The organism is Actinopolymorpha sp. B11F2 (assembly GCF_040195635.1).
GTDB lineage: Bacteria > Actinomycetota > Actinomycetes > Propionibacteriales > Actinopolymorphaceae > Thermasporomyces.
The window spans coordinates 1-57,671 of record NZ_JBEFTX010000024.1; the positions used below are offsets into that span (position 1 = coordinate 1).

53 protein-coding genes and 1 pseudogene (1 of these 54 running past the window's edge) are annotated in these 57,671 nt (G+C 69.5%); 33 read left to right on the forward strand and 21 right to left on the reverse strand.

The genetic code is table 11. The features are described from left to right. Positions 1–58: 58 nt before the first annotated feature. Positions 59–1,846, reverse strand: a complete 1,788-nt coding sequence (locus tag ABN034_RS30690; protein WP_349694468.1) for an MFS transporter — start codon at positions 1,844–1,846, stop codon at positions 59–61. A 177-nt stretch (positions 1,847–2,023) separates the two neighbouring features. Here ABN034_RS30690 and ABN034_RS30695 point away from each other — a divergent pair, with 177 nt between their 5' ends. Beyond that, complete coding sequence (locus ABN034_RS30695) at positions 2,024–2,827, forward strand: DUF3027 domain-containing protein (protein ID WP_349694469.1); 804 nt, start codon at positions 2,024–2,026, stop codon at positions 2,825–2,827. Here the strand turns inward: ABN034_RS30695 and ABN034_RS30700 are convergent. Then, entirely contained in the window at positions 2,791–3,123 is a 333-nt protein-coding gene (locus ABN034_RS30700) for a DUF2530 domain-containing protein (RefSeq protein ID WP_502877596.1), read from the reverse strand. The genes ABN034_RS30695 and ABN034_RS30700 overlap by 37 nt on opposite strands. 222 nt (positions 3,124–3,345) lie before the next feature. Here ABN034_RS30700 and ABN034_RS30705 point away from each other — a divergent pair, with 222 nt between their 5' ends. From ABN034_RS30705 to ABN034_RS30730, 6 genes are all read left to right on the forward strand, one after another. Next, positions 3,346–4,830 carry an NCS2 family permease gene (locus ABN034_RS30705; protein WP_349694470.1) on the forward strand — a complete coding sequence of 495 codons (1,485 nt, stop codon included), beginning with the start codon at positions 3,346–3,348 and terminating at the stop codon, positions 4,828–4,830. 938 nt (positions 4,831–5,768) lie between these two features. After that, the gene (locus ABN034_RS30710) at positions 5,769–6,149 is read left to right on the forward strand and encodes a MarR family winged helix-turn-helix transcriptional regulator (RefSeq protein WP_349694471.1); all 381 of its coding nucleotides are present in this window, start codon (positions 5,769–5,771) and stop codon (positions 6,147–6,149) included. A gap of 5 nt (positions 6,150–6,154) precedes the next feature. Further along, positions 6,155–8,008: an MFS transporter gene (locus ABN034_RS30715; RefSeq protein WP_349694564.1), complete on the forward strand. Its 1,854-nt coding sequence runs from the start codon at positions 6,155–6,157 to the stop codon at positions 8,006–8,008. Then, a complete protein-coding gene (locus ABN034_RS30720) occupies positions 7,942–8,187 on the forward strand; it encodes a maleylpyruvate isomerase N-terminal domain-containing protein (protein ID WP_349694472.1) in 246 nt (81 codons plus the stop codon). Before ABN034_RS30715 ends, ABN034_RS30720 begins: the two co-directional genes overlap by 67 nt. Positions 8,188–8,198: 11 nt before the next feature. Then, positions 8,199–8,786 carry an RNA 2',3'-cyclic phosphodiesterase gene (thpR, locus tag ABN034_RS30725; protein ID WP_349694473.1) on the forward strand — a complete coding sequence of 196 codons (588 nt, stop codon included), beginning with the start codon at positions 8,199–8,201 and terminating at the stop codon, positions 8,784–8,786. 237 nt (positions 8,787–9,023) lie between these two features. Continuing rightward, on the forward strand, positions 9,024–10,679 hold the full coding sequence (locus ABN034_RS30730; protein ID WP_349694474.1) for a molybdopterin-dependent oxidoreductase: 1,656 nt from the start codon (positions 9,024–9,026) through the stop codon (positions 10,677–10,679). 15 nt (positions 10,680–10,694) lie between these two features. Here the strand turns inward: ABN034_RS30730 and map are convergent, their stop codons facing one another. Then, a complete protein-coding gene (map, locus tag ABN034_RS30735) occupies positions 10,695–11,483 on the reverse strand; it encodes a type I methionyl aminopeptidase (protein ID WP_349694475.1) in 789 nt (262 codons plus the stop codon). A gap of 106 nt (positions 11,484–11,589) precedes the next feature. Between map and ABN034_RS30740 the strand changes: the two genes are divergently transcribed. After that, complete coding sequence (locus tag ABN034_RS30740; RefSeq protein ID WP_349694476.1) at positions 11,590–11,877, forward strand: helix-turn-helix domain-containing protein; 288 nt, start codon at positions 11,590–11,592, stop codon at positions 11,875–11,877. A 103-nt stretch (positions 11,878–11,980) separates the two neighbouring features. Here ABN034_RS30740 and ABN034_RS30745 read toward each other — a convergent pair whose 3' ends face one another. From ABN034_RS30745 to ABN034_RS30755, 3 genes are all read right to left on the reverse strand, one after another. Further along, a complete protein-coding gene (locus ABN034_RS30745; protein ID WP_349694477.1) occupies positions 11,981–12,694 on the reverse strand; it encodes a 3-keto-5-aminohexanoate cleavage protein in 714 nt (237 codons plus the stop codon). 155 nt (positions 12,695–12,849) lie between these two features. Beyond that, positions 12,850–13,911 carry a DMT family transporter gene (locus tag ABN034_RS30750; RefSeq protein WP_349694478.1) on the reverse strand — a complete coding sequence of 354 codons (1,062 nt, stop codon included), beginning with the start codon at positions 13,909–13,911 and terminating at the stop codon, positions 12,850–12,852. A gap of 32 nt (positions 13,912–13,943) precedes the next feature. After that, positions 13,944–14,597: a YesL family protein gene (locus ABN034_RS30755; RefSeq protein ID WP_349694479.1), complete on the reverse strand. Its 654-nt coding sequence runs from the start codon at positions 14,595–14,597 to the stop codon at positions 13,944–13,946. 632 nt (positions 14,598–15,229) lie between these two features. Here ABN034_RS30755 and ABN034_RS30760 point away from each other — a divergent pair. The 5 genes and pseudogenes from ABN034_RS30760 to ABN034_RS30780 form a co-directional block, all read left to right on the forward strand. Continuing rightward, positions 15,230–15,511, forward strand: a pseudogene (locus tag ABN034_RS30760) (RNHCP domain-containing protein); the annotation flags it as partial. A 329-nt stretch (positions 15,512–15,840) separates the two neighbouring features. Continuing rightward, positions 15,841–16,017: a hypothetical protein gene (locus ABN034_RS30765; protein ID WP_349329643.1), complete on the forward strand. Its 177-nt coding sequence runs from the start codon at positions 15,841–15,843 to the stop codon at positions 16,015–16,017. After that, entirely contained in the window at positions 16,014–18,434 is a 2,421-nt protein-coding gene (locus ABN034_RS30770; RefSeq protein ID WP_349694480.1) for a YncE family protein, read from the forward strand. Before ABN034_RS30765 ends, ABN034_RS30770 begins: the two co-directional genes overlap by 4 nt. 152 nt (positions 18,435–18,586) lie before the next feature. Continuing rightward, positions 18,587–19,405, forward strand: a complete 819-nt coding sequence (locus ABN034_RS30775) for an MEDS domain-containing protein (RefSeq protein WP_349694481.1) — start codon at positions 18,587–18,589, stop codon at positions 19,403–19,405. After that, positions 19,405–20,355 (forward strand): anti-sigma factor RsbA family regulatory protein, encoded by a 951-nt coding sequence (locus ABN034_RS30780; protein WP_349694482.1) that lies wholly within the window; start codon positions 19,405–19,407, stop codon positions 20,353–20,355. Before ABN034_RS30775 ends, ABN034_RS30780 begins: the two co-directional genes overlap by 1 nt. Before the next feature lie 533 nt (positions 20,356–20,888). Here ABN034_RS30780 and serC read toward each other — a convergent pair. Further along, positions 20,889–22,022, reverse strand: coding sequence for a phosphoserine transaminase (gene serC, locus ABN034_RS30785; protein WP_349694483.1), 1,134 nt, complete (start codon positions 22,020–22,022; stop codon positions 20,889–20,891). A 90-nt stretch (positions 22,023–22,112) separates the two neighbouring features. On the opposite strand from serC, the gene pdxH reads away from it, so the two are divergent. Then, complete coding sequence (gene pdxH, locus ABN034_RS30790; RefSeq protein WP_349694484.1) at positions 22,113–22,922, forward strand: pyridoxamine 5'-phosphate oxidase; 810 nt, start codon at positions 22,113–22,115, stop codon at positions 22,920–22,922. Between the two features lie 540 nt (positions 22,923–23,462). Here the strand turns inward: pdxH and ABN034_RS30795 are convergent. Further along, positions 23,463–24,251 (reverse strand): DeoR/GlpR family DNA-binding transcription regulator, encoded by a 789-nt coding sequence (locus ABN034_RS30795; RefSeq protein WP_349329741.1) that lies wholly within the window; start codon positions 24,249–24,251, stop codon positions 23,463–23,465. A 377-nt stretch (positions 24,252–24,628) separates the two neighbouring features. Here ABN034_RS30795 and ABN034_RS30800 point away from each other — a divergent pair, with 377 nt between their 5' ends. Genes ABN034_RS30800 through ABN034_RS30815 form a run of 4 tightly spaced genes read left to right on the forward strand, consistent with a single transcriptional unit; the run spans position 24,629 to position 28,527 of the window. After that, on the forward strand, positions 24,629–25,534 hold the full coding sequence (locus ABN034_RS30800; RefSeq protein ID WP_349694485.1) for an SIS domain-containing protein: 906 nt from the start codon (positions 24,629–24,631) through the stop codon (positions 25,532–25,534). After that, the gene (locus ABN034_RS30805) at positions 25,531–26,508 is read left to right on the forward strand and encodes an ROK family protein (protein WP_349694486.1); all 978 of its coding nucleotides are present in this window, start codon (positions 25,531–25,533) and stop codon (positions 26,506–26,508) included. The genes ABN034_RS30800 and ABN034_RS30805 overlap by 4 nt, the downstream gene beginning before the upstream one ends. Further along, on the forward strand, positions 26,505–27,653 hold the full coding sequence (gene nagA, locus ABN034_RS30810) for an N-acetylglucosamine-6-phosphate deacetylase (protein WP_349694487.1): 1,149 nt from the start codon (positions 26,505–26,507) through the stop codon (positions 27,651–27,653). The genes ABN034_RS30805 and nagA overlap by 4 nt, the downstream gene beginning before the upstream one ends. 37 nt (positions 27,654–27,690) lie before the next feature. Further along, positions 27,691–28,527, forward strand: coding sequence for a class II fructose-bisphosphate aldolase (locus tag ABN034_RS30815; RefSeq protein WP_349694488.1), 837 nt, complete (start codon positions 27,691–27,693; stop codon positions 28,525–28,527). Between the two features lie 122 nt (positions 28,528–28,649). On the opposite strand, the gene ABN034_RS30820 is transcribed toward ABN034_RS30815, so the two are convergent. The 6 genes from ABN034_RS30820 to ngcE all read right to left on the reverse strand — a co-directional run bounded on the left by ABN034_RS30820 (position 28,650) and on the right by ngcE (position 35,658). Beyond that, complete coding sequence (locus ABN034_RS30820) at positions 28,650–29,510, reverse strand: sugar phosphate isomerase/epimerase family protein (RefSeq protein ID WP_349694489.1); 861 nt, start codon at positions 29,508–29,510, stop codon at positions 28,650–28,652. Beyond that, the gene (locus ABN034_RS30825; protein ID WP_349694490.1) at positions 29,507–30,685 is read right to left on the reverse strand and encodes a dihydrodipicolinate synthase family protein; all 1,179 of its coding nucleotides are present in this window, start codon (positions 30,683–30,685) and stop codon (positions 29,507–29,509) included. The genes ABN034_RS30820 and ABN034_RS30825 overlap by 4 nt, the downstream gene beginning before the upstream one ends. Beyond that, the gene (locus ABN034_RS30830; RefSeq protein ID WP_349694491.1) at positions 30,682–31,917 is read right to left on the reverse strand and encodes a Gfo/Idh/MocA family protein; all 1,236 of its coding nucleotides are present in this window, start codon (positions 31,915–31,917) and stop codon (positions 30,682–30,684) included. The genes ABN034_RS30825 and ABN034_RS30830 overlap by 4 nt, the downstream gene beginning before the upstream one ends. A 364-nt stretch (positions 31,918–32,281) precedes the next feature. Continuing rightward, positions 32,282–33,226, reverse strand: coding sequence for a carbohydrate ABC transporter permease (locus ABN034_RS30835; RefSeq protein ID WP_349694492.1), 945 nt, complete (start codon positions 33,224–33,226; stop codon positions 32,282–32,284). 34 nt (positions 33,227–33,260) lie between these two features. After that, positions 33,261–34,166, reverse strand: a complete 906-nt coding sequence (locus ABN034_RS30840; RefSeq protein ID WP_349694493.1) for a carbohydrate ABC transporter permease — start codon at positions 34,164–34,166, stop codon at positions 33,261–33,263. A gap of 52 nt (positions 34,167–34,218) precedes the next feature. After that, positions 34,219–35,658 carry an N-acetylglucosamine/diacetylchitobiose ABC transporter substrate-binding protein gene (gene ngcE / locus ABN034_RS30845; protein WP_349694494.1) on the reverse strand — a complete coding sequence of 480 codons (1,440 nt, stop codon included), beginning with the start codon at positions 35,656–35,658 and terminating at the stop codon, positions 34,219–34,221. A 293-nt stretch (positions 35,659–35,951) separates the two neighbouring features. Here ngcE and ABN034_RS30850 point away from each other — a divergent pair, with 293 nt between their 5' ends. Both ABN034_RS30850 and ABN034_RS30855 read left to right on the forward strand, forming a co-directional pair. Further along, positions 35,952–36,989 carry a LacI family DNA-binding transcriptional regulator gene (locus ABN034_RS30850; RefSeq protein ID WP_349694495.1) on the forward strand — a complete coding sequence of 346 codons (1,038 nt, stop codon included), beginning with the start codon at positions 35,952–35,954 and terminating at the stop codon, positions 36,987–36,989. A 187-nt stretch (positions 36,990–37,176) separates the two neighbouring features. Continuing rightward, the gene (locus ABN034_RS30855; RefSeq protein WP_349694496.1) at positions 37,177–38,193 is read left to right on the forward strand and encodes a hydroxyacid dehydrogenase; all 1,017 of its coding nucleotides are present in this window, start codon (positions 37,177–37,179) and stop codon (positions 38,191–38,193) included. 131 nt (positions 38,194–38,324) lie between these two features. Here the strand turns inward: ABN034_RS30855 and ABN034_RS30860 are convergent, their stop codons facing one another. Then, positions 38,325–39,140, reverse strand: a complete 816-nt coding sequence (locus tag ABN034_RS30860; RefSeq protein WP_349694497.1) for a class I SAM-dependent methyltransferase — start codon at positions 39,138–39,140, stop codon at positions 38,325–38,327. Positions 39,141–39,248: 108 nt separating this feature from the next. Here ABN034_RS30860 and ABN034_RS30865 point away from each other — a divergent pair, with 108 nt between their 5' ends. After that, the gene (locus tag ABN034_RS30865) at positions 39,249–39,791 is read left to right on the forward strand and encodes a CGNR zinc finger domain-containing protein (protein ID WP_349694498.1); all 543 of its coding nucleotides are present in this window, start codon (positions 39,249–39,251) and stop codon (positions 39,789–39,791) included. Positions 39,792–40,041: 250 nt separating this feature from the next. Then, positions 40,042–41,697: a DNA repair helicase XPB gene (locus ABN034_RS30870; protein WP_349694499.1), complete on the forward strand. Its 1,656-nt coding sequence runs from the start codon at positions 40,042–40,044 to the stop codon at positions 41,695–41,697. Positions 41,698–41,871: 174 nt separating this feature from the next. Here ABN034_RS30870 and ABN034_RS30875 read toward each other — a convergent pair whose 3' ends face one another. Further along, positions 41,872–43,617: a glycoside hydrolase domain-containing protein gene (locus ABN034_RS30875; RefSeq protein ID WP_349694500.1), complete on the reverse strand. Its 1,746-nt coding sequence runs from the start codon at positions 43,615–43,617 to the stop codon at positions 41,872–41,874. Positions 43,618–44,257: 640 nt separating this feature from the next. Here ABN034_RS30875 and ABN034_RS30880 point away from each other — a divergent pair. The 4 genes from ABN034_RS30880 (at position 44,258) to ABN034_RS30895 (ending at position 49,967) form a co-directional block, all read left to right on the forward strand. Further along, positions 44,258–46,402, forward strand: coding sequence for a HelD family protein (locus ABN034_RS30880; protein WP_349694501.1), 2,145 nt, complete (start codon positions 44,258–44,260; stop codon positions 46,400–46,402). Positions 46,403–46,459: 57 nt separating this feature from the next. Further along, positions 46,460–47,149 carry a maleylpyruvate isomerase N-terminal domain-containing protein gene (locus ABN034_RS30885; protein ID WP_349694502.1) on the forward strand — a complete coding sequence of 230 codons (690 nt, stop codon included), beginning with the start codon at positions 46,460–46,462 and terminating at the stop codon, positions 47,147–47,149. 31 nt (positions 47,150–47,180) lie between these two features. Further along, positions 47,181–47,810 (forward strand): HD domain-containing protein, encoded by a 630-nt coding sequence (locus tag ABN034_RS30890; RefSeq protein WP_349694503.1) that lies wholly within the window; start codon positions 47,181–47,183, stop codon positions 47,808–47,810. Positions 47,811–48,362: 552 nt separating this feature from the next. Further along, entirely contained in the window at positions 48,363–49,967 is a 1,605-nt protein-coding gene (locus ABN034_RS30895) for a beta-N-acetylhexosaminidase (protein WP_349694504.1), read from the forward strand. Positions 49,968–50,202: 235 nt separating this feature from the next. Here the strand turns inward: ABN034_RS30895 and ABN034_RS30900 are convergent, their stop codons facing one another. Continuing rightward, positions 50,203–50,463: a DUF4031 domain-containing protein gene (locus tag ABN034_RS30900; protein WP_349694505.1), complete on the reverse strand. Its 261-nt coding sequence runs from the start codon at positions 50,461–50,463 to the stop codon at positions 50,203–50,205. A gap of 31 nt (positions 50,464–50,494) precedes the next feature. Beyond that, positions 50,495–51,280 (reverse strand): copper homeostasis protein CutC, encoded by a 786-nt coding sequence (locus ABN034_RS30905; protein WP_349694506.1) that lies wholly within the window; start codon positions 51,278–51,280, stop codon positions 50,495–50,497. A 27-nt stretch (positions 51,281–51,307) separates the two neighbouring features. Here ABN034_RS30905 and ABN034_RS30910 point away from each other — a divergent pair, with 27 nt between their 5' ends. From ABN034_RS30910 to ABN034_RS30940, 7 genes are all read left to right on the forward strand, one after another. After that, positions 51,308–51,649, forward strand: a complete 342-nt coding sequence (locus tag ABN034_RS30910; RefSeq protein WP_349694507.1) for a DUF8819 family protein — start codon at positions 51,308–51,310, stop codon at positions 51,647–51,649. Between the two features lie 103 nt (positions 51,650–51,752). Continuing rightward, positions 51,753–52,007, forward strand: coding sequence for a type II toxin-antitoxin system VapB family antitoxin (locus tag ABN034_RS30915; RefSeq protein WP_349694508.1), 255 nt, complete (start codon positions 51,753–51,755; stop codon positions 52,005–52,007). Next, complete coding sequence (locus tag ABN034_RS30920) at positions 52,004–52,411, forward strand: type II toxin-antitoxin system VapC family toxin (protein ID WP_349329674.1); 408 nt, start codon at positions 52,004–52,006, stop codon at positions 52,409–52,411. Before ABN034_RS30915 ends, ABN034_RS30920 begins: the two co-directional genes overlap by 4 nt. Before the next feature lie 52 nt (positions 52,412–52,463). Continuing rightward, positions 52,464–52,949 (forward strand): helix-turn-helix transcriptional regulator, encoded by a 486-nt coding sequence (locus ABN034_RS30925; protein ID WP_349694509.1) that lies wholly within the window; start codon positions 52,464–52,466, stop codon positions 52,947–52,949. 208 nt (positions 52,950–53,157) lie between these two features. After that, on the forward strand, positions 53,158–53,922 hold the full coding sequence (locus ABN034_RS30930; protein ID WP_349694510.1) for an RraA family protein: 765 nt from the start codon (positions 53,158–53,160) through the stop codon (positions 53,920–53,922). Positions 53,923–53,935: 13 nt separating this feature from the next. Then, entirely contained in the window at positions 53,936–54,826 is an 891-nt protein-coding gene (locus ABN034_RS30935; RefSeq protein WP_349694511.1) for an amidohydrolase family protein, read from the forward strand. 111 nt (positions 54,827–54,937) lie between these two features. Next, positions 54,938–55,354: a VOC family protein gene (locus ABN034_RS30940; RefSeq protein WP_349694512.1), complete on the forward strand. Its 417-nt coding sequence runs from the start codon at positions 54,938–54,940 to the stop codon at positions 55,352–55,354. Positions 55,355–55,376: 22 nt separating this feature from the next. Here the strand turns inward: ABN034_RS30940 and ABN034_RS30945 are convergent, their stop codons facing one another. The 3 genes from ABN034_RS30945 to groL form a co-directional block, all read right to left on the reverse strand. Next, entirely contained in the window at positions 55,377–56,594 is a 1,218-nt protein-coding gene (locus ABN034_RS30945; protein ID WP_349694513.1) for a dipeptidase, read from the reverse strand. Positions 56,595–56,632: 38 nt separating this feature from the next. Then, complete coding sequence (locus ABN034_RS30950) at positions 56,633–57,055, reverse strand: hypothetical protein (RefSeq protein ID WP_349694514.1); 423 nt, start codon at positions 57,053–57,055, stop codon at positions 56,633–56,635. A gap of 255 nt (positions 57,056–57,310) precedes the next feature. Next, positions 57,311–57,671, reverse strand: partial view of a chaperonin GroEL gene (gene groL / locus ABN034_RS30955; protein ID WP_349694515.1) — the final stretch only. Its footprint extends 1,271 nt past the window's final position; only the last 361 of its 1,632 coding nucleotides appear in the window; its start codon lies beyond the right edge, outside the window — the gene reads right to left on this strand; it ends in the stop codon at positions 57,311–57,313.

Below are 57,671 nucleotides of genomic sequence, written 5' to 3' on the forward strand. Positions count from 1 at the left end.
GTCGGCTTCTATGCCGACCAACCTCCAACAACTCGGGCGGGGAAGGGCCCGGCGGTGATCAGCGGGCGGGTGGTTCGGCGGGCTGCGGCACCCGTTCAGGTTCCCGCTTGGGTGCCGGACCCCACACCACGACCAGACCGACGGCGAGCCCGAACGCACACAACCCCAGCCCCAGCCCGGGAATGAGCGGAAGGACGATTCCCAGACCGCCGCCGACTACCCAGGACAGCTGGAGCAACGTCTCCGACCGGGCGAACACGCTCGTCCGCACGTGTTCGGGCACCTCGCTCTGGATCAACGCGTCGAGTGAGAGCTTGCCCACCTGTTGGGCGAAGCCCGCCACGAACGCCAGGACCGCGACGGTGGCCAGCCCGTACAAGATCGCTGTGAGGCAGGCCGCGAGCGCAGCGGTCGCCAACAGCACGCGGATGACGATCTCGGACCGCCGCGCCCTGGCCAGCGCGCCCAGCGCCGTGCCACAGAGGTTTCCCGCCCCCGCCGCACCGGCGATCACCGCCACCTGCAGGGTCACCGGATACCCCACCAGCGGGAACTCGCGGAGCAGGAACGCCATGAAGATCAACAAGAAACCGGTGAACGCACGGAACGCGGCGTTCGCCCGCAACGCCAGGACCACGACGGTGGGGACCCTACGGCTGCGCAGCATCCGGCCGATCTCAGCGAACCGCAGGTGACCCTCACCCGCGGCCGAGTCGACCCGTGGTGGCAGCAGGATCGCCATCAGCGTGCCCACGGTGAAGATCAGGAACGCCAGCCGTAACGGCCACGCGGGCCCGAAGAACGCAAGACCGCCCGCACCCGCGGCCGCGATCCCGGCGAAGATCGCGCCGCCGAGGGAGATCCGGGAGTTGGCGGTCACCAACGCGACGTCGGGTGGCAGCAGGCGGGGGACGGCCGCCGCCCGGCTGACATTGTGGGCTTTCGAGGCGACCAGACAGCCGAAGACGAGGGGATAGAGCCACAGCTCCCCCGTCGCCACCCCACCGGCCATCACCCAGCAGAAGAACGCCCGGATCGCCATCGTCGACCCGAGCGCCCAGCGCCGTCCGCGACGGAACCGGTCGAGGAACGGACCGATGAGCGGGGCGATCAGGACGAACGGTGCCATCGTGACAAGGAGGTAGAGCGCGACCCGGCCCCTGGCCTCGCCGACGGGTACGGCGAAGAAGAGTGTGCCGGCGAGGCCGATCGCCATGGCCGCGTCGCCGCCGGCGTGGACGGAGTTGAGCTCGATCAACTTGGCGAGCCCGGACTCGCCCATGCCTTGCGCGTGGGTCACCCTGCGTACGCCCCCGACGACGGCGCTCGCGCCGCGGGACACCACCCGGCCGACGCCGCTGGTGCCGGTGGCGACGGAGTGGCCGGCCTGCGCGAACCAGCCGGTGGGTCCGACAGCCGTCCGGACGACAGTGGGGTCGTCTGGCCGGGAGCGTGCGCGGTACTCGGTCGGCGCGTCCGGATCCCCACCGCCCCGGCTCCCAGGATGCCGCTCGGTCGGCGCGTCGGGGTCACCCGCCGAGAGCCGGCTCGTCCGGCGCTGGGCAGGCGCATCCGACCCTCCTGCCGCGGACCGCCTTGACCGCCGCTCGGTGGGCGCGTCGGGATCGCCTCTGCCGGGTCGGGGTCTGCGTACCGTCGGCGCGTCCGCGTGGACAACCTGCCGCGTCGGGTCGTTGGCAGTCGACCCGCCGGACAGAAGTGGACCTCTAACCGCATTCCGCCGTGCCGCCGCCCTGCGCCCAGGCGGCCCGAGCGGGCGGCCCGGGCGGACGTCGCCGCCGACGGGATCGCCCCCTGGGCGTCGCTGGCGGTCGTCAGGCTCCACCCTCATATCCTGCCTGGGCCCGCGTACCGGCGTCTCGCCCTCTCCGCTGCCCGGGCCAACGCCATGCTGCCCGGGCCAACGCCATTAACGCCCGATCGAAACACCTGCACGACATGCCATACGACGGCCGGCGGGCCCGGCGCGACGCCGGGCGCCCACGTGGGAGAATCGGCACTTGTGAGGGCAACCACGCGGCGCACCAGCCGCCCGACGCGCACCGATGCCGTCTGTGCGGCAGCCGTGGACGAGGCGCGCGCAGCTGCAGCGGAAGTGGCGGACACCGAGACACTCGGCGCCTACCTCGGCTGTGATGCCGACGACGAGCGGGTCGTCACCCATTACTTCGCATGCGGCAACCCCGGCTACATCGGCTGGCGCTGGGCGGTGACCGTGACGCGGGCACCCCGCAGCCGGACCGTCACCGTCGACGAGGTTGTCCTGCTCCCCGGGCCCGACGCCGTGCTGGCTCCCGCCTGGGTGCCCTGGACCGAACGGATCGAAGCCGGCGACCTCGGACCCGGTGACCTGCTCCCGACCGCGCCCGACGACCCACGCCTCGCCCCTGGCTACACCGGCGCCGACGAGACGCCGGAGGCAGAGGCACTGCGGAGGATCAGCGACGAGCTGGGGTTGGGCCGGATCCGTGTCCTCTCCCTCGAGGGTCGCGACGACGCGGCCGAACGGTGGTACGAAGGTACGCCCGGGCCGAGCAACCCGATCGCGCAGGCCGCACCCGCCCAGTGTGCGACGTGCGGCTTCCTCGTACGCCTCGCTGGTCCGCTCGGCAAGGCGTTCGGCGTCTGCGCCAACGAGTTCTCACCGAGCGACGGCGAGGTCGTCGCCTTCGACCACGGGTGTGGCGCCCACTCCGAGGCGGTGCCGCCGGCCGCTGCTGCCGCGCTGACACCGGCTGAAAGTCCGGAGCACGTGCTCGACACGCTGACCTACGACGACACCGACCTCGATCTCGACCGCGGCTGACCGTTGGCACCCGCTCGCCGCAGCCTTGCCCTGCGGTAGACGCAGTAGCCGACGCCGAGTAGACCGAGGATCACGCCGGTGAGGCAGGTCCAGAGCCACCAGTCGGCGCCCGCCTCCCGTAGCCGGTCGGTGAAGGGCAGGAGGGCGAGCAGACCCACCGCCCAGGCAACCGTCCCCACGATGACCGCGCGGACGCCGTCGACATCGACCGGCTCGATGTCGGCCTGCTCCAACAGAGAGCGGTGATGCCGGGCGTTCCGGATCATCCGTTCCTGGCGATCCACGTCCCGGTTCACGGTTCCGAGCGTAACGCGCACATTGCCGGTATCGGTCCTCCTGCCGGAGGACTTCGCCGCTCTCGCGCTCCTCCTGTTCGCCAGAAACGTTGCGACGGTGAACCTGTCCGTCATCCGTGGCATGATCCGACACGCCGGGCGCGCGGCCGGGCTGCGGGCAGCCCCGCAGCCCGGGCATGGCGCGGCCTCGGCGCCCATCGAGACTCGAGGAAGGAACCCGCGATGGTCGGTTCGGACACGCGGACCGTGGCCCGGGGGCGCAGCACCCGGATGCTCGACGGCTACTTCAAGATCTCCGCGCGCGGTTCGACGGTGGGCCGCGAGGTGCGCGGGGGGATCGTGACGTTCTTCGCGATGGCGTACATCATCGCCCTCAACCCCCTGATCATCGGCACCGCGCAGGACGCCGACGGGCAGTTCCTCGGCGGAGGCGACCAACCGAACATCGTGATGGTCGCGGCCGCGACCGCCCTGGTCGCCGGCGTCGTCACGATCCTCATGGGCGCCGTGGCCAACTACCCACTCGCGCTGGCCACCGGGCTCGGCCTGAACGCGTTCGTGGCGTTCGGGATCGCGAGCCAGATGACCTGGGCCGACGCGATGGGTCTCATCGTCCTGGAGGGCCTGATCATCCTGGTCCTCGTCCTCACCGGGTTCCGCAAGGCCGTCTTCAACGCCGTACCCCGGGAGCTGAAGACCGCCATCAGCGTCGGCATCGGTCTCTTCATCGCCCTGATCGGCTTCGTGGACGCCGGCTTCGTACGCCGAACCGCCAACCCACCGGTGCCGGTGCAGTTCGGGGTGGACGGATTCCTCGACGGCTGGCCGGTGCTCGTCTTCGTCGTCGGGCTGATCGCGACCATGGTGCTCGTCATGCGGAAGGTCAAGGGCGCGATCCTCTTCGGCATCATCGGCGCCACCATCCTCGCCATCGTGATCGAGGCGATCGCCAAGGTCGGTCCGGCCGGGCCGGGTTACGAGACCAACCCGACGGGCTGGGGCCTGAACGTCCCGCGCCTGCCGGAGACCTGGTTCCAGGTGCCGGACTTCTCGTTGCTGGGCTCGTTCAGCCTGCTGGGTTCGTTCGAGCGGGTGGGGATCGTCGCCGCACTCCTGCTCGTCTTCACGCTGATGCTTGCCGACTTCTTCGACACGATGGGCACGATGACGGCAATCGGCGCCGAGGCTGGGCTCCTGGACGCCAAGGGCACGCCGCCACAGAGCCAGCGCATTCTCGCCGTCGACTCCATCGCCGCCGCGGCGGGCGGTGCGGCCGGCGTGTCGTCCAACACGTCGTACATCGAGTCCGCTGCCGGCGTCGGCGAAGGTGCCCGCACCGGGCTTGCGAGCATCGTCACGGGCGTGTGCTTCCTGCTGGCCACGGTGCTCGCGCCGCTTGTCGAGGTCATCCCCTACGAGGCGGCGACGCCGGCGCTGGTGGTCGTCGGGTTCCTGATGATGGTGCGGGTCACCGAGATCTCCTGGAACCAGTTGGACATCGCCATTCCGGCATTCCTCACCATCGTGTTGATGCCGTTCACCTATTCGATCAGTGTGGGAATCGGCGCCGGATTCGTGACGTACGTCATCCTCCGCACGGCGCGCGGGAAGGCCCGCGACATCCATCCGTTGCTGTGGATCGTGGCTGCGTTGTTCGTGGTGTACTTCGCGATCGACCCGATCCGACAACTCCTCGGCCTTTCCTGACCGAGCGCTGATCACCGGACGCCCACCGCACGAACGGCGACCCGTCGACCGAGCCGAGGCCCTCCGAGCCCCGATCGTGCCTGCGCCGCACTCCGTGATCATGATCGTGATCATGAAAGCTCGGCGTACGCATAGCCCCGTTTCGCTTCATGATCCGGTTTTGCTTCATGATCTCTGGCTGGATGATCTCGCCGTCTGGTGATCATGAAGCTGGTCCCTGCGCCAATGACACCGTGCGGAGTATCACCGTGCGGCGACGCCAACAGCGCGGGGCAGTGCCAACGCGCGACAGTGCCAACGCGCGACAGTGCCAACGCGGGGCAGTGCCAACGCGGGGCAGTGCCAACGCGGGGCAGTGCCAACGCGGGGCAGTGCCAACGCGGGGCAGTGCCAACGCGGGGCGAACGTGGTTCGAGGTTGGACCGTGCGGCGACGCCACGATCCCGCAACCCCGCAGCGATGTCCGCGCGGAGAGGACGGGGTACGGCAACGACGGCGTACGCCGAGAGCGGCGGGCGCCGAGAGCGGCGGGCGCCAAGGGCGACGGGCAGCAGGGGCGACGCGGCGTGCCGGAAGGGCGGCGCGGCGGGCGCCAAGGGCGACGGGCAGCAAGGGCGGCGCGGCGGGCGCGAAGGGCGGCGCGGCGGGCGGCTACTGGCGAGTGGCGACTGCGCGTGGCCTGACCGTGCCACGACCCGCTCAGTTCCACCATGCCGGCTTCTGGCACTGAATTCGTGAAGCCAAACCGGACCATGAAGCGAAACGGGGCTATGCGTACGCCAAGCTTTCATGATCACGATCATGATCACGGGGAGGCGCGAGGAGATGGCGTTCGTTGGTCGTTAGCAAGGGTAATGAGGTACGCTAACGGTATGCCGTCATCAACCATGCCCGTCCGATCTGAGGCGGGCCTCGCAAGTGCGCTCCGAATATCCGTGATGCGGCTGTCCCGTCGCCTCCGCAACCAGCGGGCGGCAGATCACCAGCTCTCGGCCAACCAACTCGGTGTCATGGCGACGCTGAATCGTCATGGTGTGTTGACGATCGGCGAGATCGCCGGATTCGAGAAGGTGCGTCCCCCGTCGACGACACGCACTGTGACCTCACTCGAGGAGCTGGGACTGGTGGTGCGCGAGCCGCACCCCACCGATCGCCGTCAAGTGCTCGTACGCCTGGCCGACGAAGGACGCCGCATCCTCGCCGAAGACCGCAAACGCCGCGACGCCTGGCTCGCCCGCCGGTTACACGAACTGTCCCCTGAAGAAAAAGAGATCCTGCGCTCGGCGGCGCCGATCTTGGAGAGGCTGGCTGCGTCGTGAGAGCGATGTTCCGCTCACTACGGAACCGCAACTATCGCTACTTCGCAGCAGGGTCACTCGTCGCCAACGTCGGCACTTGGCTGCAGCGTGTCGCCCAGGACTGGCTCGTCCTGCAGCTGACCGCGGGCAGCGGTGTCGCCCTGGGCATCACGACCGGGTTGCAGTTCCTTCCGTTCCTTCTCCTCGCCCCGTTCGGTGGACTGATCGCCGACCGGTTCGCCAAACGCAAGGTGCTCCAGTGCACCCAGCTCGGCATGGCGCTCGCCGCTGCCGCGCTCGCCGTTCTCGACCTGACCGGCGTCGTCCAGGTCTGGCACGTCTACCTGCTGTCGTTCCTGTTCGGCGTCGCGGGGGCGATCGACCATCCGGCCCGGCAGGCGTTCGTGGTCGAGATGGTCGGCAAGGACGACCTGCCCAACGCTGTCGGGCTCAACTCGGCATCGTTCAACGCCGCCCGGGTCATCGGCCCGGCGATGGCTGGTCTGCTGATCATGTTCGTCGGTACCGGCTGGGTCATCCTGCTCAACGCGCTCAGCTACGGCGCGACGATCTTCGCATTGGCCAAGATGCGGGCGGGCGAGCTGCACAGTCCCACACCGGTACCACGGAAGCCGGGGATGCTGGTCGACGGCCTGCGGTACGTACGAAACCGTCCGGACCTCGTTCTCGTCCTCGCGGTCGTCTTCTTCGTCGGCTGCTTCGGGCTCAACTTCCAGCTGACCAGTGCCCTGATGGCGACCGAGACCTTCGGCAAGGGTGCGGGCGAGTACGGCATCCTCGGCTCGGCGATGGCCATCGGCGCCGTCATCGGGGCGCTGGGCGCGGCCCGGCGGGGAAGCCCGCGGATGCGGCTCGTCATCTACTCGGCGGTGATCTTCGGGGCGATGGAGATCATCGCCGGCCTACTTCCGACGTACACCAGTTTCGCGGTGTCCATGCCCCTGCTCGGCTTCGTCCAACTCACCCTGATCACCGCGACCAACGCGATGATGCAGCTGACCGTGGCGCCGGAGATGCGGGGCCGGGTGCTCGCGCTCTACGGCATGGTCTTCATCGGCAGCAAGCCGCTCGGGTCACCCGTCCTCGGATGGCTCGGTGAGGTCCTGGGTGCCCGGTGGACGCTGATCGGTGGCGGGGTCGCGAGCCTGCTCGGCACACTGCTCGCCGGCTACGTCGTACTCCGCTGGCAGCGGATGAAGCTCCGTCCGCACCTGCGGCCCCGCCCGTACATCGAGGTGGTGACTGCCGCGCGACCGTCGGCGAGTGAGCCGGTACGCATCCCTACGCCGCACGCCGCCGATACCCCGACCGCGGTCACGTCAGTGGGCCCACGGTCGGCGGACGTCCCGTCAACGGAGACCGCGTCAGCCGAGACCGCGTCACCGGAGACCGCGTCACCGGAGACCGCGTCACCGGAGACCGCGTCACCGGAGACCGCGTCACCGGAGACCGGGGTCCCGGACGCCTCAGGGCCAGACGTTCCCACACCGAACGTCACGACGCCGGAGATCCCCGCACAGGTCCGGGCAGCAGATGCCGGGGCGACCACCTGGTCGATCTCCCTCCCGCCGACTCGCGAAGGGACCGACCGGGACACAGGCGTCCGGTCGGCACCCCGGCCGGTCCCGCACCAGCCACCCGCCGCAGCCGAGGGTCGGATGCGACTGGACGGCAGCACCCGGGACCACGACCCGAAACCGGGCGACGTGTCGACGCCTGGTGAGAAGGTGTCGACATGCAACCAGCCCGCTATCTCGCGGCACTCGAAGCCGACGCCACACGACTCCTCGACGTGGCGGACAAGGGACTTGCCGCGCCGGTTCCGTCGTGCCCGGCCTGGACGGTCGAAGACGTCGTAAGCCACCTGGCCGACGGCTACCCGCACAGGGTGGAGTACAACGCGGAGTCGGCTCATGACGTCGCCACACCGGCCGACCCCGTGTTCGCCACCGATGGCGTGGACGAGGTGCTCACGCTCGCCGGGAATCAGGGGGCGGTGGCGGCCTTGCGGAGGCGGCTCGCCCTGGCCACCCAGTAGGCAGTGTCGGCATGAGACTGTTCGTCGCCGTGGTCCTGCCCGAGCCCGTCCTCGACGATCTCGGCGTCGCCATGGACCATGCCCGTGCCCTGGCAGGTGCGGACACGAGACTGCGATGGACGATCCGCGCCCAGTGGCATCTGACCCTCGCGTTCCTGGGGGAGGTCGATGCCGGCGTCCTACCGGAGTTGGAGCGTCGGCTCGCCCGCGCGTCGGCTCGGTACGAACCGATGCGCCTCGCGGTCGAGGGGGGCGGCGCGTTCGGCTCGGTGCGAAAGGCACGGGTGCTGTGGGCCGGCATCAACGGTGACGTCGAACGCCTGCGACAGCTCGCCGGGTCGGTCTCGGCGGCCGCGCGGCGCGCCGGCATCGACGTCGCGGAGGGCAGGTTCCGCCCGCACGTCACGCTGGCGAGGCTGCGTGAACCCATCGACGCCGGCGACCAGGTGCGATGGTGGTCGACCTATGCGGGTCCGCCCTGGCTGGCCACCCGGATCGATCTCGTCCGTTCCCACCCCGACGCCGGCGCGGGAGAACGACCGCGGTACGAATCCCTGCGGGCATGGCCACTCGGACGGCCCGGTGGGGCCGCGGAGTAGCCTCCTTCGCGTGCATCCCAAGTACCGGCGGCTCATCATTCCCGGGGTGCTGGTTCTGCTGATCGTGATCGTCGTCATCGCGGCGTTGAGCAACCGCTGAGACCCGCACGCTCCCAGCATCCCTGGACCTACCCCACCGGCCGCAAAGGGACAGAACGGCCGCGTGGTCATGACGGATCTGTGACGACTGGCGTCCGGGCGTACCGCTTCTTGTGACGCGCGAGCGATGATGCAGACGTGCAGACGCCGACACCTCGCTCCCGTGGCGCGCTCGCGGGCGTCCTCGCGGCGATGGCCGGACTCGCAGCCGCCGAGTTGGTCTCCGGCGCCCTCGGCATCCCCGAGACACCTGTGGTCGCCGTCGGTGCGACGTTCATCGACGTGATCCCCACGCCGGTCCGGGAGTTCGGTATCGAGCTTCTCGGCACGGCGGACAAGCCGGTCCTGATCGCCGGCATCGTCGCCGTACTCGCCGGTCTGGCCGCCTGGGCAGGGATCCTCGCCACGCGCTCGCGGTCAAAGGGAGTCGCGCTGCTCGGCGCCCTTGCACTGCTGGGCATTCTGGCCAGTGCGACCCGGCCGGGCTTCTCACCAGCGACCCTGCTCCCGTCTGTCGTCGCCGGACTGGTCGCGGTCGCCGTCCTGGGCTGGTTGTTGAAGGTGTACGCCCGGACAGCCCACCGCTTCGCCCCGGCGACCACCGCCCCACCACCAGACAGCGCAGCCTCACCCCCGCCAGACTCCACGGCGCCTCCGGCGGGCGCACCCCCTGAGGGCACCGTCACCACGTCGGCAAGCGGGACGACACCCGAGTACGCACGCCAGGCTCGGCGCGATCTGTTACGTACCGGCGGCCTCGTCGTCCTGGGATCAGTGGCCGCCACGGCCATCGGACGCGGGGTAGGCGGCGTCGCCAGCAACCGGGTGGCTGCCGAGGACGCGCGGACGGCCCTGCCGCTGCCGAAGATCCCGCCAGCGACGACACCAGCCGGTGCCGACCTGCGAGTGAGCGGCCTCACGCCGTGGCGGACGGCCAACGACACCTTCTACCGGATCGACACCGCCCTGAGCGTTCCCGTCATCGAGCCGGCGAACTGGCGGCTGCGCATCCACGGCATGGTTGACCGCCCGCTCGACCTCACCTTCCGCGACCTTCTGCGGCGCCGGATCGTGCACAGGTACGTCACCCTGACCTGCGTCAGCAACGAGGTGGGGGGCGACCTGGCGGGCAACGCCATGTGGACCGGCGTACCGCTGGCCGACATCCTCGCCGACGTGGGCGTCAGTCCACGCGCGGACGCGGTGAAGTCGACCTCGGAGGACGGCTGGACCTGCGGCACACCGCTCGGGGCACTCACCGACGGCCGCGACTCACTGCTGGCGTTCGCGATGAATGGCGCCGCGCTGCCGTTCGAGCATGGGTTCCCGGTACGAATGGTGGTGCCCGGCCTCTACGGCTTCGTGTCGGCGACGAAGTGGGTCGTCGACATCGAGGTGACCCGGTTCGACGAGTTCCGTGCGTACTGGACCGACCGTGGCTGGTCCGCGCAGGCCCCGATCAAGACGGCCTCACGGATCGACGTGCCACGCCCTGGCGCCACGGCCCAGGCGGGCGACGTCGTCGTCGCCGGTGTGGCGTGGGCACAGCACCGCGGGATCTCGAAGGTCGAGGTCCGGGTCGACGAGGGCCGCTGGGAGCGGGCGCGGCTGGCGGGCGAGCCGACGAACGACTCCTGGCGACAGTGGACCTGGACCTGGGACGCCGCGCCAGGCCGGCATCAGCTGCAGGTCCGCGCGACGGACGCGGCCGGCGAGACGCAGACCGCACAGGTCGCCCCGCCCGCGCCCGACGGCGCGACCGGTTGGCACACCGTCGACGTGGACGTCAGCTGAGGTGGGCCACCGGAATCAAAGCTCGGTGAGCACCAGCGGCCCGTCCTCGGTGATGGCGACGCTGTGTTCGACATGTGCGGCCTGGCTACCGTCGATGGTGGACAGGGCCCATCCGTCGGGGCCGATCCGGTACTCGTCCTGACCCCCGGCCATGAACATCGGCTCCAGCGCGAGCACGAGCCCCGGGTTGAGCCGGAAACCACGTCCGGGTTTTCCGTCGTTCGGCACGGACGGATCCTCGTGCATGCGACGGCCGATGCCGTGTCCCCCGAAGTCGCGCGGCATCCCGTAGCCCGCCCGGCGGCCGATCGTGCCGATCGCATGGCCGATGTCGCCGAGCCGGTTGCCAGGGAGGGCGGCCGCGATACCGGCGGCGAGGGCTTCCTGGGCGGTCGCGATCAGTGTCTCGTCGGCGGGAGTGCCGGTGCCGACGGCGAGGCTGATCGCCGCATCGCCGTGGAAACCGTCGAGTTCGGCGCCAAAGTCCACGCTGAGCAGGTCGCCGTCGCGGAGGCGGTAGTTGTCGGGGATGCCGTGGACCACGACATCGTTGACCGACGCACAGATCACCCCAGGGAACGGCGTCGGCGCGAACCGCGGCCGGTAGTTGAGGAATGACGACCGGGCACCGGCCTCCTCCAGGACAGTGCGAGCCACCTCATCGAGCTCGAGCAGGGAGGTGCCCACCTGCGCGGCCTCGCGGCAGGCGGCGAGGGCGCGAGCCACCACTCTGCCGGCCTCGCGCATCGTCGCGATCTCGGTCGCGGTCTTGATCTCGACCACAGTCGTCGTGCTCCTTGGCATCGCTGTTTCGTACGTACGCGTGTCGCGGCCAAGACACCGGATCTCCCGACTGTCCTCACCCGCGGACACTTCCTCCAATAGTTATACCGGTATTAGTATCACGGGCATGGTACGACCACCATTGGGGCCGATCGACCGCCAGCGCGGCCTGGCCCTCGGCACCGCACTGCGCGCCGCCCGAGGCCAGCGGAGCATGGTCGAGGTCGCCGCGCTGGCCGGTGTGTCGGTCGAGACCGTCCGCAAGATCGAACGTGGCCGCGTCCCCACACCCGCGTTCTTCACCGTCGTCGCGCTCGCCGAGGCGGTCGGCCTCTCCCTCGCCGACCTGTGCCAGAACGTCGCGGACGGTACGCAGATCGCCGCCGCTCCCCACGACACCAGGGCCGCCAGCTGACCATGCCTGCCGGGCGCGACTATGCCTGCCGGGCGCGACGATGCCTGCCGGGCGCGACGAGACGTGACGGCACGAGGCGTGACGGGGCCATGAAGATCGATGGTCAGCGGACGGCGAGCGCAGCCTGGAGCAGGGCCACGTTGTGGGGAGCGGCCGAGCCGTCGGGGAGGTCGAGGGTGTCCTCGAACCCGATCCGCATCCCCAGTCCGAGTTGACGGGCCCGGCGGAGTACCGGCCACGTGTTCACGCCGTCGCCGTGCAGGATACGAGGCAGGTCGACGCTGTACCGGTCCAGCAGCCGCAGGATCTTCCCCGCGTCGTCCACCGCGAGGTCGGTCGGCCGGTCGACCGGCTCGATCAGCACCCTGGTCGCGAGCTTGGCCAGGGGACTCCGGATGAAGAGCTCGGCGGCGGTGGGTGTCATCAGGCCGACCTCCACGCCGACCCCGCGTTCCCTCAGCAGCTGCGCGACCTCGAGGGCGCCGTCCTCGTGGGCATTGACCGAGGCGTAGGTAGGAAAGACCCGCCAGTGGGAGACCAACGCCAACCGGCGGCGGGGATCGGCCTCGATCCAGGCGCCCGTCGTGACGCTCACCGGTATTCCCGGCACCGCGGCCGTGACGGCCTCCACCGCGGCGGCGACGTCGTCGGGATCGAGCGACTCGCACCCGCTGGGTCGGCGCGGGTGGATGTGCACCTCGGTCGCGCCGGCCGCGACGACGCTCGCGGCGTCGGCCGCCAGCTCGTCAGGCGCCTGCGGAACACCGACGTAGGCGTTGCGTCCGCCGTTCAACGCGGCGACCAGGAGGCGTTTCACCAGCGTCACCGATCCCCGTCACTCACGAGCCCTGACCTCCCGGTGACCGCTCGTCAGTTCCGTCCATGCCGGGTAGGAGGCCTGCCACCGCTGCGGCAAGGCCATGATCCCTTCGGATCGTACGTGGTGGAAGGCGCGCCGACAGCGCCCTCCCGTCATGGGCGCGCGGAGCGGGTCGGTAGGGCGGCGATCATCACGGCGACGAGGGTGAGCAACGTGCCGATGAGGGTGACGGTGGTGAGGTGTGCGTCGCCTGCGGGAATCAGACCGTCGAGGACGAGCGCGCCAACCAACTGCCCGGCGACGGCTCCGAGGCCGAGGAGCAGCACCCCCGTGAAGCGCACGATGAAGGCGGCCCCGGTGATGAACGCGACCCCGCACAGTCCGCCGAGGTAGAGCTGCGGTGCGGCCGGCCATTCGGACGGAAGCCCGCGCAGGATGATGTCGACCCCGGCCGCGATCCCCAGTGCCGCCGTACCCACTGTGAAGTTGATCAAGGCGGCGACGAGTGCGCCGGTCACGCCGTTCCCGTCGACCGTGGCGGTTGCACTGACGCGGCCGTTGACGGCCTGCTGCCAGGCGGTGCCGACGCCGGCGAGCGCGGGCGCGACGGCGAGGACGAGCAGGGCGGGCGTTCGCACCTCGTCCGACACCGCGAGGGCGACAGCGCCCAGGGCGAGAGAAGCACCGAGGACCCGGTTGCGGGTCACCGGGGTACGACCCGCAGGACCCAGGCCGAGCCGGTCGACGACGAGGCTGGTCGCAGCCTGCCCGGCCACGACGGCCACCGTGAAGACCGCGACACCGACGAGCCCGACCGTCGTCGACTGGACGACGACGAGGTACGCACCGCAGACGCCGCCGAGGCACTGCCACCACCGGAGCCGGTACGCGGGGCGCGAAGAAGTACCGGCGTCGCGGTCGAGCGCCGAGTGGCCGCGGAGGCTCGGTAGCCGGACGGTCGACAGGAGCTGACGCACGCCGCGCCGGACGCCCGGGAGCAGGGCCATCAGGATCAGCAGGACGACCCAGCCGGAGCCGAACGACCACAACGCGGCGAGTACGCCGTCGTCCAACCGCTGCCCGAGCTCGCCGTTGATCCGGGACTGGCAGGCGAGGATGACACCCATGCCGAACGCGGCGGCGATACCGAAAGCGACCTCGCGCGGGTGGGCAGGAACCAGTCCGGCGAGCGAGGGCTTCCGCGTGTCGGTCACCGACACATCGGATGACTGCTGGATGCGTCCCTTCACCCCTCACCGCTAGGCGCGTGGGTGCCAGCGTGTTGTCCCGGAGCCACTGCTTCGGCGCGAGCCTGCTGCCGGGCGAGGAACCGGTCGAAGACCCGCCGAGCAAGCCGGGTGACGAGCCACCCGCAGACTCCGGCCACGACCGGCAGCAGAGCGGGTATGACCGTCACGGCCAGAGCGCCGAGCACGACGGAACCGATGCAGAGGAGAGTCGAGAGGGGGTACGCGGCCGCGAACAGCGCACTGTTGCGGACGACCCGGCGCCACGGTGCGGGGTACCGGACCATCACGGGGAACGCGAAGACCAACGTGCCACCAAGCGCCAGGATGCCGAGCACCGCCGCACCCAGCACCACGGCGCGCAAGGGTGCGTCCTCGGCGCGCAGGCCGTAGAGCAGGTCGATCGACAGCAACGTGCCGACCACGGTCGCGAGGAAACCCAGCCACAGGCTCTGCCGGAGGTGCCGCCGGAATCCTCCCCAGTACGTCGACCAGACCGGGGGCGGGCCGTGTTCGTCCCATTCGTTCATGACGCTGCAGAGACCCGCCGTCGCCGGGCCGAGCGTCACGATCGGGAAGCTTGCGAGCACCCACAGTAGTCCTGCGAAGCCGACCGCGAGAACAGCGTCCATGACCCGGGTCAGAGCGGTCATCGTCCAGCTTTCTGTGCGGCGGAGCCCCGTCGAACGGACCTCAGCGTAATCTCCCGCCCACCCACCTCCACTGGCCCGTCCCGCGGCGAAAACCGGACGCGCTCGACGGAACCCGACCTCTACGGTTCCGGCAGAGGGAGCAACTCCACCGCAGCACCGAAGGGGGGATCCGCCTGGTGACAAGCTCGCACCTCCGCGCGCTCGTCGTACTCGCCTGACAGGGGACGACGCCGACGCCGGTGCGACCGGACCCACACCGACCGGTGGCAGTTGGGCACTCGAAACTGGAACTCGCCTGGCTGACAGTGGCCGGGACACTCCCCGCGGCCAGCCGCCAGGCGCGATACCGAGCACCCGGCCCGCCGCGGGGCAAACCCGGTCGTGGTCCTGATCCGTCGACCAGAACGGCCGACGGTGACGCCGGAACCGGAAGTAATCGCCGCTCGCGGAAGCGCGAGGCGGTGAACAGGTCCCTGACCGGTCCAGCCCGGGAGCCCTGGCGCGCACTGCCGCCAGGGTGAGAACGAACGGAACCCTGCGCCCTCGAGTCATCCACTCCCCGCCATTCGCGGGACGGACTCGAGGAGGCAGGTACGCCGAATCAGCGCGCGTCCAGAAACTCCGCGTTCACCTGCCTGTTCTGCGCCGCTCCGGTACCCGCCTGCACCAACGGAAGCTTCCGCAACCACTGCCCGTACTGCCTGTGGTCGTGTCATGTCGACGTCCACCCGGGCGACCGGGCCAGTCGGTGCGGTGGCCCGATGGAGCCGGTCGGGCTGACCAGACCACGCGGCAAGGGCTGGGCGCTGGTGCATCGCTGCGTGGTCTGTGGGGAGCGGCGGACCAACCGCCTCGCTCTCGACACGGTCGCGCCGGACGACATCGACGCGGTCGTACGCCTGCCACCGGGTTAGATGGCGGCGCAGCCGGGCGACGACCGGCTCGGCGTCCAGATGCACGGGACGCGGCGATCCCACTCGGCGGCCCCGGGTAGCGGTCGGGGGCCACCAACTGCGCTGTCGGTGGACCGCCAGCAGCCGGAACGTCGGCCGATCCCACGCCGGTAGGAGACGCCCGAGGACGGGAGATCCCGCTTCGCGGGACCCGCAGGCTGGGACGGTCGCCCGCCTCCGGCCTGTCCCCTCCCGCCCGAAGCGGCATTCTTCGTGAGAAGCTGACCGATGTGCTCACCGAGGGTCTTCACGTAGCGAAGCCACGGCTTGTGGGTTGCGGGGTCGATGTGATGGAGTTCGTCGATTCGGAGCACATGCCGCGCAACCTGCTCCGCGGGTTCGCTACCGGCGCGGACGCCTCCGCCGAGATGGTCAGCGACCACCGGCGCATCGGCTCCGCGTGGGGGGTGTCACCCGCGCTTGCGCGGTCCCTGGAGCCCGACCCCGCGGAGGTGCTGCGGTCGTGATCTCGAAGCTGACAGGCCAGCGTCAACATCGTCCAACGGCAGCTGCCGCCCTCGTGGCGGGGCTGGTCGGAGCGTCGGTGCTCTTCGGCACTCCGGCACTCGCCGAGGATCCGCCGGCGCCGAAGGAAGCGTTCACCATCGGCGATGAGCGGATCACGGAGTCGAGCGGCCTCACGGTCGGTACGAAGCACCCCGACCTCTTCTACACGATGAACGACTCCGGCGGCGAAGCGATGGTCTTCGGCCTCGACAGCTCCGGCGCCGTCGTCGCCACGGTCACCCTCGGCGAGGTGACACCCGAGGACTGGGAGGCGATCTCCACCGGGCCGGAGGGACGCATCTGGGTGGGGGACATCGGCGACAACGACAGCGCGCGGGAGACCATCACGCTGTACCGCTTCCGCGAACCGGAGGAGCTCGGCGACACGAGCGAACAGTGGAGCAGGTACCCCTTCGCCTACGAAGACGGTCCGCATGACGCCGAGGCCATCCTCGTCCATCCAGAGACCGGACAGATCTACGTCGTCACCAAGTCACCCGACGGTGGGGGCATCTACGCCGCGCCGGAAGAACCGGTCCCCGGTGAGACCGGCACCCTCACCAAGGTCGGCGACGCGCCACCGGTGGTGACCGACGGTGCCTTTCTGCCGGACGGCTCCGGTGCGGTCCTTCGTACGTACGACAAGGCGTACGTGATCGAACTCCCCAGCGGCAAGGTCACCCGCACGGTCGGGCTCCCGCGGCAGAAGCAGGGCGAGTCGATCGCGGTCAGCCCCGACGGAAAGCAGTTCTTCGCCGGCAGCGAGGGCTCGGGATCGGCCGTCTACACGGTGTCGTCGACGGCGCCGCCGCCCCCGAAGCCGAGCGCCACAGCGTCCAAGGACCCCGCCGGCGAAAATGCTGGCGACGAAGGCGCGGGCGAAGGCACCGAGGCGGGTAGTGGGTCCGGTGTGAAGGGTTTGCTGGGAGGGATCCCGTGGTGGATCCCCGCACTCGTGCTCGGGGCCGCGCTCCTGGCCGGCATCGTGGCTTTCCCGCGTGCGCGGCGGCGGCCCGTCGCCCCGGGTGGCGTGCGGGATCGCCAGGCCCCGGTGAGCCACGACCTCGACGAATTCGACGACGTCGCTCGAGCGGACCGGCTCCGCTACGCCGACGACCCGCGGGAGGCACCGTGGGCGGCTGATGACGACGGCGTGCCCAGGCGCTGGCCCGACGACGACCGCGCGCCCGCGTGGCGCGACGAGGCTGACGGCCCGCCGTGGCGCGACGACGACCGGGAGCCGGTTCCGTCATGGGAGGCGCCTGACGACAGACCCGGCCGCTGGGGCGATCAGGGTGACGGGCCGCCGGCCGCGGCACCCTGGCCGCCGGACCAGGCGGGGGGTGGCGCCGTTGCCGGCGCTGTTGCCGGTCCCGAGCCGGACCCGTCCTGGTCCACGGGAGGGCAGCAGGGCAACGATCTGCACGACTATCCGGATCAGCCTCCCGGCTATCGCGACATGCCGGCGTACGCGGACCAGCCCGCGGACTACTCCGACCAACCGCCGGCGTACAACGACCCGCCGCCCGGCTACCGCGACATGCCGGCGTACAGCGAACCCCCCGCCTACGGCGATCGCCCTCCCTATGGCGATTCCCCGGCCTATGGCGACAACGCACCCGCGTACTCCGACCCGCCGGGCGGCTTCCGCGACCAACCCGCCTACGCCGATTCGCCCCCGGTCCCGGGCTACCAGGACCAGCCGCCGGCCTACGCTGACCCGCCGACGCCCTACGGCGGACAGTCACCGGCCTACAACGACCCGCCACCGGGTTACCAGGACACGCCGCCGGCGTACGCGGACCCGCCGCCGTTCCAGAGCGACTCCCCCGGATACCAGGACGCGTCGCCCTATCAGGACCCCTCGCGCTACCAGGACGCTTCGCCTTACCAGGACCCGTCGCGCTACCAGGACGCGTCGGCGGGCCAACAGGACCAGCCACCGGCCTACGTCGACCAGCCGACTGCGGCATACGCGCGAGACAGCATCCCCGCGCCGCCGGCGTGGGAGGACGGTGGCTGGCACAGTCCGCCGCGGCCCGACAACGACATGAGCTGGGACAACGGCCCGGATCCCTCCGGACAGCCCGCCGCCCAGGCCTCACCTCCCGGTTGGGATCCCGCGCCCGAGCCGAGCCTGCCGTGGCGGCAGTCCAGTGCCCTGCCCTGGGAACAGGGACCGCCGCAGGGTGGACGGCCCCGCGACGACGGACCATCGGACGCCGGCCCACCTCCCTGGGCCGAACCGCAGCGCCCCGATACCCCGTGGGGGGAGGATCAAGCCGAGGCGGCGTCACGCCGGCCGAGTTGGCGGGACGACTACCGGAAACCACCGACGCCGAGGCGGCTCTTCCGCGACGACGATCCCGCCGAGTGACCCCTTGTGGGCACCCCCGGTACCAGGCCCGCCCCGACCCCATAAAAGTCGCGAGGGTACAACTCACTCGGAACACCTGACGATCGCCGCGGGTAGAGTGAGTACGTCGCCTGAGCAATAACAGGCACTCGCTTTCCATTTGCGTGGTTGCCGTGGTGCTGGATGACGAACCGCAGGGCGCTCTCGGCTGGGATGGCCATCTCCTGCTCCTGCACAGGACAGAGCCAGAGCGGAAGACCCTCCTGGTCGCCTGGATCCGCCATGGTCTCGTCCAGGGCGAGAAGGTCATCTACGGCCAGGTCGAGGTGTCCCTTCCGCCGGACATCGCCGAAACCCTGACAGAGCAGGGGATCGACGTGTCCGCCGCGCTCGACGACGGCCAGCTGAGCATTGAGTCACCGCAGGATCTCGGTCGTCCCGGTCGAACGCGGGAGATCATCGAACAGGCATTGGCTGAGGGTTATCGTGCCGCCCGAATATCCGTCGACCCTCCCTTGGTCGGCGACTTCCTCGACGGCGCCCAAGCAGATCTCGAGAATATGCTCGACGATCATTGTCGCCATTATCCGTTCTCGGCGTTGTGTCAATATCGCGCGAACATTCTGGATGCGTCCGTCTTGGAGATTGCCGTCAAACTGCACGCGGGTGAGATCCGCGCAGCGCATCTGATCACCGGGATGGATGCCGACCGAATGGTCGTCGCCGGCGAACTCGACGTCACCAACGACACGTTGCTGACCCTCCTGCTGAAGGTCGTTTCCGCCAGTGCACCAGAGCGCCTGGTGGTCAACCTGAGTTCGGTGAACTTCATGGGAGTCGCGGCCGCCCGCGCCTTGGTGGAGGGCACCGCCGATTTTCGGGACGCGGGCGGGCGGGTCATGCTCAGGGCACCGACCGGTGACACCGAGTGGTTCCTGCGCGTGCTCGGTATCGACGAGATCGAACATTTCGAACTGAGCGGAGCGGCGTGATGGTGAAGCCAGGATCAGGGGGATATGTCCACGACATCCTCTTCTACAGCTCCGACGACGAACTGCTGCCGGTGGCGTTGCCCTTCCTGTCCGAGGCTCTCGACCACGACGAGTCCGTCATCCTTGCCTGCCGTACGCACCACAACAGGCTGCTGACCGAGAGGCTCGGCGACCACCCACGCCTCCAGGTCGTCCCCCGCGTCGGCACTGCCGGCCGCCCAGCCGAGGCGATCGCCCAGTCGGCGGCCGTGCTCCGCCGAGAGCTCCGGTCCGGTGCCCGGCAGATCCGGCTGATGGGCGAGATCAACTTCGGCGCGACACCGAGGGAGTGGGCCTGGTGGAGCACCTTGGAGGCGGTCGCCAACGTGGCACTCGCGAACTATCCGCTGTGGAACGTGTGCCTCTACCACACCGAACGCCAACCCGAAGGGGTACTCCAGCTCGCGAGGCTCACCCATCCCCATGTCGTCACGCCCGATCGGGAACGCACCGCCAACCCGCACTACGTCGAACCAGCGGAGTTCCTCCGGCAGCTGCCGTCGATCGGTCCACATGTGCTGGAACAGACCACTCCCAGCTTCTTCACCGACGACCTCACCGACCTGGCCGAGCTGCGCCGCGTCGCCTACGGGACCGGCCTGGCGCGTACGACGTTCCCGGAGCGACAGGTCGAGGGTTTCGTCCACGCCCTCAGCGAGGTCGCGAGCAACGCCCTCGTGCACGGCCGACCCCCGGTCGAGGTACGCCTCTGGGCCGCACAGGACCAACTCCTCAGCACGGTCGTCGACCACGGTGGCGGATTCGACGACCCGCTCGCGGGCTATGTGCCGCTCGAGGACCGGCGGATGGCTCCCGGCCACGGACTGTGGCTCGCCCGGCGGATGTGCGACCACATCGAGACCGCGCCGACAGCCGACGCCTTCACCGTCCGACTCCTGACCTCACGCTGAAGGCGACAGCAGGACCCGGATCTGGTGCGTTCACGGTTTGTCGCCGGACGACGCGGTTCCTGACGGGGGGAAAGCCCCGAGGGCGATCGGGCGATCGTTTACGTTTCGTACGTGATTAACTACTCTTAGTCATACCTGACATAGGGAACAGATCGGCATCAGCAACACCTCTCGCCTTGCGCGGTGGTGTGCCTTCCGGCGCTTGCCGGGGGCGGGGAGGGTAACAATGCGTCGCCACCAGGCAGGATCCCCCAAGCATCGACGGAGCCGGGCGTGGCGGATCCGCACGAACCGGCACCCTCGTCGCCGCCTCTCCCTTGCCGCCGCCATCGTCGTGGTCACTGCCGGCCTCGTGGCCGGGACACCCGAGACCGCCGCCGCCCAGGTTGCCGGACAACCAGATCGTCGTCTGAATGACAACCACCGAGGCGAACTCGACGCCGGCGCGGGCGGCACACAGGGAGCACCTGCCCCAGCACCGACGCTCACCCGGCGAGCGCCCGGTTGAGCCGGTAGGCCTCCGCCCGTCGAGCTCAGCCGAGGCGTTCGACCACGTGGTCGATGCAGACCGTCAACGCCTCCACATCGGCCGGGTCCACCGCCGGGAACATCCCCACCCGCAGCTGGTTGCGGCCGAGCTTGCGGTAGGGCTCGACGTCGACGATGCCGTTGGCGCGGAGGACCTTCGCGATCGCCGCGGCGTCGACTGCCGCATCGAAGTCGACGGTCCCCACCACGAGCGAGCGGGCATCGGGGTCGGCGACGAACGGCGTCGCGTACTCCGACTTCTCCGCCCAGGTGTAGAGCCGGCTCGACGAGTCGGACGTACGACCGACCGCGCCCTCCAGCCCGCCGAGCGCCAGCAACCAGTCCAGCTGCTCGGCGAAGAGGATCAGCGTCGCCACGGCGGGCGTGTTGTACGTCTGGTCCTTGCGGGAGTTGTCGATCGCCGTCGGCAGGTCCAGGAATGTCGGGACGTAGCGGCTGGAGGCGGCGATCTCGTCGACCCTGGCCAGCGCCCGCGGCGACAGGACGGCGACCCAGAGTCCGCCGTCGGCGGCGAAGCACTTCTGCGGCGCGAAGTAGTACGCGTCCGTCGCGGCGATGTCGACCGGCAGGCCCCCCGCCCCCGACGTCGCGTCGATGAGCAGCAAGGCGTCATCAGCGGCGCCATCGACCCGGTGGACGGGCGACATCACGCCCGTCGACGTCTCGTTGTGCGGCCAGGCGTACGCGTCGACACCCTCTTCGGCGTAGGGCGTCGGCAGTGTCCCCGGCTCGGTCTTGACGATCGTGGGGGTGTCGAGGAACGGTGCGCCCGACACCACGGCCGCGAACTTCGACCCGAACTCGCCATGGGAGAGCAGCTGGGTTCGCGAGCGCAACAGGTTGTGCGCCGCGATGTCCCAGAACGCGGTCGTCCCGCCGTTGCCGAGCACGACCTCGTAGCCGTCGGGCAGCCCGAACAGCGCGCCGACCCCTTCGCGGATCCGGCGGACGAGCTGCTTGACCGGCGCCTGGCGGTGGGACGTGCCGAGCAGGGAGGTCGCCGCCGCGGACAGGGCTTCCACCGCCTCGGGACGGACCTTCGACGGTCCCGAGCCGAACCGGCCATCAGCCGGCTTCAGGTCAGCGGGGATCACGATGCGATCAACTGCGTCGGTCACGAGCCACCTCTCGGAACGGAAGAAACGAGCGTTCATTGTCTCAGGCGGCTCCATCGCTCCCGGTGCCCCGCCCCGTCCGCCACCATCCGGGTGCGTGATCACGAAAGGAGCCCGGTCCGTGACCTCGGCGAGGTGATCTCCGCGCCGAACGTGTGGATCGAGCCCGAGGAGGTGATGGCCTCGGCGACGTTTCGTGATCATCGGCGAGCGCTCGCGCTAGGGTCGTGGCTCGTGGAACAGGGATCAGGCCGTGAGTCGCCACTGGCCGCGATGCGCCGCCGCTACGCCGACCGGCCGCTGAACGAAGCCGACCTGGCGTCCGACCCGCTCGTACAGTTCCAGCAGTGGCTCGCCGACGCGGTCGAAGCCGACATCGCCGAACCCAACGCCATGGTGCTCGCGACCGCGACCGCCGACGGCATCCCGTCCGCGCGGACCGTCCTGCTCAAGGGTCTCGACGAACGCGGCTTCGCCTTCTACACCAACCTCGAGTCGGCCAAGGCCGCCGACCTCACGACCAACCCGCGCGCCGCGCTCGTCTTCCCGTGGCACGCCATGCAGCGGCAGGTGCGGGTCAGCGGTACGACCAGCATCGTCAGCCGGGACGAGTCCGCCCGCTACTTCGCGTCCCGGCCGCGCGACAGCCAGCTCGGAGCGTGGGCGAGCCGGCAGTCCAGCGTGGTCCCTGATCGGGCGACCCTCGACCGGGAGTACGCCGACCTCGAGGCGCGCTGGCCGGAAGGAACAGAGATTCCCCTGCCGGACTTCTGGGGCGGCCACCGCATTCGGCCCGAGTCCTACGAGTTCTGGCAGGGACGCCAGGGCCGGCTGCATGATCGGGTGCGGTACCGGCGGGAGAGTTCCGGCGGCGGCTGGCGGATCGAGCGCCTGGCCCCGTGAGATCTGCGTACGACCCGGATCTCGGAACCCCATGCGCACAAAGGATCCGGGCATGAGGCGACCCGCGGGCTTTGTGTGCTGGGGGGACTAGTTCCAGCGCCCGCGGGTCGGGTGGCTGCCTTGGTTTCGCCGGCCGCCGTCCGGCACTCGTTGTTCCGGGTCCCCTGACATGAGGGAACCCGCCCACCAGGGTGCGGGTATGAACACGGTGCCATCGGGACGGGCCGGTAGTCGGCAGTCGGTCCTCAAATGGAACGGCGGCTAGCGGACAGCCACCTCACGAGTCCCAGAGCTATGCATGCGCTGGACCACCTCCTTTCCCGTGTACGCCCGACCGTACGCGGGAGCCGCCCATCTGACAACGAGGTATTGCGGCGGATTCCTGTGTCGGCCGAACCATTGGCGGCATGTCCGGCGGACGTGACAAGTACGAAGAGTGCCGTTCACATCCGCGTCACATTCGCACAAGCGGTTGCCGGTCACCGAGGGGCCAGCCGCGGTCCTGGGGCAAGCCTGGCAGGACCGTCAGACCGGCATCCGTCAGACCCGCATCACCTTGACGCCGGCTTCCTCGAACAGCCGGATCGACTCCTCCGGTCCGCCGAAGTCGGTGATCAGCAGATCGATTTCCTCCGTACGCCGGATCCTGGCGAACGCCTGCGCACCGATCTTGGAGCTGTCGGCGACGACCACGACCTGGCGGGAGCGGGCCGCCATCAGCTGGTTGATCATGGCCTCGCCCTCGTGATGGGCGCTCGCGCCGTGCTCCGGGCTGATCCCGTCCGCGCCGAGGATCGCCATGTCGAGGCTGACGCCTTCGAGGATGTGGGTCGCGAGTGGCCCGGCGAGTTCGTAGGACTGCGGCCGGGCGACTCCTCCGGTCACGACGATCTTGACGTGCGGCCGGACGGTGAGCTCGTTGGCGATGTTGACGGCGTTGGTGACGATCGTGACGGCGCGGCGACCGCCGTTGGGCGAGCGCAGGTCGCTGCGGGTGGCGATGGCGCGGGCCACCTCGGTCGCGGTCGTACCACCGTTGATCCCGATCACCATGCCGGCGGTCACGAGGTCTGCGGCGGCCTTGCCGATGCGTTGTTTCTCGCTGGCGAGGCGCGCGGTCTTGTAGCGCAGCGGCAGGTCGTAGGCGACGCTGTGCGCGACCGCACCGCCACGGGTGCGGGTGAGGAACTGTTGCTGCGCCAGATGATCGAGGTCGCGGCGAATAGTCGCCGTCGAGACGTCGAGTTCCTCCGCGAGAGTTTCGACGTCGATCTGGCTGCGTTCGGCGACCAGTTCAAGAATCGCATTCAACCGTTCGTAACGGTTCATGGTCACCGCCCCATGCCTGAAACTGCGCGTATTGCCGGGCAACCGATCATAAGGTGCGTAGACGCGCCCGGAGGCGCGCAGGAAGCTGCAGATAGTTTCGGAACGACGGCACAAACGCGTGGGTTTCCCCACGAAGCGGCACATCCCCGGCGCCCAGGCGTCGACACGTCAGGCCCCCGTTTCGAATCTCGTGTCGATTCTTTCGTCCAGCAAATACTGGCAGTTGATCGCCACTGACAGTGTCACCGACGCGGGATCATCTACACTCCGCGACAAATCTGCACAACACTGATCGCTTATCGTTCCTAACATGCACAAACGAGCGAGCTGATGCCCTATGCTCGGGCGAGCCAAAAAACTCGAGCTTTGGGGTGCTCATGCCGTTTGTGACCGACGAGATCGCCAGCCAGCCCGACTGCTGGCGACAGGCCGTCATGCTCGCCGACAAAACCGGGACCATGCTCCCCCGTCCCGGCGAGCGGGTCGCGATTCTCGGGTGCGGCACCTCGTTGTTCATCGGTCAGTCGTACGCCGCCCTGCGCGAGGCCGCCGGCCACGGCGAGACCGATGCGTACGCCGCCACCGAGTTCCCGCAGGGACGCCGCTACGACCGGGTGGTCGCGCTCTCCCGCTCGGGCACAACGACCGAGGTCCTGAGCCAGTTGACGAGGCTCCGCGGGAGCGTCCCCACCGTCGCCCTCACCGCTGATCCAGTGGCGCCGATGGTGGATCTCGCCGACGAGACCGTCGTCCTGAACTTCGCCGAGGAACACGCCGTCGTGCAGACCCGCTTCGCGACGTCGGCGCTGACCCTGCTGCGCGCGCACCTCGGCATCGCCCTCGAGGGGGCGATCGCCGACGCGGAGACCACCGTCGCGGCCCCGCTCCCAGCCGGCGCCGTCGAACGCCGGCAGTTCACCTTCCTCGGCACCGGTTGGACCATCGGCCTCGCCAACGAGGCGGCGCTGAAGATGCGCGAGGCGTCGCTGTCGTGGACCGAGGCCTACCCCGCCATGGAGTACCGGCACGGGCCGATCAGCATCACCGACACGTCGTCGGTCGTGTGGTTCCTCGGCGCTCCCCCGACTGGCCTCGTGGAGGAGATCCGCAAACTCGGCGCGCTCGTCGTGTCCGAAGCCCAGAGCGACCCGGTTGCCGAGCTGATCCGGATCCAGCGGCTCGCGGTCGAGATCGGCGCCGCCAAGTCGCTCGACCCCGACCGCCCTCGCAACCTCAGCTTCTCCGTCGTCCTGTCCCCTGCCAGCGGAGCCGGCATTTCGTGACCAGGTGCGTGGTCGCCCTCGATGTCGGGGGTACGACGATGAAGGGCGCGCTGGTCGACTCCCGGCGTACCGTCCGGTTCCGCCGGTCGTTTCCGACCCCGGTCGAAGCGGGTCCGGACGCGGTCGTCGACCAGATCGGTACGGCGTTCGAAACACTGTCGGGTGAAGCCCACGGAGCGGGGCTCGCGGCTCCGTCCGCGGCCGGACTCGTCGTTCCCGGGATCGTCGACGAAGCCGCCGGTGTCGCCGTGGTCGCGGCCAACGTCGGCTGGCGTGACGCCCCGCTGGCGACGTTGCTGCGGGAGCGCCTGGGGTTGCCGGTGGCACTGGGTCATGACGTACGCGCCGGCGGGCTCGCCGAGAGCGTCCTCGGAGCCGGGGCCGGCTCGCGCGACGTCCTCTTCGTCGCGCTCGGGACGGGCATCGCCGCCAGCTGCATCGTCGACGGCCGACCGATCGTCGCGGGTGGGTATGCCGGCGAGATCGGGCACATCGTCGTCGAACCCGACGGCGACCCCTGCGGCTGCGGCGGCCGTGGCTGCCTGGAACGGGTGGCCTCCGCGGCGGCGGTCGCCCGCCGGTACACAGCCCGCGCAGGAGTCGAGGTGGCGGGCGCCGCCGGGGTGGCGGCGGCCGTACGCAGTGGAGACCCGGTGGCCCGCGCGGTCTGGGACGAGGCGGTCTCGGCGCTTGTCACGGTCCTGCACACGGGCGTCACCCTGCTGGGACCGGAGGTCGTCGTCGTGGGTGGCGGACTCGCCGAGGCGGAGGACCTTCTCCTCGCGCCGCTGGAGGCGCAACTCGACAAGCGGTTGACGTTCCAGCGCCGGCCCCGGATCGCCAGGGCGGCACTCGGGGACCAGGCCGGGTGCCTGGGAGCCGCGCTGCTCGCCTGGCGGCTCACCGGGGACAATGCGGGTCCCGACAGCGACGCGGGAGACGTGGGAGCCCCAGGAAAGGATGCGACGCCGTGACGGTGCTGGCCAACGCGCGGGTCGTGACTCCCGCCGGTGTCCTCGATCCCGGCTGGGTCGAGGTGACAGGTGACCGCCTGACGTCAGTGGGCTCCGGGGTCGCGCCGACGGCGGTGGACCTGGACCTGTCCGGCCGGATCGTCGTACCCGGGTTCGTCGACACCCACGTCCACGGCGGCGGAGGTGCGTCGTACCTCTCGGCGACTCCGGAGGACACGGCGACGGTCGTCGGCTTCCACCGCGCGCACGGCACGACCACGACGTTCGCGAGTCTCATCTCCACGACCGCGGACGAGCTTCACCGCCAGGTCGCCGCGCTGGCGGACCTCGTGAGCGACGACCTCCTCTCCGGCATCCACCTCGAAGGGCCGTGGCTCAGCACCGTCCGCCGGGGTGCGCACAATCCGGCGGTCCTGCGTTCACCCGCGCGCGAGGAGGTCGCCCACCTGCTGCGGCTCGGTCGCGGGGGCGTGACCATGGTGACGGTGGCGCCGGAGCTCCCCGGCGGGCTCGACGCCGTACGCCAGATCGTCGACGCGGGCGCGGTCGCCGCCGTCGGGCACAGCGACGCCGACTACGCCACCGTCCTCGCAGCCGTCGACCGCGGGGCGACAGTCGGTACGCACCTGTTCAACGGCATGCCACCGCTGCACCACCGCACGCCCGGGCCGGTCGGCGCCCTGCTCGAGGACTCCCGGGTGACGGTCGAGCTCATCGCCGACGGCATCCATCTGCACCCGGCCGCCATCGGACTCGCCGTGCGGTCCGCGGGCGTCGAGCGGGTGTCTCTCGTCACCGACGCGATGGCGGCCGCCGGGATGGGCGACGGCGTCTACGGTCTCGGTGAGCAGTCCGTCGAGGTCAAGGCGGGCGTGGCACGCTTGGCCGGCGGCGACTCGATCGCGGGAAGCACGCTGACGATGGGTGGGGCGTTCCGCTTCGCCGTCCACGACGTCGGGCTGTCGCTGGAACAGGCCGCGCGGGTCGCGGCGACGACTCCGGCGCGAGTGTTCGGGCTCGCCGACCGGGGCGCCCTCGAGGCGGGACTGCTGGCGGATCTGGTCGTCCTCGACGCGGACCTCGCGGTCGTCGCTGTGATGCGGCGCGGTTGCTGGGTGACCGGCGAACCGGGCGCTGCCCGCTGAAGAGCCTGGCACGGACTTTGCGAAGGAGAAACCGCACATGCCGCTGACACCCACCGGTGAGATCGTCCGCAAGGCCGCCGAGACCGGCCGCGGCGTCGGTGCGTTCAACGTCATCCAGCTCGAACACGCCGAGGCCCTCGTCGCCGGTGCCGAACACGCGGGCGCTCCGGTGATCCTGCAGATCAGCGAGAACGCCGTGAAGTACCACCGCGGACTCGAACCCCTCGCCCTCGCGACGCTCGCGGTGGCAAGGGAGGCCTCCGTCCCGGTCGCCGTCCACCTCGACCACGCGACCGATCCGGAGCTGGTGCGGGAGGCGGTGACGCTGGGCTTCGGTTCGGTGATGTTCGACGCGTCGGTCCTTTCCTACGACGACAATGTGGCCGCCACCCGCGAGGTCGCGGCACGTTGCCGTGCGCGGGATGTCTTCGTGGAGGCGGAGCTGGGTGAGGTCGGCGGCAAGGACGGCGTGCACGCGCCCGGGGCCCGGACCGACCCGGACGAGGCGGCGGCGTACGTCGAGGCGACGGGCGTCGACGCGCTGGCGATCGCCGTCGGCACGTCCCACGCGATGCTGGAGAAGACCGCCTCACTCGACTTCGACCTGATCACCGCGCACCGCCGGGTCGTACCAGTGCCGCTCGTGCTGCACGGCTCGTCCGGCGTACCCGAGGCCGACCTCACCCACGCCGTCGAGGCCGGGATGACGAAGGTGAACATCGCAACGGCGCTGAACCAGGCGTTCACGGCGGCGGTACGGGACTACCTCGCGGCGAACCCGAGCGTCGTCGACACCCGGAAGTACCTCGCACCCGGGCGCGCGGCCGTGGCCCGCGAGGTGACCCGGCTGCTCGGCGTCCTCAAAGCCACCTGAGGGGGCCTGGTAACAACCTCTCCCGCTCCGTGTGTACCCCGTGATCATGATCGTGATCACGAAGGTTTTGCGGGCGCATAGCCCTCATTTCCTTCATGATCATGGGATCGGCCGGGGGTCGCTCAGAGTACGAGGTCGATGTAGCGCTGGACCATCGTCGCGACCACCTCGTCGGGATCGGCCGCCCAGATGTCGGCGTTGAAGATCTCCACCTCGATGTCGCCGGTGTAGCCCGCCTCGTCGACCGCGACCCGGAACGGCCGGTGTTCGATCACGCCGTCGCCCATCATGCCGCGCGCCAGCAACGCGTCGGACGGGATCGGCAGGTTGAAGTCGCAGACCTGGAACGACGCGATCCGCAGCCGCGCCCGGCTGATCTGCGCCCAGACGGTCGGATCCCACCAGACGTGGAACGTGTCGACGACCACGCCCACCCGGTCGAGCGGGAACTTCTCGGCGAGGTCGAGTGCCTGTCCGAGCGTCGACAGCACGGCACGGTCCGCGCAGTACATCGGATGCAGCGGCTCCAGTGCCAGGCGTACGCCATGCTCACCGGCGTACGGAGCCAACTCCGCAACGGCATCGGCCACCCGCGCCCGGGCGCCCGGCAGGTCCCGCGAGCCCTCCGGTAACCCGCCGACGACCAGGACCACACACGGTGCGCCGAGCGTCGCCGCCTCGTCGATCGCCCGCCGGTTGTCGTCAAGAGCACGTTGACGCTCCACCGGGTCCGCTGCGGTGAGGAAACCGCCACGGCACAGCGACGACACCCGAAGCCCGGCATCCCGAACGAGCTTGGCGGCGTGGTCGAGCCCCATGTCCTGCACCGGCTCGCGCCACAGACCGATCGCCGGGATCCCGGCGCGTACGCAACCGTCGACCGCTTCGGCCACACTCCAACGGTTCGTGGTCTTCTGGTTGAGCGAGAGCCGCGCGAGTCGCGGATCGGCGGTGCGTTCTGCCGGCGTCGGCGTGGCACTCACGAGCCGACTCCGTGCACCGTGAGGAACTCCCGCATCCGCACGCACGCCAGGTCCGGATCCGGCAGAAGACCGGCCTGGTCCGCGAGCCGGAACGCCTTCACCAGATGGAGAACGCTGCGCGCACTCTGCATCCCACCGACCATCGAGAACCCCGTCTGATGCCCGGAAAGCCAGGCCAGGAAGCAGATTCCGGTCTTGTAGTAGTACGTCGGCGCACTGAACAGGTGCCGCGACAGGGGCACCGTCCCCGCGAACGCCTCGTCATAGGCTTCGGCATCACCGCGGTCCAGAGCCGCCAGCGCCGTGGCCGCCGCAGGTGCGATGGCGTCGAAGATCCCCAACAGGGCATCGGATCCGGACCTGATCAACGCCGGATAGTTGAAGTCGTCGCCGGTGTAGAGATGTACGCCCCCGGGCAGCGCGGATCGCAGCCGTACTTCGTGATTCTCATCCAGCAAGGAGACCTTGACACCATCTATTCGGGCGGCGTGCTCACGCACGATCGCGACGAACGCGTCGGTGGCCTCGTCGACGTCGACCGCGCCCCAGTAACCCTCGAGCGCCGGATCGAACATCGGCCCCAGCCAGTGCAGGATCGCCGGCGTCGTCGTCTGGCCGAGCAGTCGTGCATAGACCTTCGCGTAGTCCTCAACGCCCCGCGCCGTCGCCGCGAGGTGCCGGCTGGCCATCAGGATCGGGTGGGCACCGGCGCCCTCGACCACCGCGAGTTGTTCTTCGTACGCACCGATCACGGTGTCGAGGCCGACCTCGGCAGGTGGCGGCCACGGCAGCTGGTCGGTTCCTACGCCGCACGCGAGCAGGCCGCCCTGGGCGGTGGCCTCGCCGGCACTGCGCCGGATCAGCTCGGCGGCGGTGTCCCAGGTGAGACCCATGCCCCGCTGGGCGGTGTCCATCGCGTCCGCGACGCCAAGACCGTAGGACCACAGGTGCCGGCGGTACGCAAGCGTCGCCTCCCAGTCGAGTCGGGCCGGCGCGCCGGGTGCGTTGTCGGCCAGCGGATCAGCGACGACATGGGCGGCGGCGTACGCGATCCGGCTGGAGAAGGGACGCTCCGGACGCTGCCAGTTACGCGGCTCGGCGAGGCGATAGGTCTCGAGCGACCCGTCCGCCCGGGGCAGGACGACCGACGCCGTGCCGGAGGGTGCCGAGGTCACAGGCCCACCTCTGGTAGCTCGATTCGGCGACCCTCGTCGGAGGACCGGCGGCCGAGCTCGGCGAGCTGCACGCCGCGCGCGGCGGCCAGGAAGTCATAGGCGAACGGTGTGTCGTCGAAGCAGTGCCGCAGGAACTGTTCCCATTCGGACTTGAAGCCGTTGTCGAACTCGGCGTTGTCGGGAACGATCTGCCACTGGTCCCGGAACTGCTCCGTGGCCGGCAGGTCCGGGTTCCACACCGCCTTCGGGGTCGTGGCACGGTGCTGGATCCGGCAGTTGCGCAATCCGGCGACGGCGCTGCCCTCGGTGCCGTCGACCTGGAACTCCACGAGTTCGTCGCGGTAGACGCGTACGCACCACGACGAGTTGAGCTGCGCGACGACCCCGCCCTCCAGCTCGAAGATCGCGTAGGCGGCATCGTCGGCGGTTCCGTCGTACGGCTTGCCCTGCTCGTCCCAACGGCGGGGAATGTGGGTTACCGAACGGGCCGTGACCGCCTTGACCGGGCCGGCGATGTCTTCGAGGACGTAGTTCCAGTGGCAGAACATGTCGAGGGTGATGCCGCCGCCCTCTTCGGCGCGGTAGTTCCAGCTCGGCCGCTGCGCCGGCTGCCAGTCGCCCTCGAACACCCAGTAGCCGAACTCGCCGCGGATCGAGAGGATCCGGCCGAAGAAACCGCTGTCGACGAGCCGGCGTAGTTTGCGCAGACCGGGAAGGAACACCTTGTCCATCACGACACCGTTGCGGGCGCCGGCATCGCGGGCGGCGCGGGCGAGTTCGAGGGAGCCGAGGAGGGAGTCCGCGATCGGCTTCTCGCAGTAGATGTGCTTGCCGGCCGCGATCGCCGCCAGAACGGACTTCTCGCGCAGCCGGGTGGCCTGGGCGTCGAAGTAGATCAACGCCGACGAGTCGCTGAGCGCGGTGTCGAGATCGGTCGTCCAGCGGGTGAGGTCGTGCCGGTCGGCAATGTCACGCAGCTTCTGCTCCGAACGCCCGACCAGGATGGGATCCGGGACGACCCGGGTGCCGTCGGCCATCTCCACGCCGCCCTGTGCGCGAATCGCCAGGATCGACCGCACCAGGTGCTGGTTGTAGCCCATCCGCCCGGTGACGCCATTCATGACGATGCCGATCTCGCGTACGGCCATGCGTTCCTCCGCCCTCCGGTCCCCACCCCCGCGAACACTCCGAACTCGCGTCTTCGCGGGGAACGCGTAACCCGCAGCTCCCATCGGGCCGGCTCCTTGCGCCAGGTGCCCGGCAGGAAACCCCGGAATCTCCCAGGGAAAACGCTTTCCAGCGTATCTGAGAGCGACAGATTCGGGCAAGTCCAGCCTCGGACATCGCGGCTGCCACGCTTCCATGATCATGAAGGAGAAGCGGTCTATACGTACACAGATCCTTCATGATCACGATCATGATCACGGGACAGAGCGCGCGGGCAGCCCAGGGCCTCGACCCGTCCTACCTCCCGGGTCGGCGCTACTTCAGGGCTCCGGCGCTACTTCAGGGCTCCGGCGCTACTTCAGGGCTCCGGCGGTACTTCAGGGCTCCGGCGCTACTTCAGGGCTCCGGCGCTACTTCAGGGCTCCGGCGCTACTTCAGGGCTCCGGCGGTCAGGCCTTCTTCGACCCGGCGCTGGAAGACGATGTAGACCGCGAGGACCGGGATCATGGCGATCACCAGGCCGGCGAACATCTCCGCCACCGACGTGGCACTGGATTCATAGCGGGTACGCAGTGCGAGATCGGCAAGCCCCTGCGTCAGGAGGAAGTTGCTGTTCTGCTCGTCCTTCGACGGGTTCAGCACCAGGGGCAGGAGGTACTGGTTCCACTGCCCGAGGAAGTTGAAGACCCCGATGCTGATCAGCCCCGGCTTCGCCATGGGGAGCATGATCTGGAAGAACGTCCGGAAATGCCCGGCACCGTCGATGAACGCCGACTCCGCCAGTTCCTTCGGCAACGAGGCGAAGAACGCGGTGAGGAAGAAGATCGAGAACGGCAGCGAGAACGCGACGTACACGATGATCAGGCCGAGAAAGCTCTGCTGGAGACCGAGGTTCTGGGTGACCTTCACGAGCGGCACGATCGCCAGGAACAACGGAAACGTCATGCCCACCAGGAAGAGGTAGTAGACCAGCCGGCTCCCCGGAAACTCATAACGGGCAAGGACGTACGCGGCCATCGACGACAACAGCAGCGTCAGCAACACACCGCACGACACGACGATGATCGTGTTGATGAAGAACGTTCCGATGTTGGCGGTCGCCCAGGCGTCGGCGTACGTCGAGAACTGCCACTCACGCGGCAGCGCGAAGGGGCTCGCGAAGATCTCCCGGTTGTTCTTGAACGACGACAGCAGCACCCACACCATCGGCAGGATGACCATCAGGGCCCAGCTGATCACGAAGATCTGCGGGATCGCCTCGCCCAGGACCGCCGCGCCGGTGAATCGCTGGCGCGGTGCCGGTGACGGGGCCAGGCGTTGCTCGACCTCGCCGGCCTGGGTCGTACCCGGCGCTGCCGGTGGCATGAAGCCCATCGCGACTCTCCTTCCTGGATCTGGGGCAGACAGGTCAGTACTCGAGGCGTTCGCGCCTGGTCACCCGGAACGTCAACACCGCAAGGAGAAGCGAGAAGACGAGCAGCATCGTCGCCATCGCCGAGGCGTACCCGAACTGCGAGTTCAACTCGAACGCCGTGCGGTAGAGCTGGGTGGCCATGACGTCCGCGCCGTAGTCGGCGACCCGACCGTTGCGGGCCAGCACCGACAGCAGGGCGAACATGTCGAGGGTGTTGATGCAGATGTAGACGAGTGCGACCTGCACGTGCCCCCACAGGAGTGGAAGCGTGACCTGGGTGAAGAGGCGGACGCGGCCGGCACCGTCGATCGCCGCCGCCTCGAAGAGTTCCCGCGGGATCTGCTGCATTCCCGCGATGAACAACACCATGTAGAACCCGATGGACGCCCAGACCGCCACGAAGGCGATGGCCCACAGGATGACGCCGGGGTTGCCGAGCGGGCCGTTGGGGATCACGTCCAGCATGTTGATGCGAACGGCTTCCAGCGCCTTCTGCAGCAGTCCGCCATCGGTGCTGTAGATGAACTGGAACATGATCGCCACGATGACGACCGGCAGAACCTGCGGGAAGAAGTAGACGACGCGGTAGATCTTCGCGCCGAACAGACCCTCCCGAGTTCCGCCTCCGCCGCCGCGGGTGAGCAGGGACGCGAAGATCAGAGCGGGTGCAAGGGTCGCGATCGGGATGACGACGAGCAACTTCAGGTTGTTGCCCACCGCGTGCCACCAGGCGGCGTCCTGCAGCAGTGCGATGTAGTTCGCGAAACCGATGTAGTCGAACGTCGGTGTGAACCCTGTCCAGTTCGTGAACGAGATCTGGATGCCCTGCACGAACGGCGACAGGACGAAGACCACGTAGAGGGCGAGGGGCGGCGTGAGGAAGGCGAGGATGAAAGGCACGCGACCTTTTCGCATCGTTGCGTCGCTCCCGCTCTCTGCGCGTTCGGTGTCGTCAGCGCGTGAACTTCTTGATCTTCGGGTCCTTCTTCACCGCATCGGCCTTCTTCTGCACCCGCTCCAGGAATCCTCTGGCATCGAGCTTGCCGGTGAGGAGTACGCCCATGGCGGCCTCGATCTCCTCCTGCAGGGGGCGATACCACGTGCCGTACTTCGGCGACTCGATGCGTTCGACTGCCTGGGCGGCCTTGACGAGTTCGAGCGAGGACTCGAGCGTGCTGTCGAGATCCTGGCTGTCGTGCGCGCCGTCGACGATGGTGAGGGTGTAGGTCAGCTCGGCGAACTTCTGCGCACCCTCCGCCGACAACATGATGCGGAGGAACTCCAGGCCGCCGGCGGTGTTCTTCGCCTTCGACGGCACCAGGAAGCTCTCACCCGGGCTGTACGGCACCGCGTCGAACGGCAGCTTGTCGCTGGAGTCCAGCGACGGCGTCGGCGCGATCGTCATCTCGAAGTCGCCCGGAAGCTGGGAGCCCAGCTCGCTCTTCAGCCATGAGCCGCAGGGAATGATCGCGGCCTTGTGCTGCGCCCACGCGGCCTGGCTCTGGATGTGGCTGAGCCCAGCCGTGCCCGGCATGATGTAGCCCTTGGACTTCAGCTCGAAGAACGCCTCGGCGACCGCCAAGACCGCGTCCTGCTGCCATGCACCGTCCTCGAGGTTGTCGATGTTCTTCATCACCTCGTTGCCGCCGTGCTTCTGCACCATCGGGTTGAAGACCGACACCATGTAGCCGGGGTACTGCCCCTGATAGGTCCACAGCGGTATGCCCTCGGCCTTGGTCTTCTCGCCGAGCGCCATCAGGTCGTCCCAGGTCTCCGGCGTCTCCCAGCCGTTCTCCTCGAACAGCTTGCCGTCGTGCCAGAGCCCGTTGATGTTGAGGGCGTACGGAATTCCGTACGGCTTGTCCTCGAAGAGCAGCGGGTCGAGCGCGCCTTCGATGAGGGTCTCGCCGACCTTCTTGCCGGGGATGTCCCACGAGGGGGCGTCGAGGAGCGGGGTGATGTCGAGCAGCTGGCCCTGGTTGACGAGGGTGGCGGTGTCGAGGTCCTGCGCGCCGGAGTTGTCGAAGACGTCGGGCGGGGTGCCGTTGACAAACCGCGGCTGCAGCTGCGGGGTGATGTCCTGGGTGCCGAGGTGCTTGACCTCGGACTCGGGGTAGCGCTTCTTGTACATCGCCTCGTGGTACTTCGCGTACTCGTCGCTGAAGCCACCCTTGAAGATCACGACGTCGAGAGGTGCCTTGGGGTCGACACCGAACGGGTTGTTGGCGTCGACCTTGCCACCCGGCTTCTTCGTGGGTCCGGTCGTGCCACCACCGCCGCCGGTCGCGCAGGCGCCGAACACCGTGCCGCCTCCAGCGGCTGCGGCGAGGAACGCGGCGCGGCGAAGCAGCTCGCGACGGTCGAACCCTGCGTACCTGCGGTGCTGGGTCATCCTGCCTCCTGGTGAGCCATGCCGGCGGCTTCGAGGGGTGGGCGCGTGGCGTCCGCGCCGGAAGCTCCACAGACCCCGTTCGGCCGTGGAGTGCCGAGCACACTAGTGGCGGGACCACGCCGCAACAAGGGTTTACGGCGGTGGTTCGCAGAGTCGTAACTTTCATTCGAACGTTTCGGAGCACGCGCCATGGCGAACGGCGGCCATCAGGCGGCTCGGCGTCCATCGTTGCCCGCGATCCGGCATGCTGGTGCTCAGAACCCATCGCGTCGAGTGCCGGGGCGGAGAACCTGATGAGCATTCCCACGGTCGTCACCCTCGGCGACGTCGCGCGGCGTGCCGGAGTCTCGCTCGCCACGGCGTCACGGGTCCTCAACGGCAGCACCCGCCGGGTCAACGAGGACCTGCGTACCGTCGTGCTCCAAGCCGCTGACGAGCTCGGTTACACCCCCAATCTGCACGCCCAGGCCGTGGCGCGGGGGACGAGCTCGACCGTGGGTCTCGTCGTCCACGACATCGCCGACCCGTACTTCTCCGCCATCGCCTCCGGCGTCATGCGGGTCGCCGACGAGCGTGGGCTGATCGTCACCCTCGGCACGACCTCCCGCAACCCGAACCGTGAGGTGCAGTACGTCGCGATGTTGCGTGCCCAGCGCGCCCGGGCGGTGATCCTGGCGGGATCCCGGATGGCCGACAAGGAGCAGACGGACCGGCTGGCGAAGGAGGTCACCGCGTTCCGGCGTACCGGCGGGCGGATCGCCTGCGTCAGCCAGCACCGGCTGCCGGCCGACACCGTGCTCCCGGAGAACCGCGCGGGGGCGAGGGAGCTGGCCGTCCGGCTCGCAGAACTCGGGCACCGACGGTTCGGCGTCCTCGCTGGGCCGCGGGCGATCCTCACCGCCCGCGACCGGCTCGCGGGTTTCCGGGCCGGCCTGGCCGAGAAGGGCATCGAGCTGGCGCCCGAGGCGCTGATCGAGGGGCCCTTCACCCGCGACGGCGGCTACGAGGCCGGACGGGAACTCCTGTCCCGGGGGCTCGACATCACCTGCGTCTTCGGCGTCAACGACGTGATGGCGGTGGGCGCCATGGCCGCCTGCCGCGAGCTGGGGGTCGACGTTCCACGCGACCTGTCGATCGCCGGATTCGACGACATCGAGACCCTGCGTGACCTGGTGCCGCCGTTGACGACTGTCCGGCTGCCGCTGGAAGAGATGGGAGTACGCGCGGGAGAGCTGGCCCTCGAGCTCGAGGCGCCGACGAAGGACCGGCTCGTGCGCGTACGCGGTGAGGTCGTCATTCGCGAGAGCACCCGCGATCTGCGTACGTCCTGATCTGGCTCCGGATGACCCCCCCCCCCAAGTAGGTTCGCCACAGGGGCGCACTCATCCAAGGTGCCATTGGATGAAGGGCACCCTCCCCACGTCGCGCATCGCCTCGGTGATGCGCGATCCATCGCCGTTGATCATCTTCATCAGGGTGGGAAAGCGCTTGCAGAGTCTGTCCGCTACTCTGCGAGGCATGCCTGCCGTCCGCCGTCCCTCCGTCGTTCTCGCGATGTCGCCCGCCCACCCACCGCGACTGTTCGACGACCGGCTCCGGCAGCGACTCCGCGACCTGGCCGAGGTCGACGTCGACCAGATCATCGACGACTTCACGACCGACGAGGCCCGCGCGGCACTCCACACCGCAGAGGTGCTCCTCACGTGTTGGGGATGCCCGCCGCTCGACGCCGACGTCATGGCCGCAACCCCCGCGCTCGAGGCGGTCATCCACTCCGCCGGATCGGTCAAGTCGCTGATCACCCCCGCCTGCTGGCAGCGGGGCATCGCGGTGTCGTCCGCCGTCTCCGCCAACGCCGTTCCCGTGGCGGAGTACACGTTGGCCATGATCCTGCTGGCCGGCAAGCGGGCGTTGCCGATCCAGGCGGCGTACCGGGCCGACGCGACCCGTCGGGACTGGGCGGCGGTCCATCCCGGCCTCGGCAACTACCGGACGACGGTCGGCATCGTCGGCGCCTCCCATGTCGGACGCCGGGTGCTCGAGCTGCTCCGTCCCTTCGACATGCGCGTGCTCCTCGCCGACCCGACGATCGACGTCGCCACGGCCGAGTGGCTCGACGTCCGACTGGTCGGGCTCGACGAACTGGTCCGCAGCTCCGACGTCGTGACCATCCACGCGCCGGACATCCCGGAGACGCGGGCCATGTTCGACGCGCGACGGCTGGCGATGATGCGTTCGGGTGCGACGCTCATCAACACCGCACGCGGCCGGTTGGTCGACACGGAGGCGCTCACGGCCGAGCTCGCGACCGGCCGGATCTACGCCGTGCTGGATGTCACCGACCCGGAACCACTACCGCCGGACTCGCCGCTGTTCGCGATGCCCAACGTCGTGCTCACACCCCACATCGCCGGGTCGCTCGGCCGGGAGATCAACCGGATGGGCGCATTGGCGCTCGACGAGTTGGAACGCTACGCCCGCGGTGAGGGCTTCGCCTTTCCCGTACTCGCCGAACGCCTGCCGATCCTCGCGTAGAACGCTCCGCCCCACGGCGGTCTCCTGCCGCCGTGGGTTGATGCGTGCTGCGCGATCATTGGCTATGTGGCGCCTGGCGAAGGTCTCGGCGCCAACGGGCTCCTTGACGGCAGCGTGCCGGGTGTCAACGACTACTTGACGGCGGCGAAGGCGGCGTCGGTTCGACCGCGCCAGACCAGGCCGACTTCACTGAATCCCGCCGTACGCAGGAAGTCCAGGTGCGTCGGATGGCCGAGCAGCGACTCCGTGTGATCCGTGTCCGGCCGGCTGAAGAGCGCGTCCCGCTCGGCGACCGCATCGGCCAACTCGGGCGCTTCGCGGGCGGCGTCCCACCACGCAGGCCACGACAGTGCGGCACCTGCGGCGTACGACTTCTCGCGGCGGGCGTCGTCGAACTCCGTGAGCCTCTCGGTGAGCCCAGGCAGGCCAGGGTCGACCATGTGATCGGCGTTGCAGAAGACTCCGCCCGCGCGCAGGACGTCGGCCACCTCGGCGTAGAGGGAGCGCAACCGATGCTCAGGTAGCCAGTGCAGGGCGGTCGCGGTGAGCACCGCGTCGAAGTCCCCGCCGACGGCGTTCCGCCACTCCGGCGAGGAAAGATCGGCGCGGACCACCCGCACCCGGTCGTCTCCGGCGAACGTCCCGCGGGCGATCCGCAGCAGAGCGGGATCGAGGTCGAGTGCGAGGCTCGTGGCATCGGGGAAGGGGGCGAGGAGCCGGCGGGTGAGGGAGCCGGTCCCGCAGGCGAGGTCGAGCACGCGGGGATGTCGTCCGCGGGCAGCCTCGACGACGTCGAGGAGCGCGGCGAATCGCTCCTCGCGGTCGGGCATGAACGCCTCCTGCTGGAGGTCCCAGGTGCGTTGCCACGAATGCCAGTCCGCCGGTGCCTGCGATGTCTCGGCTGTTTCGGATGTCTCGGATGTCTCGGCCCGCTGCGCATGCGGCACGTATGCCTCCCTTGTCGGTCCTTCTCTCGGGCTGGATGGGATGGTTGTGTAATGGTCACTGTGCGAATATGGCAATTACACTCCAGGCAGGAGCGGTAAGGTGCACAAGTGGACTTTCTCCGTTACGCCGAGCAGGCGGCGGACCTCGTCAACGCGCCCCTCGAGGACGAGGACGACCTGCGTACCCACCTCGGCGAACGACCCTGGTTGGCCGACCGGGTGACCGGCACCGACGTCCGCGCTCTCCGCCGGCTCCAGCGCCAGCTCCGGCCCGCGTTCGAAGCAGACTCGAACCACCCGGAAGACGTCGTACGCCTCCTCAACGAACTTCTCGCCCGGCACCCCGTCTCGCCGTTCGTCTCCGGTCACGACGCGCAGAGCTGGCACCTGCACGTGGCCGAGCGGGAGTCGTCCGTGGCCGAAACGCTGGCGGCAGAGGGGTTGATGGGGATGGCGGTCGTGGTCTGCGACCTGGGCGCGGACCGGTTCGGGTGCTGCCAGGCGAAGGGCTGTCAGAACGTCTTCGTCGACACCTCGCCCAACCGGTCGCGGCGCTACTGCTCCGAACGCTGCTCGTCCCGGGCCAACGTCGCCGCGTTCCGTGCCCGCCGCAGGTCCGCCGCCGGACCTGGCGCCGCCACTGGCCCGTGATCATGATCGTGATCAGGAAGGTTCTCAGGTGGTATAGCCCCGTCGCCCTTCATAGTCCGGTTTCGGTTCATGATCATGAGCTGTGCCCCGGCGAGCCCGGCCAACCCGGACCGCAACCAACCCGGACCCGCAGCCAACCCCTGGACCCAGCGAACCACGGGCACCGCCTGTGCCACGCGGCGAGGCGGAACAACTGCGGGGTTGCCCGGGGTTGGACACTGGAGGTTCCCGACGAGATCCCGGAGATCGCGTGAACGACGGCCCGCTCATCGTCCAGTCCGACAAGACCCTGCTGCTCGAGGTGGGGCATCCCGCAGCCGACGACGCCCGCAAGGCGATCGCGCCATTCGCCGAGCTCGAGCGCGCCCCGGAACACGTCCACACCTACCGCCTCACACCCCTCGGCCTCTGGAACGCCCGCGCCGCCGGCCACGACGCCGAGCAGGTGGTCGACACGCTGCTCCGCTTCAGCAGGTACGCCGTACCCCACGCCCTCCTCGTCGACGTCGCCGACACGATGGCGCGCTACGGTCGGCTGCGCCTCGACAATGATCCGACCCACGGCCTTGTCCTCGTCACCACCGACCGGCCGGTACTCGAGGAGGTCCTTCGCAGCGCGAAGCTCAAGCCCATGCTGGGCAAGCGGATCGACCTCGACACGGTGGCGGTCCATCCCTCCGAGCGCGGGCACGTCAAGCAGGCCCTGCTCAAGCTCGGCTGGCCGGCCGAGGACCTCGCCGGCTACGTCGACGGCGAGGCGCACGACATCGACCTGGCCGAGGACGAATGGGCACTTCGTCCGTACCAAACCCACGCCGCCGAAGCGTTCTGGCACGGCGGTTCCGGCGTCGTCGTCCTCCCGTGCGGCGCGGGCAAGACGCTCGTCGGAGCGGCCGCGATGGCGCACGCGAAGGCGACGACGCTGATCCTCGTCACCAACACCGTGGCGGCCCGGCAGTGGAAGGACGAGCTGGTCCGCCGTACCACCCTCACCGAGGACGAGATCGGCGAGTACTCCGGCTCCCGCAAGGAGATCCGGCCCGTCACCATCGCGACGTACCAGGTGGTCACGACCCGCCGCAAGGGCGCATACACCCATCTCGAACTCTTCGGCGCCCGCGACTGGGGGCTCATCGTCTACGACGAGGTTCACCTGCTGCCCGCACCCATCTTCCGGATGACGGCCGACCTGCAGGCCCGGCGCAGGCTCGGGTTGACGGCCACGCTGGTCCGCGAGGACGGCCGCGAGGGCGACGTGTTCAGTCTCATCGGACCCAAGCGGTACGACGCTCCGTGGAAGGACATCGAGTCGCAGGGCTGGATCGCGCCGGCCGACTGCGTGGAGGTACGCGTCACGCTCACCGACGCCGAACGCCTCACCTACGCGACGGCCGAGGTCGACGAGCGCTACCGGCTCGCGTCCACGACGGACACCAAGGCGCGGGTCGTCGAACGCCTCGCCGCGCAGCACCGGGGTGAGCCCACGCTGGTCATCGGGCAGTACATCGACCAGCTCGACGACCTCGCCGCCCGGCTGGACGCGCCGATCATCAAGGGCGAGACGACGGTACGCGAGAGGCAGCGGCTGTTCGAGTCCTTCCGTACCGGCGAGATCTCGCTCCTCGTCGTCTCCAAGGTGGCGAACTTCTCGGTCGACCTGCCGGAGGCCGCGGTGGCGATCCAGGTGTCGGGGACGTTCGGATCGCGGCAGGAGGAGGCCCAGCGGCTCGGGCGGTTGCTGCGGCCCAAGCACGACAAGCGGGCGGCGCGGTTCTACGCGGTCGTGTCACGCGACACGGTGGACCAGGACTTCGCGGCGCACCGGCAGCGGTTCCTCGCAGAGCAGGGTTATGCGTACCGCATCATCGACGCCGACGACGTACTGTCGGGCGACCTACCGAGCTAGGTCAGGCGCCTGTAGCCGAGGCGTGTTGGATGGGGGGACCCCTGCAGCGGACAGGGGCCCCCTCCTCCAAAGCCGCGTTGGCGCGGGGGCCCCCTCATCCAAAGCCACGTTGGCGCAGAGGCCCTCTCCTCCAAAGCCACGTTGGCGCAGGTGCCCTCCTCCAAGGCCGAGCAGTCAGCGGGGGTCCGGAGCGGCGCAGCGCGGGATGGGTCGGCTGTAGCCGGGCCGCCCGGGCGTGAGGACGTACGCATCCGCCACCCAACCGCCGGAGTCCAGCTGGTTCCACACCGCGCCGGGTCCCACCTGGCTCCCGGCCTGTTGGCAGGTGATGTACGCCAGACCACCGGTCCGGATCACCCCGACCGCCGGGTACGAGGTCCCGGCCCCGGACCGGACCCTCAGCACGCTCGTCGACACCGGATACGGGTACCTGCACAGGGGCACCGGCGGCGACATGCCGCGTTGGCTCGCCGTCGAGACGTGCAGGTCGCTCACGTAACTGCCGTTCAACAGCTTGTCCCAGACCCGCGTCGTCCCGACCTCGGTGCCGATGGCCTGGCAGACGAGATCGAGGCTCGCACCGGGAGCCCAGACACCCACCATGGGGTACGACGTCCCAGGGCCGGACCGTGCCCGCAACCCGATCCGGGACGTGACCGCGTACTGGTACCTCACAGAGCCGAGCGGCCCGTCGACCATGTTGCTGTCGATGTTGAGCCGGCGACCACCCCAGGTCTCGTTGTGCCCGCCGCGGTACTGCTTGAGCCGCTGGTGCGTACCCCACTGGCTGTCAGGGACGTGCGGCTCACCCCACACGGACGCCCGACCGTCCCAGCGCGCGGTCCAGATGGCGTCCGGACGCGCGAACGACGACGACCCGTACGCATCGGAGAGGTCCCGGATCCCCGACGCCGCGCTGGAGTAGACACCGGACAGGTAGCCGCTGTCGTGCAACTGCGTGGTCCAGGCGTGGAGGAACTGCATGACGGTCCGGCGGCAACCGGTGTTGCCGGTGTCGTAGGCCTCCAGGTCGAAGTAGATCGTGCTTCCGCCGTACAGTCCGAACCGTTGCGCCCGGCGTGTGGCGTCCACCGCGGCGGCGGCGCCCTGCTGGGCGACGTTGGTGGGCCGGATCGGGCCGAGGTCGTCCTGAAAGGCACACGGCGCCTGGCGCCCGACGTAGATGGGCAGCATCTGCCACCCGAGCCGGGCGCTCGACCGCACCCAGGAGGCCGACAGGTTGCCGTCCGGGCATGCCCGGTTGACCCCGCCGATGTAGATGCCGACCGTGCGGTACGGCGACGCCAGCCAGGCCCTCATGGTCGTGAGAGAGGGTGCGGTGCACGTGTCGAAGCCACGACCGAGATGGCGCGGAGTGTTGGCGCCGGACCCGATGCGGGTGGGGTCGGAGAACATCGGCGCCGGTGACGACCCGGCGGGCCCGGACGTCGCCGACAGGTCTGCCGACTCGCCGGTGGGTGTCGTCCGTTCGGGCCCGGTGTACTGGACTCGCTCGAGGATCGCGGTCACCACCTCCGGGCTTCCGCCGTAGGCCGCGGTCACGGCCAGCCCGATGCCCGCGAGTGCGTGGGTGGTCTCCTCGCTCGCGGTCGAAGTCGGCGTGGTGTCGACGGATGCCGCGCCCGCACCTGCCGGTGCATTCCCCGCGGTGGGCGCGGTGCCAGCCGGTGCCGGGGCGGCGCCGACCGCCAGGGTTCCGTCGGGCTCGCCGCCCGTGGCCGGCGCGACGAGCAGCCCGTCGGACCGGCCGACCGCGCGATGTGGGCAGTCCTGGTCCGCACCTGGAGTGCCGAGATAGAGCGCCGGAACGTCGAACCGTACGCAGGTTCGCGGGCGGGCCTCCAGGTCGTGGACGGCCCAGCTGGACGGCACGTCGAGCCGGAGCCCGCGATAGGTCACCGCCTTGGTGTCTCCCAGGTCTTCACTGGAAACAGCGGGGAGTGCGTCAGCTGTCCCTGGCCCGAGCATGAATACCGGTGACGCGACAATCGCACACGCACTTCCCGCGACAACGACTGACAGTTTTCGGCTCCGCCATTTCGACCGGCGGCCGGCACGTGATCCGAACACGGTTGGATGCGCCTCTCCTGTAATCCATCGCGTCACCAACCGCGCTTTCTCACCCGAGCAGAGCGGCGGTGAACGCAATCGAACGTCACACAAGCATCACCTCGGCATCCTTTACGCATGGCCGGCATTCCGTAAGCACAGGTGTGTTATTCCTTCATCCCGTACGAATTCGCCTGGCAATATCCAGGGCCCCTGCACGGAAATTCGGCCCAACGGAAATACCCAACGGACAGCTGGATGCTCATCCGTTCCGGAAGATTGATCACGGCTGTCGATGGGATTGTCGACGGGCTCTCGCCGGGCACCACATAAATCGGTCGAGAACTTCGGAACGGCGTGTTAACGTATCTGGCCCTTTCCGCCCATCACCCCCTTCGGCTCCGTCGACCGACACCCCTACGTCCGGCTGGGCCGTCGCGTCGCGCCCGGACACCGACACACTCGGACGTCATCGAAGCGGAGACCCGCCATGCCCACCCACGAGGCGACCCAGCCACCGGATACGGCGGCCGCACCCGCCGGCCTACCCTCCGACCCCACGCCCATCCACGAGTCCGCGGATCCCGCGCTCGCCGCCGAACGCCGCCACCTCGCCGAGTCCCGCTCCGCGTTACGCCAGATGCGAGAGCGCACCGAGTCTCTCGAGGCGCAGGGCGGCAACGCCGTCTCCACCGAGTACCTCAAGGCGACCCTCTATCACCGGGCGAAGGCGCTTGCCGACGACCCGAACACGCCGCTCTTCTTCGGCCGTCTCGACTACGGCGTCGACGCACGTCCCGTGGACGAGGAACCGACGGCCGGCCTGGCCGAGCGCTTCTACATCGGTCGCCGGCACGTGAGCGACGAGGACGGCGACCCGATGGTGGTCGACTGGCGCGCGAGCGTGTCGCGACCTTTCTACCGCGCCACCCGCCGGGATCCGCTCGGCGTCGAGCTGCGCCGGCGGTTCGGGTTCGCGCACGGCTCGTTGACGGCGTACGAGGACGAGCACCTCACCGACCCGCCCGCCACGGATGTCGCCGATGGCGTCGGCACGGCTCTCGGCAGCCGGATCCTCGAGGCCGAGATCGAACGACCCCGCGTCGGCCCGATGCGCGACATCGTGGCGACGATCCAGCCCGAGCAGGACGACATCGTCCGGGCCGACCTCTCCGGCACGGTCTGCGTCCAGGGCGCACCCGGCACCGGCAAGACGGCGGTCGGCCTGCACCGCGCCGCGTTCCTGCTCTACGCCCACCGCGACCAGCTGCGCCGGCAGGGCGTCCTCGTCGTCGGACCGAACGACTCGTTCCTGCGCTACATCGGCGACGTCCTGCCCGCCCTCGGCGAGATCGACGCCCGGCAGAGCACGCTGGCCGAGCTGGTCGGCCGGACGAAGATCCGCGGCACCGACCCACCCCACATCGCGACCCTCAAGGGCGACGCCCGGATGGCGGAGATCCTCCGCCGCGCCGTGTGGTCCCATGTGAAGGAACCCAGCGAGGGCCTCGTGGTGCCCAGGGGCGCCCGACGATTCCGCGTTCCGGCGTACGAAGTGAGCGAGATCCTCGCCGGCATCCGCGCCCGTGGTGTCCGCTACGGCGCCGGCCGCGCGATCCTGCCGCAACGGCTTGCCCACGCGATCCTGCTCCGCATGGAGGCCGACGGCGACTCCCCCGACGATCGGGTGCAGGCGTCGGTGGCGCGCAGCCGACCGGTCAAGGCGTACGCCGACGAACTCTGGCCGGCCGTCGACCCGGCCAAGCTGGTGTTCCGGCTGCTGTCGGAACCGGAGTTCCTCGCCGAGCACGCCGACGGCCAGCTCGACGTGGCCGAGCAGGTGCTCCTCCGCTGGCCGACCCCGCCGCGCTCTGCCGGGTCCGCCCGATGGTCACTCGCCGACGCCGTGCTCGTCGACGAAGCCGCCGACCTGATCGAACGCACGCCGAGCCTGGGGCACGTCGTCCTCGACGAGGCGCAGGACCTGTCGCCGATGCAGCTGCGGGCGGTCGGGCGGCGCTGCAGCACCGGCTCGGCGACCGTGCTGGGCGACCTCGCGCAGGCAACGACGCCGTGGGCGACCCGCGACTGGACCGACGCGCTCACGCATCTCGGCAAGTCCGGCGCCCACGTCGAGGAACTGACGAAGGGTTTCCGGGTGCCGGCGTCGGTGATCGAGTTCGCCGCCCGGCTCCTTCCGCACATCGCTCCGACCCTTGCGCCGCCGTCGTCGGTCCGGCGTACCAGCGGCGATCTCGTCATCAACCAGGCCGCGAAAGTGCTGCCGGCCGCGCTCGACGGCGTGCGGACGGCACTCGACCGGCCCGGCTCCGTCGGCCTCGTGGTGCCTGACGCCCGCATCCGTGCCGTTCGTTCCGCCCTCGACGCCGCCGGAATCTCCTACGCCGTGCTGGGCGACACGGACGACGTCGACGCCCACCTCGACGTCGTACCGGCGTCGCTGGTCAAGGGGCTCGAGTTCGACCACGTGGTGGTCCTCGAACCAGCCGCGATCGTCGCCGCCGAACACGACGAGGTGACGGGCCTGCGCCGACTCTACGTCTGCCTCACCCGGGCGGTCACCTCCCTCCAGATCGTCCACGCCGAACCGCTCCCCGCTCCACTGTCGGGCTGATCGTTTCGCGCAGGTCCGCCGCGCTGGTGGTCCCGTGATCTCGTTAGCGTTGCCGCCATGGACAAGCTGCATCACCGCGTCGCGACGGCCGCGCTCACCGACGCCTACTCCGAGCTCTCGCGTCTCGTCGGCTCGCTGGAGGACACCGACTACGTGCGCCCGAGTCGTTGCGCCGGCTGGGCGGTGGGCGATGTGCTCTTCCATCTCCTGCTCGACGCGCAGCGGGCCCTGGTGGCGTTCGGTACGCCGACAAGGAAAGCAGCGACCACCGACTACCTGACGTACTGGCGCGACTGGTCCAGCCACCGCGACGAGAGAGTGGCCGGGGCGCACGCGCGGTTCGTCCGCGTGGCGACGGCTGCCTACGCAGACCCGCAGCAGCTGGCCGGCCAGTGGCAGCAGACCGCGGCCGCCGTGCTCACCACCGCCTCGGCACTGCCCGGCTCGGAGGTCGTCGCCAGTCAGGGTCGTGCGTTCACGGTGACCGACTTCCTGGGAACGCTCGCGGTCGAGGCGACCGTGCACCATCTCGACCTGCTGCTGGAGCTGCCCGGCAAGCCCGAGCCTCGTCCCGGAGCGTTGGAGCTCACCGTCCGCGTCCTCGACCAGCTCCTCGGCGACACCGCGCAACGCCCGCCGTGGGACGACCTGACCTGGGTGCTCAAGGGCACCGGCCGCACGCCGCTCACCACTTCCGAACGCCGCGCTCTCGGCGCCACCGCCACCCGCTTTCCCCTCGTGGGGTGAGCGGTTCGCGCCCAAGGGTAGGGATGACGTGATGAGCGAGCAAGACCCGGCGGCAGAGGCGCTGCTCGCCCGGTGGTCGGTCCTGGTGCCCGACGCACCGGAGGTGGGACGCGGGCTGGTGGGGCGGTACGCCGAGCCGCACCGGCGCTACCACGACCTGCGCCATCTGGCGGAGGTGCTGGACCGGATCGACCGGCTCGCCGCGTACGCCGACGATGCCGACGCCGTCCGCCTGGCCGCGTGGTTCCACGACGCGATCTACGACCCGCACCGGGCCGACAACGAGGAGGAGTCCGCACGCCTGGCCGCTGAGCTGCTGCCCGTGGGCGGTGTGCCCTCGTCCCGCGTCGCGGCGGTGGCCCGGCTGGTCCGGCTGACCGCCAGCCACGACCCGGGCGCGGGCGACGCCGACGGTGCCGTCCTGTCCGACGCGGACCTGGGCGTGTTGGCGGAGAGACCGGAGCGGTACGCGGAGTACGTCGCGGATGTCCGGGCCGAGTACGCCCACGTCGACGACGAGGCGTTCCGGCGCGGTCGGGCGGAGGTCCTCGAGCGGTTGCTGGCGTACGACGAGCTGTTCCACACGCCGCTCGGGCGTACGACCTGGGAGGCGCGAGCCCGTCACAACCTCCGCGCCGAGCTCCTCCTGCTCCGGAGCTGACCGGCAGCGAACGAACGGTGCCGGCCGTGGAGTGGCGTTCAGAAGTCGGTGGACCTGAGGACGCGTAGGGACCACACCGCCAGGGGGCGGCGACCAGGACAACGCCTGCCGAGATCGCGATCATGTACGGGCTTCGCTCGTAGTCCTCGTGCCGCTCCTTGACGATGTTGTCGTAGGTGTCGCCACCGTTCAGACAGACGTATCCGTTCCGAGGCATCGGATCGTCGCCGCAGGTGACGGGATCGTCGACCGCCAGCCGTTGCTCCACGCCGACGTAGAGGCCGATCAAGGCGACCATCGTGACCGGAAAACCGATCATGAACCCGAGAAGGGCGAGACACCCGCGTCGCCTGCCGCCCCGCGGTGTCACTGCCGGCATCGCGACCCTCCGTCCACCACGGCGCACTCCGCACTCCGCACTCCGCGGCGACCATGCTAGGCGGGTTGATCATCGGCCAGGCGTCGAGGATCAGCACCTATGGGACCTCGGTTGCTCAGAATTGACCTGAACGACCTGTTGGTGCGCAGATTCGGGCACTAGGCTGGCGGCCCGTGATCCTGCCTCAGCCTCAGCACCTCGAGCGCCGCGACGGCGCCTACACCCTGACCAACGCCACCACCCTTCGGGCCGACGATGCGTCGGGACCGGCGGCGGACGCGCTCCGCCGCGCGCTCGGACCCGCCACCGGATTCACGTGGGGGCCGCCGAGCGACCCGGCCTCCGCAGCCGGAATCACCCTGACGGTTGACGCGGCGCGCCACGGCCCCGAGGCGTACTCCCTCACCGTCACCTCCGACGGGATCGAGATCATCGGGGGCGATGCGGCCGGCGTGTTCTACGGCGTCCAGTCGCTGCGGCAGCTGCTGCCGGCCGACGCCTTCTCGTCATCCCGCGTCGACCGCACGTGGGAGGTCCCCGCCGTCAGCATCACCGACCGGCCGCGGTTCGGCTGGCGCGGCACCATGCTCGACGTCGCCCGGCACTTCATGCCGAAGGCGTTCGTCCTCGAGCTGATCGACCTGCTCGCCCTCCACAAGCTCAATGTCCTGCACCTGCACCTCACCGAGGACCAGGGCTGGCGACTCGCGGTCGAGAAGTACCCCAGGCTCACCGAGGTCGGCGCGTGGCGTCCCGAGACCCTCGTCGGACACGCGCACCGGCCGGAGAGCGAGTACACCTTCGACGGCACACCGCACGGCGGTTTCTACACCGCCGAGGACGTTCGCGAGATCGTGGCGTACGCAGCCGAACGCTTCATCACCGTCGTCCCCGAGATCGACATGCCCGGCCACATGCTCGCCGCCATCGCCGCCTATCCGGAGCTGGGGAACGGCTTCAAGCCGGCGGAGGTGTGGAAGCGCTGGGGCATCAGCGAGCAGGTGATCAACCTCGAGGACTCGACGCTGGACTTCTGCCGCGACGTCCTCGCGGAGGTGCTGCGGCTGTTTCCCAGTCCGTACGTCCACTGCGGCGGCGACGAGTGCCCGAAGACGGAGTGGAAGGCGAGCGAGTCCGCGCAACGACGCATCGCCGAGCTGGGCCTCGCCGACGACAGTGCCGACGGCAGTGGCGACCCTGGGGGCGACACCCGGAGCCCCGAGGACGCGTTGCAGGCCTGGTTCACCGGCCAGATGGCCGACTACCTGGCAGCCCAGGGGCGGCGGTTCGTCGGTTGGGACGAGGTGCTCGAAGGGGGTGGACCGGCGCGACTGCCCGACGATGTGGTCGTCATGTCATGGCGCAGCGAGGCCGGCGGCATCGAGGCAGCTCGTGGTGGGTTGGACGTCGTGATGGCGCCGTGCCAGTACGTCTACTTCGACTACTACCAGAGCGAGGACCACGACTCCGAACCGCTCGCGATCGGCGGCCACCTACCCCTCGCGAAGGTGTACGCCTACCGGCCGATCCCCGGCGAGCTCGACGCGGAGGCGGCCGCGCACGTGCTAGGCGCCCAGGCCCAGCTCTGGACGGAGTACGTGCCGACGACCGAGCACGCGGAGTACATGCTCTTTCCCCGGCTGTGTGCGTTCGCGGAGGCGGTGTGGCGGGACGGCTCCGGCGAGATCGATGAGTACGACGTCTTCGTCGCCGAGCGGCTTCGCCCACACCTCGAGCGGCTCGACGCGCTCGGAGTGAACTACCGCGCGCTCGACTGACGCACCTCTCTTCGGGCTGCACAGCACATGCAGCGTTGCGAGCTGGCCGATCCCGCCGGGGCGACCTGCAAATGACCACGCTGCCCATGCGTTCGGAATCTGGAACGGGTGTCGAGACCTGTCCCGGCTACCGCAGGCGTGCTCAGCGTGGTCATTTGCCGGTGGCGCGCGCCGTTCAGGGCGCCCCTCACACACGAACCCGTTGGAGCAAAGCGTCCCTCACACAGCGAACAGATCAGGGGTGCTTGCGGCGGCGCAGTCCCGCGGCCACGAGCCGGGCCACCAGCTCGCGGCTCGTGACCGGGTGCGCGCCCGCGGCCACGATCTCGTCGTAGCGTTCCTCGGGGATGTCGTAGTGGTCGCGGTGGAATCCCCGCTCCGGCACGCCCATCCGCCGGGCGAACTCGTGCAGCTCCTCGAACGACACGTCACTCACCAGATGCGACCAGCTCCGCCCCCGCGCGGGCCAGACCGGCGGGTCGATGAGTAGCGTCACGCCCGCTCCCGCACCGTACGACGGTCCGCTCTCACGCGGTCCCCGAGTCGGGGTTCGAGACGTCGACCGCCCGACTCACCTCGTCGTCCACCAGGGTGCGCCAGGCGCGTACGTAGCCCGCATCGACGTACGCCTTCCACGACCTGTCCGGGCGTACGGCACTTCCGACATGGAACGCCCGGACGCCCGCCTGCGCGAGCCACGGCACATGCTCGGCGCGTAACCCTCCGCCAGCCATGAGGTGGCGAGCCGCGAAGACATCCGCACGGGCCAGCCGGATCAGGTCATCGACGCCGTGGTCCGCGCCACGTGCCGATCCGGCCGTGAGCACCTCGGTCAGCCCAGGGAGCTCGCGAATCGCCCGCCAGGCCTGCTCGACGTCCAAGGCATGGTCGACGGCACGGTGGAAGGTCCACGGCCTCCCGGCCAGTTCGTCGACCACCACCATGGTGGCGGCCACGTCGACGTCGAGCGTGGGGGTCAGGAACCCGAGAACGAATCCGTCGGCGCCGGCACGCGTGTAGTCCGTCACGAGGGTACGCAACCGCGTGAGTTCGGCTGGCGTCGTCGTGAAGCCGTCGCTCAGCCGCAGCATCACCCGCATCGGGATCGATGTACGACGGCGAATCTTCTCCACCAGTGAAGGCTCGGGCGAGAGTCCGTCGGCTTCGATCGCCGCGACCACCTCGATCCGATCGGCTCCGCCTGCCTCGGCGGCCACCGCGTCGGCGGGTCCGAGAGCGATGACTTCGAGCAGGGGCCGCGTCCTCGTGGCTCGACCCGCGCCCGCGTCGTCGCCAGCTCCTCGAACCGTCATGGCGCAAAGCCTGCCAGGATCATCTGTGTGACCGACGACGACCCGCTGATCAAAGCCCGCGCCCGGGTACTCCATGATCTCCAAGCCCGTGGCGTCGCCGACCCGCGTGGCGTTTCGATCCTGGAACAGGCGCTGTCCGAGCGTCGCTGGTGGGTGTCCGAGTGGCCCGAGGGCGCCGACTACGTGGCCGGCCAGCTCGCCCAGGACGTCCAGGACGCGCTGCTCGACGAGATAGGCCGGTGGCCGCTGTGCAAGGCGTGCGACGAGGTGGCCCCGCACGAGCTGCGGATCAATCCCGAGCTGGGGCCCGACCCGCACTGGGTCTGCGAGCGCTCCGGGATCGACGTCGCCCCCCTCGGCGAGCTGTGATCATCGGTCCGTTCGATCTCGACGGATCTCCGCATGGTAGACTGCTACCTCGTTCTAGGTAGAACGGTGCCGCCTGGGTCGAGGGAAAGGGGAGCGGCCACCCGTGAGTCTCAACATCAAGAACGAAGAAGCCCACCGGCTGGCTCGCGAGCTGGCCGAGGCCACTGGCGAATCCATGACCCAAGCCGTGACCGAGGCACTCCGCGAACGTCTCGCGCGCGTCCGCCAGCGCGAGGACTCACCCGAGGTCGAACGCCTCCTGGCGATGGGCCGCGCGATCGGCGAACGTCTCGATCCCTACTGGAGAAGTATCGACCATGGCGAGCTCCTCTACGACGAGAAGGGCTTGCCACGTTGATTATTGAGACGTCCGCGCTGGTCGCCATCCTTCGGGACGAACCAGCCGCCCGGGAATGCGCCCGTGCGATCCTGGGCGCCTCCCATCGACGGCTTTCAGCAGCTGGATACCTCGAGGCGGCGATCGTGATCGACGGCTCGGGAGATCCGGTTGCCAGCAGACAGTTGGACACCTTGCTCGCCGACTTCGACATCGGGATCGAGCCCCTCACCGAGCGGCAGGCTCAGATCGCGCGGGCCGCGTATCGCGACTTCGGCAAGGGACGCGGAAACTCTGCCCGGCTGAACTTCGGCGACTGCATGTCCTACGCCCTTGCCACAGACCTGAACGAGCCTCTGCTCTTCGTCGGTGACGACTTCAGCAAGACCGACGTCAAGGACGCGCTCGCAGGTGATCGCGACTGACCGGCACGGTCGACTCCGGCGCTGCGTCCCTTTCTGCTGCTAGCGTCCAGCCATGGCTGCACGGCCCGGCGACCGGTCCGGCTGGCTCGACCTGGCCCGGGAGTTCCTTCGTACGTCCGCGCTCACCAGCGTGCGGCTCGAGGACGCGGCGGCGGTCGCCTGCATGTCGCCCTTCCACTTCCACCGCAGCTTCGCGCGGACGTTCGGCGAGACGCCGCACCAGTTTGTGACCCGGCTACGCGTCGACCGGGCGAAGGCCCTGCTCGCCGGTACGGACCTGAGCGTCCTGGAGGTCTGCCTTGCGGTGGGCTACCAGAGCGCGGGGACGTTCTCGCGCCGTTTCACCGCGCTGGTGGGTCGTAGTCCGTCCGCATACCGCCACGGTGTGCGCCCCATGCTGGTCGCGGTGCCGGCGCCCGTCTCCTCCCGGCGTACACCCGGCGACCACCGCGACGGCAGTGCGCTCTGGACGCCGCCGACCCCGCGGTTCGTACCCCTCTGCTTCACCGCCGGTTGGCCCGGCACCCACGCCGCCTGACCACGGGATGCCCTGACCACCGGGCGCCGAGAGACCGAGCGCCGAGAGACCGAGCGCCGAGAGACCGAGCGCCGAGAGACCGGATGGCGCCATGCATTGTCCCCATGAGGCCGGCGTACTTCGACTATTGACTCTTGTAGACAATATGCGGTCCGACCTAACCTGCTGAGGGACCTGGAGTACCGCCGCCGCGCCGAAAGGATTCGCAATGTCCACGGGCACAGCAGACACTCCGACCGCCGACACTCAAGCGTCCGAACTCGCCAAGCTCTACAAGCATCTCCGAGTCGTCGACGTCTGCGACGCCATGGACGGCGTCGGCTACTTCGACATCGGCCTGATGGACCGCGACGTCCGTCCGCTCTGGCTCGGCATGAAATTCTGGGGCGAGGCGGCGACCATCCGCTGCGTACCCGCGAACCGTCCCATGTGGAAGCTCAACTCCACCGAGGACATCGTGGCCGCGCACAGCGTCTGGTTCAACGAGGTGGGCCGACCCGCCTCGCCCTCCGGCCTGGCGCCCGGCCACGTGCTCGTCACCGACGGCGGCGGCGCGCGTGAAGTGGGCTTCTGGGGTTCGGCGAACGCGTTCTCCGCGCAGGCAAACGGAGCCGTGGGCATCGTGACCGACGGCTACTGCCGGGACACCGCCGAGATCGCCCTCCAGCAGACGCCGGTGTGCGCGGCGGCGCGCGGCCGGCCGATCATCCCGGGTCGGATCGAGGTCGTCGAGGTCCAGACCACGATCGCGTGCGGCGGCGTACAGGTCCGCCCGGGCGACATCGTGGGCGCCGACGACGACGGCGTGATCGTCGTACCCGTGGAGATCGCCGAGGAGGTCGCCGTCCACGCGCGGGCGGTGCTGATCGCCGACATGCACGCCCGGCGGAAGATCTACGACAAGCTGGGACGGGAGCCCGACGCGACCACCGATGTCGAGGCGGTCGAGGCCTACTACGCCGGCCTTTCCTGAGCCGGCTCGGCCGATGACGACGGGAAGCGCGCCCAGTCCGGAGTCGCCGCCCAGCGCGGCGGGCAGCATCGACGCGCACCACCATTTCTGGCGTACGCCCGAACACCACCAGCACTGGCGCGACACCGGACTACCCACCCTCGCCCGCGACTTCGAACCGGCGGACCTGGCGGTCGAACTCGAGCGGACCGGGGTGGCCGGGACAGTCCTGGTGGAGTCACTCGACGTGCCGGCGGAGAACCGTTACCTGCTGGAGTACGCCGCCCAGACGCCCTCCGTCCTGGGGGTGGTCGGCTGGCTGCCCCTGCGGGATCCGGCAGCGGCGGTGAAGACCCTGGACGAACTCGCCGGCCATCCGGTCGTACGCGGGATCCGGTACCTCGTCGGACGCGATCCCGCCGACTGGCTGGTCGAGCCGCGGACCATCGAGGTCCTGCGGGAGCTGGCCCGGCGCGATCTCGCCTGGGACATCGTGCCGGTCACGTCCGGCCACGTCGACCATGTGTGCACGATCGCCGAGGCCGTGCCCGACCTGCGGATCGTCGCCGACCACCTCGCCCGACCGCCGCTCGACACCGGTGGATGGGAGCCGTGGGCGTCCGGGATCGCGCGCCTCGCGTCGCACCCCAACGTCGCGCTCAAACTCTCGGTCGGGATCGACGTCCTCACCCGCTGGCCGGCCTGGCAGCCGGAGCGGTTGGGCCGCTACGTGGGCCGGGCCCTCGAACAGTTCGGCCCTCGGCGGCTGATGCTGGCGAGCAACTGGCCGGTGATCATGGTGCGGCGTACGTACGCGGAGACGATGGCGGATCTCCTCGCCGCGCTGGGCACCGGTGTCGCGCCGGATGATCTCGCCGAAGTCCGTGCGGGCACCGCCCGCCGCTGGTACCGGCTTCGCAGGTGAGGCTCGCCTGAGGCGCTGGCGCGGCGCGCAAGATCGGAGATGCGACCCGCCCTGGCGGCGGCCTAGTGTCGATGGACGCACCGCACCGCGTTTCCGAAGGGACCAGCCAGCATGATCAAGCGACTCTCGCACGCCAGCATCTTCGTTCTCGACCAGGACTCGGCGTACGACTTCTACGTCAACAAGCTCGGCTTCGAGGTCCGCACGGACGCGGCGTTCGGCGACAACATGCGCTGGCTCACGGTCGGGCCCAAGGGCCAGCCGGACCTCGAGATCGTCCTCATGCCGCTGACGGAAGGTCCGCACCTGACGGCCGAGAAGGTCGAGGTCCTCCGCGACCTGATCAACTCGAACACGTTCGGTGCCGGCGTTCTCGAGACCGACGACGTACAGAAGGAGTACGAGGAACTCTCGGCCAAGGGCGTGGAGTTCGTCCGCCCGCCGGAGGAGCAGTTCTACGGCATCGAGGCGCTGTTCCGCGACGACTCGGGCAACTGGTTCAGCCTCACCCAGCGCACGACGACCTGACTCCTGGCGCGGCGCAGAGCGGCTACACCGCCCGTCCGGCCACGGCGTTCGCGTCGCCGTCGAGGTCGGCGTAGGTGGCGAGGGACGGGCCGCGGCGCTGCTGCAGGTCGGCGGCGACCTCCTCGGCATCGCGCAGCACCCGGAGCGCGTTGGCACCGGCGAGTTTCACCAGGTCCGCTTCGGACCAACCACGGTCGAGCAGCGCGGCGAACAGGCGCGGATAGCCGGACACGTCCTCCAACCCGAGGGGCAACGTGTCGGTCCCGTCGTAGTCGCCGCCGACCCCGATGTGGTCGATGCCGGCGACCTCGCGGGCGTGCTCGACGTGCGCCACCACGTCAGCCAGCGTCGCATCTGGCTTGGGGTGGGCCTTCTTCCACTCGTCCGCGAAGGGAAAGAACGCCTGCAGGTCGCGCGGATTCACCCCTTGTGCCCACGCCGCCTCGGCGGCCTCGGCGCGCCACTGCGCACAGGCCGGCGCGACGAAGTCGGGCACGAACGTCACCATGCACACGCCGCCGTTGCCGGGCAACGCAGCGAGCACGTCGTCGGGCACGTTGCGCGGGACGTCACAGACGGCGCGGGTCGACGAGTGCGAGAAGATCACCGGCGCCTCGCTCACCCGGAGCGCCGCGCGCATCGTGTCTGCCGAGACGTGGGAGAGGTCGACGAGCATGCCGAGCCGGTTCATCTCGCGGACGACCTCCTCGCCGAACGGAGAGAGCCCGCGCCCGCACTGGGCCGGCTCGTCGGTCGCTGCGTCAGCCCACGGCACGTTGTCGTTGTGGGTGAGGGTCAGGTAGCGCACGCCGAGCGCGTACATCGCCCGGAGCGTCCCGAGCGAACAGTCGATCGAATGCCCGCCCTCCATGCCCATCAGGGACGCGACCCGACCAGACGCGAAGACCTTCGCCACCTCGTCGGCGGTGGTCGCGAGCCCGAACGTGTCGGCGTACCGGTGGATCATCGCGTACACCGCGTCGATCTGTTCGAGCGTCGCCGAGACCGCGTGGTCGCCCTGCAGCCGGCTCGGCACATAGACCGACCAGAACTGCGCCCCGACACGGCCCTCGCGCAACCGAGGGATGTCGGTGTGCAACGCGGGAGCCGGTTGACCGATGTCGAGCCGGTCGAAGTCGTACGCCGCATGCAGGCGCATCGCGATCGGAAGGTCGTTGTGCCCGTCGACGAGCGGATTCGCGGCCAGCAACGCCTTGGCCCGATCGAGGCTGGTGTCCATGCCGCCTCATCATTCCGTACGGCTGCACACACGGTGGGCTACGCCTGCTGACGCCCTTCGGCCTGGATACCCGTCGAGGACTCTGGACGCGGCCGCCCGACCATCACCACAAACGGCGCCGCCGGAATGAGCAGTAACCCGACGATAATCAGGAGCGCGTACGCATTAGGGCTCTCGGCAAAGAAGAGTGCAGCGACACTTAGTGGCGCGAAGCTGAGGAAGCATAAGAGCATGGCGATGATTCCGAGTAGGCGCCAGCGCCGCGGATCGCTAGATCCGCCCACTACGAGCATGCCAGCTGCCAGAGCCACAACGAGCGCCGCGTAGGCAGACAAAAGGTCCAGCCCGAAGCGCGCGACATAGGCAATCAGCGCAGCCGCAGCACCCACGATGAAGATCGCCCCCACAGCGAGCGCGAGATGTCGAGCGGTCGAACTGAGAGATTTGACTTGGAACTTCATCGGTTCATGCTCCACTTCGAACTGGTGCCGTCCCGTGCGGACCCGTCGTCGAGGTCCGCGGTCGCCTGTGGCCAGCGTCCTTTGTCGAACGCGGATTCCGTCGCAACCGTCCGTGTCCGGTTTGTCCACAGGGCGATGCGCCGAACACAGACCGGCACGATTCGTTCGTCGTAAGGAAACAAGATGGGGCGGTCCCGGATTGCTCCGGGACCGCCCCTTCTTGGTCGTGCGTACGTACGAAGGTGGGCGTGGGACTCAGAAGTCCATGCCGCCACCGTCGGGCATACCGCCGCCCGCCGGTGCCTTCTCCTTCTCCGGCTTGTCCGCGATGACCGCTTCCGTGGTGAGGAAGAGGGCGGCGATGGACGAAGCGTTCTGCAGCGCGGAACGAACGACCTTCGCCGGGTCGGGCACGCCGGCCTTGAGCATGTCGACGTACTCACCGGTCGCGGCGTTCAGGCCCTGGCCGGCAGGCAGACCGCGCACCTTCTCCGCGACCACACCGCCTTCGAGGCCCGCGTTGATCGCGATCTGCTTGAGCGGAGCCTCCAGCGCCACCTTGACGATGTTGGCTCCGGTGAGCTCGTCACCCTCGAGGTCGAGCTTGTCGAACGCC

Excerpts from the sequence above, each read along its gene's own strand:
- ABN034_RS30705 (WP_349694470.1), top strand. The coding sequence starts at position 3,346 with ATGGTCGGTTCGGACACGCGGACCGTGGCCCGGGGGCGCAGCACCCGG.
- ABN034_RS30710 (WP_349694471.1), top strand. The coding sequence starts at position 5,769 with ATGCGGCTGTCCCGTCGCCTCCGCAACCAGCGGGCGGCAGATCACCAG.
- ABN034_RS30715 (WP_349694564.1), top strand. The coding sequence starts at position 6,155 with ATGTTCCGCTCACTACGGAACCGCAACTATCGCTACTTCGCAGCAGGG.
- thpR (WP_349694473.1), top strand. The coding sequence starts at position 8,199 with ATGAGACTGTTCGTCGCCGTGGTCCTGCCCGAGCCCGTCCTCGACGAT.
- map (WP_349694475.1), bottom strand. The coding sequence starts at position 11,483 with ATGCCAAGGAGCACGACGACTGTGGTCGAGATCAAGACCGCGACCGAG.
- ABN034_RS30740 (WP_349694476.1), top strand. The coding sequence starts at position 11,590 with ATGGTACGACCACCATTGGGGCCGATCGACCGCCAGCGCGGCCTGGCC.
- ABN034_RS30755 (WP_349694479.1), bottom strand. The coding sequence starts at position 14,597 with ATGACCGCTCTGACCCGGGTCATGGACGCTGTTCTCGCGGTCGGCTTC.
- ABN034_RS30765 (WP_349329643.1), top strand. The coding sequence starts at position 15,841 with ATGGAGTTCGTCGATTCGGAGCACATGCCGCGCAACCTGCTCCGCGGG.
- ABN034_RS30780 (WP_349694482.1), top strand. The coding sequence starts at position 19,405 with ATGGTGAAGCCAGGATCAGGGGGATATGTCCACGACATCCTCTTCTAC.
- ABN034_RS30795 (WP_349329741.1), bottom strand. The coding sequence starts at position 24,251 with ATGAACCGTTACGAACGGTTGAATGCGATTCTTGAACTGGTCGCCGAA.
- ABN034_RS30800 (WP_349694485.1), top strand. The coding sequence starts at position 24,629 with ATGCCGTTTGTGACCGACGAGATCGCCAGCCAGCCCGACTGCTGGCGA.
- ABN034_RS30815 (WP_349694488.1), top strand. The coding sequence starts at position 27,691 with ATGCCGCTGACACCCACCGGTGAGATCGTCCGCAAGGCCGCCGAGACC.
- ABN034_RS30830 (WP_349694491.1), bottom strand. The coding sequence starts at position 31,917 with ATGGGAGCTGCGGGTTACGCGTTCCCCGCGAAGACGCGAGTTCGGAGT.
- ABN034_RS30835 (WP_349694492.1), bottom strand. The coding sequence starts at position 33,226 with ATGGGCTTCATGCCACCGGCAGCGCCGGGTACGACCCAGGCCGGCGAG.
- ngcE (WP_349694494.1), bottom strand. The coding sequence starts at position 35,658 with ATGACCCAGCACCGCAGGTACGCAGGGTTCGACCGTCGCGAGCTGCTT.
- ABN034_RS30850 (WP_349694495.1), top strand. The coding sequence starts at position 35,952 with ATGAGCATTCCCACGGTCGTCACCCTCGGCGACGTCGCGCGGCGTGCC.
- ABN034_RS30855 (WP_349694496.1), top strand. The coding sequence starts at position 37,177 with ATGCCTGCCGTCCGCCGTCCCTCCGTCGTTCTCGCGATGTCGCCCGCC.
- ABN034_RS30880 (WP_349694501.1), top strand. The coding sequence starts at position 44,258 with ATGCCCACCCACGAGGCGACCCAGCCACCGGATACGGCGGCCGCACCC.
- ABN034_RS30885 (WP_349694502.1), top strand. The coding sequence starts at position 46,460 with ATGGACAAGCTGCATCACCGCGTCGCGACGGCCGCGCTCACCGACGCC.
- ABN034_RS30890 (WP_349694503.1), top strand. The coding sequence starts at position 47,181 with ATGAGCGAGCAAGACCCGGCGGCAGAGGCGCTGCTCGCCCGGTGGTCG.
- ABN034_RS30905 (WP_349694506.1), bottom strand. The coding sequence starts at position 51,280 with ATGACGGTTCGAGGAGCTGGCGACGACGCGGGCGCGGGTCGAGCCACG.
- ABN034_RS30925 (WP_349694509.1), top strand. The coding sequence starts at position 52,464 with ATGGCTGCACGGCCCGGCGACCGGTCCGGCTGGCTCGACCTGGCCCGG.
- ABN034_RS30930 (WP_349694510.1), top strand. The coding sequence starts at position 53,158 with ATGTCCACGGGCACAGCAGACACTCCGACCGCCGACACTCAAGCGTCC.
- ABN034_RS30935 (WP_349694511.1), top strand. The coding sequence starts at position 53,936 with ATGACGACGGGAAGCGCGCCCAGTCCGGAGTCGCCGCCCAGCGCGGCG.
- ABN034_RS30940 (WP_349694512.1), top strand. The coding sequence starts at position 54,938 with ATGATCAAGCGACTCTCGCACGCCAGCATCTTCGTTCTCGACCAGGAC.
- ABN034_RS30945 (WP_349694513.1), bottom strand. The coding sequence starts at position 56,594 with ATGGACACCAGCCTCGATCGGGCCAAGGCGTTGCTGGCCGCGAATCCG.
- ABN034_RS30950 (WP_349694514.1), bottom strand. The coding sequence starts at position 57,055 with ATGAAGTTCCAAGTCAAATCTCTCAGTTCGACCGCTCGACATCTCGCG.